This window comes from Shinella agrisoli (assembly GCF_046557955.1).
GTDB lineage: Bacteria > Pseudomonadota > Alphaproteobacteria > Rhizobiales > Rhizobiaceae > Shinella.
Genome location: NZ_JBJIEP010000016.1, coordinates 1 through 56929, shown reverse-complemented (window position 1 = coordinate 56929; position 56929 = coordinate 1). Strand labels below are relative to the sequence as shown.

At 66.0% G+C, this 56929-nt stretch carries 48 protein-coding genes (1 of these 48 cut by a window edge); 23 read left to right on the top strand and 25 right to left on the bottom strand.

The window, feature by feature from the left end:
• Positions 1–2223, bottom strand: partial view of a GcvT family protein gene (locus tag ACIIOY_RS17285; protein ID WP_411035925.1) — the 5' portion only. It extends 219 nt beyond the left edge of the window; only the first 2223 of its 2442 coding nucleotides appear in the window; it begins with the start codon at positions 2221–2223; its stop codon lies off the left edge, out of view.
• Positions 2220–3131, bottom strand: coding sequence for a phosphotransferase (locus ACIIOY_RS17280; RefSeq protein WP_411035924.1), 912 nt, complete (start codon positions 3129–3131; stop codon positions 2220–2222). The genes ACIIOY_RS17285 and ACIIOY_RS17280 overlap by 4 nt, the downstream gene beginning before the upstream one ends.
• 241 nt (positions 3132–3372) lie before the next feature.
• Between ACIIOY_RS17280 and ACIIOY_RS17275 the strand changes: the two genes are divergently transcribed.
• Positions 3373–4134 carry a DeoR/GlpR family DNA-binding transcription regulator gene (locus ACIIOY_RS17275; protein ID WP_411035923.1) on the top strand — a complete coding sequence of 254 codons (762 nt, stop codon included), beginning with the start codon at positions 3373–3375 and terminating at the stop codon, positions 4132–4134.
• Positions 4135–4189: 55 nt separating this feature from the next.
• Here ACIIOY_RS17275 and ACIIOY_RS17270 read toward each other — a convergent pair whose 3' ends face one another.
• The 8 genes from ACIIOY_RS17270 to ACIIOY_RS17235 form a co-directional block, all read right to left on the bottom strand.
• Positions 4190–6382: a TonB-dependent siderophore receptor gene (locus tag ACIIOY_RS17270; protein ID WP_411035922.1), complete on the bottom strand. Its 2193-nt coding sequence runs from the start codon at positions 6380–6382 to the stop codon at positions 4190–4192.
• Between the two features lie 152 nt (positions 6383–6534).
• Positions 6535–7419: a helix-turn-helix domain-containing protein gene (locus ACIIOY_RS17265; RefSeq protein WP_411035921.1), complete on the bottom strand. Its 885-nt coding sequence runs from the start codon at positions 7417–7419 to the stop codon at positions 6535–6537.
• 131 nt (positions 7420–7550) lie between these two features.
• Positions 7551–9056 carry a tripartite tricarboxylate transporter permease gene (locus ACIIOY_RS17260; RefSeq protein WP_411035920.1) on the bottom strand — a complete coding sequence of 502 codons (1506 nt, stop codon included), beginning with the start codon at positions 9054–9056 and terminating at the stop codon, positions 7551–7553.
• A gap of 9 nt (positions 9057–9065) precedes the next feature.
• Positions 9066–9527 carry a tripartite tricarboxylate transporter TctB family protein gene (locus ACIIOY_RS17255; RefSeq protein ID WP_411035919.1) on the bottom strand — a complete coding sequence of 154 codons (462 nt, stop codon included), beginning with the start codon at positions 9525–9527 and terminating at the stop codon, positions 9066–9068.
• A gap of 93 nt (positions 9528–9620) precedes the next feature.
• Complete coding sequence (locus ACIIOY_RS17250; protein WP_411035918.1) at positions 9621–10604, bottom strand: tripartite tricarboxylate transporter substrate-binding protein; 984 nt, start codon at positions 10602–10604, stop codon at positions 9621–9623.
• A 194-nt stretch (positions 10605–10798) separates the two neighbouring features.
• Complete coding sequence (locus ACIIOY_RS17245) at positions 10799–12154, bottom strand: sigma-54-dependent transcriptional regulator (protein WP_411035917.1); 1356 nt, start codon at positions 12152–12154, stop codon at positions 10799–10801.
• Positions 12151–14025 carry a sensor histidine kinase gene (locus ACIIOY_RS17240; protein ID WP_411035916.1) on the bottom strand — a complete coding sequence of 625 codons (1875 nt, stop codon included), beginning with the start codon at positions 14023–14025 and terminating at the stop codon, positions 12151–12153. The genes ACIIOY_RS17245 and ACIIOY_RS17240 overlap by 4 nt, the downstream gene beginning before the upstream one ends.
• Positions 14026–14069: 44 nt before the next feature.
• Positions 14070–14570 (bottom strand): heme-degrading domain-containing protein, encoded by a 501-nt coding sequence (locus ACIIOY_RS17235; RefSeq protein ID WP_411035915.1) that lies wholly within the window; start codon positions 14568–14570, stop codon positions 14070–14072.
• A gap of 67 nt (positions 14571–14637) precedes the next feature.
• Between ACIIOY_RS17235 and ACIIOY_RS17230 the strand changes: the two genes are divergently transcribed.
• Positions 14638–15294, top strand: a complete 657-nt coding sequence (locus ACIIOY_RS17230; protein WP_411035914.1) for a LysE family translocator — start codon at positions 14638–14640, stop codon at positions 15292–15294.
• 2 nt (positions 15295–15296) lie between these two features.
• Here ACIIOY_RS17230 and ACIIOY_RS17225 read toward each other — a convergent pair whose 3' ends face one another.
• The 5 genes from ACIIOY_RS17225 to ACIIOY_RS17205 form a co-directional block, all read right to left on the bottom strand.
• The gene (locus tag ACIIOY_RS17225) at positions 15297–15587 is read right to left on the bottom strand and encodes a DUF6074 family protein (RefSeq protein WP_411035913.1); all 291 of its coding nucleotides are present in this window, start codon (positions 15585–15587) and stop codon (positions 15297–15299) included.
• A gap of 90 nt (positions 15588–15677) precedes the next feature.
• Positions 15678–17000: a plasmid replication protein RepC gene (gene repC, locus ACIIOY_RS17220; protein ID WP_411035912.1), complete on the bottom strand. Its 1323-nt coding sequence runs from the start codon at positions 16998–17000 to the stop codon at positions 15678–15680.
• Positions 17001–17156: 156 nt separating this feature from the next.
• Positions 17157–18182 (bottom strand): plasmid partitioning protein RepB, encoded by a 1026-nt coding sequence (gene repB / locus ACIIOY_RS17215; protein WP_411035911.1) that lies wholly within the window; start codon positions 18180–18182, stop codon positions 17157–17159.
• A gap of 2 nt (positions 18183–18184) precedes the next feature.
• The gene (repA, locus tag ACIIOY_RS17210; RefSeq protein WP_411035910.1) at positions 18185–19387 is read right to left on the bottom strand and encodes a plasmid partitioning protein RepA; all 1203 of its coding nucleotides are present in this window, start codon (positions 19385–19387) and stop codon (positions 18185–18187) included.
• Between the two features lie 237 nt (positions 19388–19624).
• Entirely contained in the window at positions 19625–20254 is a 630-nt protein-coding gene (locus ACIIOY_RS17205) for a hypothetical protein (RefSeq protein ID WP_411036017.1), read from the bottom strand.
• Between the two features lie 146 nt (positions 20255–20400).
• Here ACIIOY_RS17205 and ACIIOY_RS17200 point away from each other — a divergent pair, with 146 nt between their 5' ends.
• From ACIIOY_RS17200 to ACIIOY_RS17170, 7 genes are all read left to right on the top strand, one after another.
• On the top strand, positions 20401–21489 hold the full coding sequence (locus ACIIOY_RS17200; RefSeq protein WP_411035909.1) for an alanine racemase: 1089 nt from the start codon (positions 20401–20403) through the stop codon (positions 21487–21489).
• Positions 21490–21680: 191 nt separating this feature from the next.
• Entirely contained in the window at positions 21681–22223 is a 543-nt protein-coding gene (locus ACIIOY_RS17195; RefSeq protein WP_411035908.1) for a flavin reductase family protein, read from the top strand.
• Between the two features lie 112 nt (positions 22224–22335).
• Complete coding sequence (locus ACIIOY_RS17190; protein ID WP_411035907.1) at positions 22336–23688, top strand: LLM class flavin-dependent oxidoreductase; 1353 nt, start codon at positions 22336–22338, stop codon at positions 23686–23688.
• A gap of 10 nt (positions 23689–23698) precedes the next feature.
• The gene (locus tag ACIIOY_RS17185) at positions 23699–24550 is read left to right on the top strand and encodes an ABC transporter permease (protein ID WP_411035906.1); all 852 of its coding nucleotides are present in this window, start codon (positions 23699–23701) and stop codon (positions 24548–24550) included.
• A gap of 34 nt (positions 24551–24584) precedes the next feature.
• Positions 24585–25559, top strand: a complete 975-nt coding sequence (locus tag ACIIOY_RS17180; RefSeq protein ID WP_411035905.1) for an ABC transporter substrate-binding protein — start codon at positions 24585–24587, stop codon at positions 25557–25559.
• A gap of 9 nt (positions 25560–25568) precedes the next feature.
• On the top strand, positions 25569–26339 hold the full coding sequence (locus ACIIOY_RS17175; protein ID WP_411035904.1) for an ABC transporter ATP-binding protein: 771 nt from the start codon (positions 25569–25571) through the stop codon (positions 26337–26339).
• A 125-nt stretch (positions 26340–26464) separates the two neighbouring features.
• A complete protein-coding gene (locus ACIIOY_RS17170) occupies positions 26465–27781 on the top strand; it encodes a replication-associated recombination protein A (protein WP_411035903.1) in 1317 nt (438 codons plus the stop codon).
• A gap of 4 nt (positions 27782–27785) precedes the next feature.
• Here the strand turns inward: ACIIOY_RS17170 and ACIIOY_RS17165 are convergent, their stop codons facing one another.
• On the bottom strand, positions 27786–28382 hold the full coding sequence (locus ACIIOY_RS17165) for a CDP-alcohol phosphatidyltransferase family protein (RefSeq protein ID WP_411035902.1): 597 nt from the start codon (positions 28380–28382) through the stop codon (positions 27786–27788).
• A 121-nt stretch (positions 28383–28503) separates the two neighbouring features.
• Here ACIIOY_RS17165 and ACIIOY_RS17160 point away from each other — a divergent pair, with 121 nt between their 5' ends.
• From ACIIOY_RS17160 to ACIIOY_RS17135, 6 genes are all read left to right on the top strand, one after another.
• On the top strand, positions 28504–30240 hold the full coding sequence (locus ACIIOY_RS17160; protein WP_411035901.1) for a bifunctional alpha/beta hydrolase/class I SAM-dependent methyltransferase: 1737 nt from the start codon (positions 28504–28506) through the stop codon (positions 30238–30240).
• Positions 30241–30247: 7 nt separating this feature from the next.
• Positions 30248–31582 carry a phosphatase PAP2/dual specificity phosphatase family protein gene (locus ACIIOY_RS17155; protein WP_411035900.1) on the top strand — a complete coding sequence of 445 codons (1335 nt, stop codon included), beginning with the start codon at positions 30248–30250 and terminating at the stop codon, positions 31580–31582.
• Positions 31579–32019 (top strand): hypothetical protein, encoded by a 441-nt coding sequence (locus tag ACIIOY_RS17150; RefSeq protein ID WP_411035899.1) that lies wholly within the window; start codon positions 31579–31581, stop codon positions 32017–32019. Before ACIIOY_RS17155 ends, ACIIOY_RS17150 begins: the two co-directional genes overlap by 4 nt.
• Complete coding sequence (locus ACIIOY_RS17145) at positions 32013–32666, top strand: lysophospholipid acyltransferase family protein (protein ID WP_411035898.1); 654 nt, start codon at positions 32013–32015, stop codon at positions 32664–32666. The genes ACIIOY_RS17150 and ACIIOY_RS17145 overlap by 7 nt, the downstream gene beginning before the upstream one ends.
• A complete protein-coding gene (locus ACIIOY_RS17140; protein WP_411035897.1) occupies positions 32663–33595 on the top strand; it encodes a phosphatidate cytidylyltransferase in 933 nt (310 codons plus the stop codon). Before ACIIOY_RS17145 ends, ACIIOY_RS17140 begins: the two co-directional genes overlap by 4 nt.
• Before the next feature lie 91 nt (positions 33596–33686).
• Positions 33687–34025, top strand: a complete 339-nt coding sequence (locus ACIIOY_RS17135) for a RidA family protein (protein ID WP_411035896.1) — start codon at positions 33687–33689, stop codon at positions 34023–34025.
• Between the two features lie 55 nt (positions 34026–34080).
• Here ACIIOY_RS17135 and nadE read toward each other — a convergent pair whose 3' ends face one another.
• The 5 genes from nadE to ACIIOY_RS17110 are packed head-to-tail and all read right to left on the bottom strand — an operon-like array spanning position 34081 to position 39921.
• Positions 34081–35061 carry an NAD(+) synthase gene (gene nadE, locus ACIIOY_RS17130; protein WP_411035895.1) on the bottom strand — a complete coding sequence of 327 codons (981 nt, stop codon included), beginning with the start codon at positions 35059–35061 and terminating at the stop codon, positions 34081–34083.
• Entirely contained in the window at positions 35058–36578 is a 1521-nt protein-coding gene (locus tag ACIIOY_RS17125; protein ID WP_411035894.1) for a class I adenylate-forming enzyme family protein, read from the bottom strand. The genes nadE and ACIIOY_RS17125 overlap by 4 nt, the downstream gene beginning before the upstream one ends.
• A 13-nt stretch (positions 36579–36591) precedes the next feature.
• Positions 36592–36846: an acyl carrier protein gene (locus ACIIOY_RS17120; RefSeq protein ID WP_411035893.1), complete on the bottom strand. Its 255-nt coding sequence runs from the start codon at positions 36844–36846 to the stop codon at positions 36592–36594.
• Positions 36847–36850: 4 nt separating this feature from the next.
• Positions 36851–38806: an asparagine synthase (glutamine-hydrolyzing) gene (asnB, locus tag ACIIOY_RS17115; protein WP_411035892.1), complete on the bottom strand. Its 1956-nt coding sequence runs from the start codon at positions 38804–38806 to the stop codon at positions 36851–36853.
• 5 nt (positions 38807–38811) lie between these two features.
• Positions 38812–39921, bottom strand: coding sequence for a hypothetical protein (locus ACIIOY_RS17110; RefSeq protein ID WP_411035891.1), 1110 nt, complete (start codon positions 39919–39921; stop codon positions 38812–38814).
• 423 nt (positions 39922–40344) lie between these two features.
• On the opposite strand from ACIIOY_RS17110, the gene ACIIOY_RS17105 reads away from it, so the two are divergent.
• From ACIIOY_RS17105 to ACIIOY_RS17095, 3 genes are all read left to right on the top strand, one after another.
• Positions 40345–41475, top strand: coding sequence for a glycosyltransferase (locus ACIIOY_RS17105; protein ID WP_411035887.1), 1131 nt, complete (start codon positions 40345–40347; stop codon positions 41473–41475).
• A 156-nt stretch (positions 41476–41631) separates the two neighbouring features.
• On the top strand, positions 41632–43794 hold the full coding sequence (locus tag ACIIOY_RS17100) for a GNVR domain-containing protein (RefSeq protein WP_411035890.1): 2163 nt from the start codon (positions 41632–41634) through the stop codon (positions 43792–43794).
• 329 nt (positions 43795–44123) lie between these two features.
• The gene (locus ACIIOY_RS17095) at positions 44124–45392 is read left to right on the top strand and encodes a glycosyltransferase family 4 protein (protein ID WP_411035889.1); all 1269 of its coding nucleotides are present in this window, start codon (positions 44124–44126) and stop codon (positions 45390–45392) included.
• Between the two features lie 48 nt (positions 45393–45440).
• On the opposite strand, the gene ACIIOY_RS17090 is transcribed toward ACIIOY_RS17095, so the two are convergent.
• A complete protein-coding gene (locus tag ACIIOY_RS17090; RefSeq protein ID WP_411035888.1) occupies positions 45441–46253 on the bottom strand; it encodes a hypothetical protein in 813 nt (270 codons plus the stop codon).
• A 442-nt stretch (positions 46254–46695) separates the two neighbouring features.
• Here ACIIOY_RS17090 and ACIIOY_RS17085 point away from each other — a divergent pair, with 442 nt between their 5' ends.
• Positions 46696–47826: a glycosyltransferase gene (locus ACIIOY_RS17085; protein ID WP_411035887.1), complete on the top strand. Its 1131-nt coding sequence runs from the start codon at positions 46696–46698 to the stop codon at positions 47824–47826.
• A 13-nt stretch (positions 47827–47839) separates the two neighbouring features.
• Positions 47840–48988, top strand: a complete 1149-nt coding sequence (locus ACIIOY_RS17080) for a glycosyltransferase family 4 protein (protein WP_411035886.1) — start codon at positions 47840–47842, stop codon at positions 48986–48988.
• Between the two features lie 29 nt (positions 48989–49017).
• Here the strand turns inward: ACIIOY_RS17080 and ACIIOY_RS17075 are convergent, their stop codons facing one another.
• A complete protein-coding gene (locus ACIIOY_RS17075) occupies positions 49018–50751 on the bottom strand; it encodes an alpha/beta fold hydrolase (RefSeq protein WP_411035885.1) in 1734 nt (577 codons plus the stop codon).
• 316 nt (positions 50752–51067) lie between these two features.
• Here ACIIOY_RS17075 and ACIIOY_RS17070 point away from each other — a divergent pair, with 316 nt between their 5' ends.
• Both ACIIOY_RS17070 and ACIIOY_RS17065 read left to right on the top strand, forming a co-directional pair.
• Positions 51068–52039, top strand: a complete 972-nt coding sequence (locus ACIIOY_RS17070) for an NAD-dependent epimerase/dehydratase family protein (RefSeq protein ID WP_411035884.1) — start codon at positions 51068–51070, stop codon at positions 52037–52039.
• A 32-nt stretch (positions 52040–52071) separates the two neighbouring features.
• Positions 52072–52986, top strand: coding sequence for a glycosyltransferase family 2 protein (locus ACIIOY_RS17065; protein ID WP_411035883.1), 915 nt, complete (start codon positions 52072–52074; stop codon positions 52984–52986).
• A 51-nt stretch (positions 52987–53037) separates the two neighbouring features.
• Here the strand turns inward: ACIIOY_RS17065 and ACIIOY_RS17060 are convergent, their stop codons facing one another.
• Together ACIIOY_RS17060 and ACIIOY_RS17055 are read right to left on the bottom strand one after the other, a co-directional pair.
• A complete protein-coding gene (locus ACIIOY_RS17060; RefSeq protein ID WP_411035882.1) occupies positions 53038–54513 on the bottom strand; it encodes an oligosaccharide flippase family protein in 1476 nt (491 codons plus the stop codon).
• Positions 54513–55943, bottom strand: coding sequence for a hypothetical protein (locus tag ACIIOY_RS17055; RefSeq protein ID WP_411035881.1), 1431 nt, complete (start codon positions 55941–55943; stop codon positions 54513–54515). The genes ACIIOY_RS17060 and ACIIOY_RS17055 overlap by 1 nt, the downstream gene beginning before the upstream one ends.
• A 303-nt stretch (positions 55944–56246) precedes the next feature.
• On the opposite strand from ACIIOY_RS17055, the gene ACIIOY_RS17050 reads away from it, so the two are divergent.
• The gene (locus tag ACIIOY_RS17050) at positions 56247–56741 is read left to right on the top strand and encodes a cupin domain-containing protein (protein WP_411035880.1); all 495 of its coding nucleotides are present in this window, start codon (positions 56247–56249) and stop codon (positions 56739–56741) included.
• Positions 56742–56929: the final 188 nt, after the last annotated feature.

Below are 56929 nucleotides of genomic sequence, written 5' to 3'. Positions count from 1 at the left end.
GATCGTCTCGCGGCCGACGAGAACGATGTCCGGATCGTCGGCCGTAAAGCCGGCAAAAGCCTTCCTGCGGGCTTTCCCCTCCATGGCTGCCAGCGCATGGCGGCCGAGAAAATCGATGTCCTTGTGCAGCTTCACCGCCCAGCCGAGACCGGCCTCGAACGGCGTGTCGTTCGGCGTGATGTCCGAGCCCCAGGCACGATACCCCTTTTCCAGGCGCAGCGATTCCAGGGCGCGGTAGCCGACCGGGCGGATGCCGAACGGCGCCCCCGCGGCCATCAGCGCGTCGAAGATCGTTCCGATCCCGTCAATCGGCGCATGCAGCTCCCAGCCGAGTTCGCCGACATAGCTCACGCGGAGCGCATGGACGGAATGGCCGGCAATCGCGATCTCGCGCAGGTGGCCGAAAGGGAAGCCGGCATTGGAAATGTCGGCATCGGTCACGGCCGCGAGGACCTCCCGCGCCTTCGGCCCCATGAGCGAGAGCGTGCCGTACGCCTCCGTCACGTCCCGCACCGTCACATCCAGCCCGGCGGGGATATGGTCTTTAATCCAGCCGAGGTCGTGCGTGCGGAAACCCGTGCCCGTGACGATGTAGAATCTTTCTTCGGAGAGCCGCGCCACCGTCAGGTCCGCCTCGATGCCGCCGCGACTGTTGAGGAGCTGCGTATAGGTAAGCCGCCCCGCCGGCTTGCGGACATCGTTGGCGCAGATCCAGTCGAGCGCCTTCAGCGCCTGCGGCCCCGCCATCTCGTATTTGGCGAAGGAGGACTGGTCGAAGATGCCGACGGCCTCGCGCACATGGCGGTGTTCCTCGCCGACGGCGGAGAACCAGTTCGGCCGGCCCATCGAATAGACGTCCCTCGGCTCCGTGCCTTTCGGTGCGAACCAGTTCGGCCGTTCCCAGCCGAGCTTCGAGCCGAAGACCGCGCCATGCGCCTTCAGGCGCCCGTAGAGCGGCGAGACGATGTGCGGGCGCCCGCTTTCGTATTCCTCGTGCGGAAAGGCGATCGCGTAGTGCCTGCCGTAGGCTTCCAGCGTGCGGTCGAGCACCCATTGGCGGTCGCGATGCATGCCGGCAAAGCGGCGGATGTCGACCGCCCAGAGATCGAGCGGCGCCTCGCCGTCGACGACCCATTGCGCCAGCGCCCAGCCCGCCCCTCCCCCGGAGGCGATGCCGAAGGCGTTGAAGCCGGCGCCGACGAACATGTTCCTGCATTCCGGCGCGGCGCCGAGGATGAAATTGCCGTCCGGCGTGAAGCTCTCCGGCCCGTTGACCATCTGCTTCACGCCGACCGTTTCCAGCGCCGGCACGCGGGCGATCGCCTCGACCATGTGCTGCTCGAAATGGTCGAAGTCGTCGTCGAAGAGGCGGTAGGCCCAATCGTCCGGCACGTCGCCGGTCGTCCAGGGCTGCGGGTTCGGCTCATAGCCGCCCATCACCAGCCCGCCGACCTCCTCCTTGAAGTAGGTCCGGCGGTCGGGATCGCGGACGGTCGGGGCATCGGCGGCAAGGCCGGGCACCTCCTGCGTGACGATGTACTGGTGCTTGACGGGCTGGAGCGGCACGTTGACGCCCGCCATGCCCCCCACCTGCCGCGCCCATTGGCCGGCGCAGTTGACGACCTTTTCGCAGGCGATCTCGCCAAGCGTGGTGCGCACGCGCCTGATGCGGCCGTCTTCCATGTCGAAGCCGGTGACGCGCACGTTCTCGACGATCCTGACGCCATGCATGCGCGCGCCTCTGGCGAGCGACTGGGTGATGTCGGAAGGGCTCGCCTGCCCGTCCGTCGGCAGCCAGCTCGCGCCGACGAGGTCGCCGACCTCCATCAGCGGCCACATGGCCTTCATTTCCGCGGGCGCCAGCAGGTGCATCTCCATGCCGAAGCTCCTCGCGGTCGTTGCGAGGCGGCGAAATTCCGTCCAGCGGTCCGCGTTGGTGGCAAGCCGCAGGCATCCCGTCATCTTCCAGCCGGTCGCGAGCCCCGTTTCCGCTTCCAGGCCCCTGTAGAGGTCGACGGAATATTTCAGCATGCGCGTGATCGAGGCAGAGGAGCGCAGCTGACCGACAAGGCCCGCCGCGTGCCAGGTCGAGCCGGAGGTCAGCGTCCCCTGCTCCAGGAGGACGACATCCGCCTTGTGGTCGCGCGCGAGGTGATAGGCCGTCGAGCAGCCGATGATGCCGCCGCCGATGACAACGATCTCGGCATGGGATGGCAGGGTCATTTGGTATGCTTCCCGTATGTGGTTCTATAGCGGTCGAGCGCCTTTTCGAGACGGTCCAGGTTTTCGCCCGTATAGCCGGCATAGTCGGCGCCCGGGGCGGCCAGATGCAGCTCGGACACCATGCTCCACATCGCCTCGCGCAGCAGGGAGGCGCATTGCATGGCGGCATGGGAGCGGCGGATGGCGGGGTCCGGCGTGCCGCCGAAATAGGCGTGGAGGAAGTCCTCCGCCTCCTCCGGTGGAAGCCCGGCATTGGAGGTGGCGCCGGCAAGGTCGAACATGGCGGTCGAGAAGCCGGCATATTCGTAGTCGATCAGCCAGAGCCGATTGCCGTCGTCGAGGATATTGGCCGGCAGGAGGTCGTTGTGGCCGAAGACGATGGGCAGCGGCACCTGCGCCGCCTCCAGTTCCGCCGCAAGCGCCAGGTAGCCCGGCAGATGCGGCACCATGCGGCTGCCGCCGGCCTCCAGCGTGCGGGCATAGTCGCGCACCACATGAAAGGGCCAGAAGAGGAAGGCGGCGCCGCTGACTTTCGCCGGCATTTCGGCGTGGAACCGGCGCAGCAACTCCGCCACGCGGCGACGCCCGGCCGCAACGTCCTTCGCCGCAAAGGTCTTTGCCCCAAGATAGGCCGAGACCATGACGCCGGGTTCCGCATAACGGACCTCCGGCCCGAAACCCGCCGCATGCGCCGCCCGCGCCGTCATCAGTTCCCGCTCGCGGAAGACATGGTGGAAAGGATAATCCTTGCCGAAGCGCACCACATGACGTCCGGCGCCGTCGCTGACGAGATAGCTTTCGTTGCTGATGCCGCCCTTCATCGGCGCGATCTCGATGCGGCCACGCCAGCAGGGCAAGGCACGGATGCGGTCTTCGACGGCGCCGCTCGACCCGATGCGCCCCTCCATCAACTCCCTCCCGAAAGCGGCCAGCGGCCAACCCGCTCCGCACCCTGCCGGAACCGCTCCGGACGTCGTTCCCCGACTGTTTTCCGGCGATTGCTCCATCTTTCCATGTCATTCCGGATAGGTGCGGCTGTCAATCGCGGTGTGTGGCTTTTTCTGTGTTTATGACCGATTCTGCGGCTTTCTTGCCATGCGGCCCGTGACCGATTATGAAGCAGGAGAACCCTTTGCGGACCGGACGGGCATGAACCATTCCAAGCGCCACAACGACATCCTCCGCCTCCTTCAGCAGGACGGTACGGTGACGATCGCCGACCTCGCCAAGAGGCTCGACGTCTCGCTGGAGACGGTGCGGCGGGACCTGAAGCCGCTGACGACCAACGGGACCGTGATCAAGATGCACGGCGCTGTGGCGCTGCCCTCCATCGTCGGCGAAGCGCCCTTCGAAAAGCGCATGCGCGAGAACAGCGAGGCGAAGAAGGCGATCGCCGTCGCCATGGCGGCGACGATCCGTGACGGCGATTCCATCATGCTCGACACGGGCACCACGACGAGCTATCTCGCCCGCGAGCTGCTCGGCCACCGGCGGCTGACGGTCATCACCAATTCCTCGGACATCGCCCGCACGCTCTCGACGGTCAACGACAACCGCGTTTACATGGCGGGAGGCGAGTTGCGCAGCGACAACGGCGCCGCGTTCGGCGTCTCGGCCATCGAGTTCATCAGCCATTTCACCGTCGGCCACGCGGTCATCACGACGGGGGCGATCGACGCGGCAATCGGCGTGATGGACTACGACCTGGAGGAGGCGGAATTCGCCCGCGCGGTCATCTCGCGCGGCAAACGCGCCGTCGTCATCACCGACCATACGAAGTTCGGCCGGCAGGGCCTGGTGCGCGTCTGCGACTTCAGCGCGCTCACAGATCTCTTCACCGACAAGGCCCCTCCCCGCGACATCTCGGCCGCGTTGAAGACGGCGGGCGTCAACGTCACGCTCGCCCGGTAAGTTGCCGGCGGTAAACTGAATGGGCCCGGCGACGGATGCCGCCAGGCCGTTCGTCCTACCAGGACGTGCTGGCCTTGAGCATGAAGGTCCGGCCCGCGCCGTAACCGCAAGCGCTCAGTCCCTGGCAGCTCGCCACATATTCCTTGTCGAACAGGTTGGAGACGTTCAGCGCGACGGCCCAGTTGTCCTTCTTGTAGCGGATGGCCGCATCGACCAGCGTCGCCGACGGCACCTCGAGCGTATTGCTCCGGTCCGCCCACGACCTGCCGACATGGCGGATGCCGGCGGCGACGCTTACACCCTCGAGCGCCCCGTCCTGGAACGAATAGTCCGCCCAGAGCGACGCGGTGATGTCGGGAACCTGGATCGGCGTCGTGCCGACCGGCGCCGTGTCGAAAGCGCCGCCTGTTGCCTTCGTCACCTCCATGTCGAGGTAGGTGAGCGCGCCGATGATCTTCAGGTTGTCGGTGACATTCGCCAGGGCCGAAACCTCAAAGCCGCGGGCCTCCACTTCCCCGATCGCCGCCGGGCGGGCAGGCGTGAAGGAGGTGTCCAGGCCGACGACGTTCTGCCGCGTAATGTCGAAATAGGCGGCCGTGAAGAGGGCATCCATGAAGTCGGGCTGGTACTTCACCCCCGCTTCCCACTGCTTGCCGGTTTCCGACTTCAGCAAGTCGCCGTTGACGTCCGTCGATGTCGTCGGGTTGAACGAGGTCGAATAGCTGAGGTATGGCGTCAGGCCGTTGGCGAACTCGTAGGCAAGCGCGGCGCGCCACGTGAATTTCCCCTCGTCGCCCTCGGCTGAATTCGCCGGGGTCAGCCGGTCCTCGAGGTCGGTGGAAACGAAGTCGTAGCGGCCGTTCAGCGTGACGATCCAGCCGCCGCCGAACTTGATCTGGTCCTGCGCGTAGATGCCCAGCTGGTCGCGGCTGAGGTCCTGGTCGAGATAGGTGGCGACCGGCGGCGGCACGATGCCGTAGACCGGGTTGAGCGGATCGAGCGACGCCGCCGGGAAGACGGAGCCCTGGATCTGGTCGATGGTGTAGTGCCGGTAGTCGAGGCCGAGCAGCAGGTTATGCTCCGCGCCTGCCGCCTGGATGCTGCCCTCCAGCTGGTTGTCGACGGTGAAGATGCCGACATCCGTGTCGTGCGCGAAGCGGTAGCGGGCAAGCTTCGTCGGATCGCCGAAGTCGATGCCGGCGCCGTACAGCGCGTCCTCCTCCAGCGAAACGCGCGCATAGCGCAGGTTCTGGCGCACGGTCCAGTCGTTGTCGAACGTGTGCTCGAACTCGTAGCCGATCATGGCCTGCTGGCGATCGTAGGTGTCGAAGTCCGGCTCGCCGTAGAAGAGGTCACGCGGGATACGGCCGAAGCCGGGCGCATCGACGACGGTTCCCTCGTAGGGCAGGAAGCCGGTGCTGGTGTGAGTCAGGTCGATGTGCTGGTAGGAGCTGAGGAAGGTGAAGCTCGTCGCCTCGTCGGGCTTCCAGGTGAAGCTCGGCGCGATGGTGCCGCGGAAGTCATCGGCGTGGTCCGTTTCCCAGCCGCCGCCCGAAATCTTGCCCGTCAGGCGATAGCTCACCGCGTCGTCGCCGCCGAGCGGGTCTCCGATGTCGAGGCCGAGATAGCCGTTGCCAAAACTGTTGATGCCGGTCTCGGCGTAGCGCAGCCGCTCGCCCGTCGGACGCTTGCTGACATAATTGACGAAGCCGCCGGGATTGGCCCCGCCATAGAGCGCCGAACTCGGCCCCTTGATCACCTCGATGCGCTCGAGGAAGAACGGGTCCACGAGAAACGTTCCGAAACCGTGCTGGTAAAGCGAAAGGCCGTCGAGGAAGACGCCGGTCTGGTCGGCCTGGAACCCGCGGATAAAGAGCCAGTCCGTATCGGAATCCGTGCCGTAGGTGGACGCATTCACGCCGGCCACGTAGCGCAGTGCCTCGTCGACCTTCTGCGGGCTCTGGTCGTCGATCTGCTCCCGGCCCACGACGGAAACCGATTGCGGGATCTCGTTGATCGCAGTGGCCGCCTTGCTGCCGGTGCGCGTCGACTTGGCGACGATCCCCTTCACGGGCTCCACGCCCGTATCGGCCGCCGTGTCCGGATCCCCCTGCTCGATGCGAACCTCCTCGAGCCGCGTCGCCCCCTCCTGCGCGAATGCGCCGAAAGGTACCAGCAGGGCGATCGCCGCCGTGCCGCAGGCAAGAGCCAGCCTGAACTGCTTGTGATTCTTCGATATCGTCGTCATCTGCACACCCCGCGCCAGCCGCCCCCTCTCCGGGTCGGCAAGAATAAGATGAGTGATTAACTCAGTTTTAATCGGGGAGCTTGTCGCATTCCGCGATAATTGAACGTTCTTGGGCAATTTTCCGCATGGCGAATATTCGCCCAGAGGCCGTGTCAGGCGAGCTGCGCCTTCTGCCATTGGGCCGGCGTCGTTCCGAAATTCTTGCGGAAGACACGGGTGAAATGCGCCTGGTCGGCAAAGCCGGTCTCGGCGGCGATTTCCGTAAGGGAGTACTTTCCCTTTAGAATCAATAGCTTGGCGCGACGCAGGCGCGCATTCACCTGCCATTGATGCGGCGCGATGCCGGTGGATGCCTTGAAGGCGTGGCTGAAATGGGACTGCGAAAGCCCGGTGAGCGCCGCCAATTCCTCCAGCCGGATATTGCGCAAGCAATTTTCTTCAATGAAATCCGTGGCGCGGCGCAGCTGCCAGCCGGCCAGCTTGCTGCGCTTGCGGCCCTGCGCCTTGGCGAGCTTCATGACATCGATGAACAGCGCCAGCGACAGGCCGTCGCCGTAGAGATCGTGGAGCGGCTGCGGATTGGTGCACTCGGCGGCGATGAGCTGCGCGAGCGAGAGCAGCCGGCTATCGGAGAAAAAGAGCTGCGGTGTCGCAAGCCGCGCCGGATCGAGATCCTCGGCAAGGCGCCGGCTGATCGTCTCCACATCGAAATGCAGGTCGAGGTGGCGCATGAACTGATGGTCGGCAAGATCGGCCCAGAGCTCGAAACCCGCGGGAATATAGGCGATCGGATGGCGTCCCCAGTCCGCGACCGTCGTCTTGCCGCCGGGCGCCACGCGGATGCGGGACTGGCCCGGTCCCCGCTTGTCGAGCAGGACGAAAAGCCGGGGATCCTGGCCGACATAGTATCCCCCGGCATAAGGCGCGCATTCCACGTCCCATACATCGGCGACAATACCGTTCCAATGCCGACGATTGAGGTCGCCCACGACAGAAAAGCCCTCGATCCTGTTCTGCATGCGCGGCTGGAACGTCATCTCGTCGCCCGGATATTCCTTCTTATTTTTGTCAAGTTTTGTAGCGCGAAATCCGCTACGATGCAATATCGCTAAAAATGCAAAAGGGGCGGCCTGACGCCGCCCCTCCCCTTCCCCGCAGGTTCGGCCTGTCATTCTTCTTCTTGAAAGACTTCCTCGCGCTTGGCCTTGACCGAGGGCAGGAAGACGATGACCAGGACCGCCAGCGCGATGGCGAGCAGCACCGCGCTGATCGGACGCGTGACGAAGGTGGTGGGATCGCCGCGCGAAAGGATCATGGCCCGGCGTAGGTTTTCTTCCAGCAGCGGCCCCAGCACGAAGCCGAGCAGCAGCGGTGCGGGTTCGCAGCGCAGCTTCACCAGGAGGTAGCCGCCGAGGCCGAACAGCGCGACCGCATAGAGGTCGTAGACATTGGAGTTCACGCTGTAGACGCCGATCGAGCAGAAGGCCATGATGATCGGGAAGAGCACGTAGTAGGGCACCGTCAGCAGCTTCACCCAGAGGCCGATCAGCGGCAGGTTCAGGACGACCAGCATCAGGTTGCCGATCCACATGGAGGCGATTATGCCCCAGAACAGCGTCGGCTGCTCGCTCGCCACGTTCGGCCCCGGCACGATGCCCTGGATGATCATCGCCCCCACCATCAGCGCCATGACCGGATTGGCCGGAATGCCGAGCGTCAACAGCGGAATGAACGAGGTCTGCGCGCCCGCATTGTTGGCCGATTCCGGGCCGGCGACGCCCGCAATGGCGCCCCGGCCGAATTCTTCCGGGTGGTCGGAAACACGCTTTTCGACCGTATAGGAGGCGAAAGCCGCGAGGATGGCGCCGCCCCCCGGCAGGATGCCGAGCGCCGAACCGATGGCCGTGCCGCGCAGGACCGGGGCGATCATGCGCCTGAAATCGTCCTTCGTCGGCCAGAGGCCCGAGACTTTCGCCATCAGGACGCTGCGCGTCTTCTCGCCTTCAAGGTTGCGCAGGATTTCGGCGACACCGAAGACACCGACCGCGACGGCCACGAAGTTGAGCCCGTCCGCATATTCCCGGATACCCAGCGTGAAGCGTGGGGTACCGGTGTAGATGTCCGTGCCGACGAGGCCGAGCAGCAGGCCCAGCGCGACCATGGCGAGCGCCTTGACGATGGAGCCGTGCGCCAGGGCAATCGACGAGACGAGGCCGACGACCATCAGCGAGAAGTACTCCGCCGCGCCGAATTCTAGGGCGACGGCCGTCAGCGGGATGGCGAAGATGGCGACGAGAAAGGTGGAAACCGTGCCGGCAAAGAAGGAACCGAGCGCGGCGATGGAGAGCGCCGCCCCTGCCCTGCCCTTGCGGGCCATCTGGTAACCGTCGATCGCCGTAACGGCCGAGGAGGATTCCCCCGGCATGTTGATGAGGATCGCCGTGGTCGAGCCGCCATACTGCGCACCGTAATAGATGCCGGCGAGCATGATCAGCGACGAGACCGGCTCGAGCTGGAACGTGATCGGCAGGAGCATGGCGATGGTGGCCGTCGCGCCGATGCCGGGCAGCACGCCGATCAGCGTGCCGAGCAGAACGCCGATGAGGCAGAAGGCGAGGTTGGCGGGCGAGGCGGCCGTGGCAAAGCCGAGCGCAAGATTGCTGACAAGATCCATGGTCGCCTCCTAGAGCCGTGTCCAGGGGCCGAACCGCTCGAACGGCAGGCCGAGGGCGTAGCTGAACACCACGACCGAGAAAAGGGTGATGGCCGCCGCCAGAAGGAACGCCATCGGCGCCTTCATGCGCGTCGAGGCAAAGGCGGCGATGAGCGCGGTGAAGAACAGCGACGGCACGAAGCCGAGGCCGCGCACCGTCAGGCCGAAGAAGACCGGGGCGGGGAGGATGAAGAGCATGCCGCGCAACGCCAGCGGTCCCATGGGCTCTCCCTTGACCCGCGTCGCCTGCACGAGCACCACGACGCCGAGCAAGGTGAGGATCGCGGCGAGGATCAGCGGAAAATAGCCCGGCCCCATGCGCAGCGCCGTGCCCAGATCCAGGTTGAGGCTTTGGTAGATAAAGAAGCCGCCAAGCGCGATGAAGGTCAGGCCGCATATCGCATTGGTGCTGTCGAATTGCACTTGTTTCATGGAATCCCCTCTTCCAGCGGCCGGGACGGACCGCGTCGGCGATGCGGAGCCGTGGCGGCGGCCAACGCCGCCACGGCCCGATCGGTACGAGCCTTAGTCGGCGTACTGGCCGGCCGCCTCGATGACGGGCTTCCAGCGGGCGATCTCGCTCTCGAGCTTCGCCTTGAGGGCAGCCGGCGTCGCGTCGGCTTCGGAGGAGGGCGCCGTGCCGAGTTCGGCAAAGCGGGCGACGACGTTCTCGTCCTTCAACGCGAGCTGAAGCGACTTGGAAAGGCGTTCGGTCACCTCCGCCGGCGTGCCTTTCGGCGCGTAGATGCCGTGCCAGATGCCGACCTGGAAGCCCGACAGGCCGGCTTCCTCCGCGGTCGGGATGTCCGGCAGGTTTTCGAGGCGGGCAGGGGATGTCACGGCATAGGCCTTGATCGTGCCGCCCTGGATCTGCTTCGTCGTGTTGGTGGTCTGGTCGCACATGACGTCGACCTGGCCGCCGAGCAGGTCGGTCATGGCCGGGCCGGTCCCCTTGTAGGGCACGGTCGTGAACTGCGTCTGCAACGCGCTCATCAGCAACATGCCGCACAGATGGGATGCGGCGCCGATGCCGGCATTGGCCACCGTCACCGTATCCTTGTTCGCCTTCATGTAGTCGATCAGGCCCTTGAGGTCGGTAGGCTCGAGGTCCTTGCGGGCGACGATCGTCATCGGCACGTCGGTGACGAGACCGACATATTCAAAGGCATCCAGCGTGTCGTAGGCGAGCTTGCGGTAGAGCGTGGCGCTCGTCGCCATGCCGATATGGTGGAGAAGCAGCGTGTAGCCGTCCGGATCGGCACTCGCCACGCGGCCCGCACCGAGCGTGCCGCCGGCGCCGCCGACATTCTCGACGACGATCTGCTGGCCGAGATCCTTCGACATGGCTTCAGCCACCAGTCGCGTCACCGTGTCCGTCGGCCCGCCCGCGGAGAAGGGCACGACCATGGTGATGGTGCGCTCCGGATAGGTCTGGCCGAGAGCGGACGTGGCGAGCAGCGAGACGGCGAATGCAGCCGAGACGCCGAAAAGGGTTTTCAAGGTTTTCATCAAATCCTCCCGATGAAATGCCAGCCGGCACGGCTCCTCCCGTGCGGTACTGGATGCCCCTAAAGTGGCGCGCGAAGACGCAAGGGCAAGCAGACGCGTGGATTTACGGTGCAGTTTACCGCGGTAAACCGTGCCGGATGGGTGGCATCGGGAACAAAGCGGGGCGAAGATGGGTGGAAATCCACCCATCGCCTTCAAACCTCGTCCTGCAACGCCCCGGCGCCGATGTTCTTGTCGAGGCCATATTTCTGCATTTTCTCGTATAGCGTCTTCCGCGACACGCCGAGCTGCTCGTAGACCGGCTTGAGGCTGCCGCCATGCGCGGCCAGCGCGCTGGCAATCAGGCCTCTTTCATAGGCGGCGACCTTGTCGGCGAGCCGCTGCGGGCCGGCTTCCGCCGCCGCATCATCCCGCCCGGTGTCCAGCCCAAGCACGAAGCGGTCGGCTGCGTTGCGCAACTCCCGAACGTTGCCGGGCCAGCTCCGGCCGGCAATCTCGGTCATCAGCTTCGGCGGGACATCGACGTCGTTGCGCATGTAGCGCGCGGCCGCCTCGCGCACGAGCTGGAGGAAGAGAAGAGGAATGTCGGCCCTCCGCTGCGCCAGCGACGGCACGTGCAGGGTCGCCACGTTCAGCCGATAGAGGAGGTCCGCCCGGAAACGCCCCGCCGCCACCTCCTCCTCCAGGTTCACCTTGCTCGTCGCGATGAAGCGTACGTCGAGCGGCACGGGCTCGTTCGATCCGAGCCGCGTGATGACCCGCTCCTGGAGGACGCGAAGGAACTTCGCCTGCAGGTCAAACGGCATGGAGCCGATCTCGTCCAGCAGGATCGTGCCGCCGCGTCCATGCTCGAACTTGCCGTAGCGCGAGCGCAGTGCGCCCAGAAAGGCGCCGGCCTCGTGGCCGAAGAGTTCGCTTTCGATAAGATTTTCCGGAAGCGCGGCACAATTGATCGCAATGAACGGCTTGTTCGCGCGGGCACTGATGTCGTGCAGCGCCCGCGCGACAACCTCCTTGCCCGCTCCCGTCTCGCCGATGATCAGCGTATCGGCATCCGTCGCGCCGATCGCCCGCAGCCTGTAGCGCAGATCCACCATGACCTGCGTGCGCCCGGGAAGGCGGGCCTCTATGTCGTCCCGCTTGCCGGCGACCGCGCGCAGGCGGCGGTTCTCAAGCACCAGGCTTCGCCGGTCCATCGCCCGGCGGATGATTCCGGCAAGGTGCTGCGCGGTGAACGGCTTCTCGAGGAAGTCATAGACTCCCGCCCGCATGGCGCTGACCGCAAGCTGCACGTCGGCATGGCCCGTGACCAGGATCACCGGCACTTCCGGATCGACCTCCCGGATACGCTGCAGCAGCGTCATGCCATCCATGCCGGGCATGCGGATGTCGCTGACCACGACGCCGTCGAAGGCATAGCCGATGAGCTCCAGTACCGGCTCGGCGCTCGAGAACGTATCGACGTCGAGGCCGAACAGTTCCAGTGCCTGGGCCGACGACCGCCGCATTTCCTCCTCGTCGTCGATCAGGAGGATGCGCGAACCCGTCATTCCGCAGCCTCCCGCACCGCGCCCGCGCTTTCCAGCACCACACGGAAGACGGCGCCGCCTTCGGGATGATTCTCGGCCGAGAGGTTTCCGCCGAAATCCTTGACGATGTTATAGGAGATCGACAGGCCCAGCCCGAGCCCCTTGCCGACGCCCTTGGTGGTGAAGAAGGGGTCGAAGATGCGCTCGGCGATGGCGGCCGGCACGCCCGGCCCCCGGTCGCGCACGTCGATGACGACCCGGCCGTCCACGCGCCGTGCCGAAAGGGCGATCGTTCTCTCCTCCAGCCCCTCCACGGCGTCCGCCGCATTGCTGATGATATTGACCAGCACCTGCTGCAAGCGGATCGGGCCGGCCCGCACCGCAATGCCCTCATCTTCGAGATCAACCGTCAGCGTCGCGTCCGCCGCCTTGAGGCGCGGGGCGACGATTTCCAGCGTATCGGCGATGACATCGGGCAGGGGGACCGGCCCGAGCTTCTCGTTCGGCTTGCGCGCGAAGTTGCGTAAGTGCCGGCTTATCGAAGCCATGCGATCGACGAGGCTGGAAATGCGGCGCACATTGTCCTGCGCCTCCGACACGCGGCCGCGGTCGATCAACAGCGCGGCACTGTCCGCGTAGGTCTTCGCCGCGGCGAGCGGCTGGTTGAACTCATGCGACAGGGCCGCGGACATCTGGCCGAGGCCCGCGAGCTTCCCGGCCTGGATGAGATCGGCCTGCGTCTTGCGCAATTCCTGCTCGGTCAGCCGGCGCTCGGCGATTTCAAGCTCGATCTGCTCGTTGACCCGCGCCAGGGCGGCCGTGCGTTCCTCCACCCGGCGCTCCAATTCGTTGCGCGCCTCCTCCTGGAGGCGCAGGCGCTCCACGACACGGGCGCGACGCTGCCAGAGCACCGCGGCGCCGAGGGCGGCCAAGCATATGAACAGAAGGACGGCGATCAGCGTGGTCCGCGCCTGCGTGCGTACCGACGCCGTGTCGAGAAGCACGTTCACCGTCCAGTCCGCTTCCGGCATGTAATGCGAGAGGCGCAGATACTCCCGGGTGGTGCCTTCGCCGGCGATCCGCATCAGGTGTTGACCGTGGTAAACTGTTTCGTTGACGGGCAGGGGCTTCAGTTCGGCTTCCGCGTAGCGCCGCGACGCCTGGGTGCGGGCGAGGCGCGCGGCGTCGAGCGGCAGAATGCCGGTATAGAGCCATTCCGGGCTGCCTGTCATGAAGATGATGCCCTCAGGATCCGCGACGAAGATCTTGTATTCACCGCCGCGCCAGGAGGATTCGATGGATTCGATGTCGACCTTGAAGACGATCACGCCGAGGATCTTCCCGCCGACCTCCACCGGCGAGGAGAAATAGTAGCCGCGCTTCAGCGACGTCGTGCCGAGTGCGTAGAACCGCGCCGGCTGGCCGGCGATCGCGTCCTGGAAATAGGGGCGGTAGCTGAAATTCTCGCCGACGAAAGTGCCTGGCATGTCATAGTTGCTGGCCGCGATCGTATTGCCGTCCGGCGTCATGACGTAAATATCCGAGGACTCCAGCAGATCATTGATTTCCTTGAGATATTCGTTTGCAACCTTGCGCAGCGACGGATCGTCCGGCGATTGCAGCAGCGCCTCGACGTCATCGTGGTCGGCAATCAGCGCGGGGAGGGGTTCATAGCGGCGCAGATGGCCGGCGAGCGCGGCGACCGCCAGGCGGAGGGCGGAACCTGCCTGCGAAGATGCTTCGTCCATATAGCTGCGGGTCAGCAGCGCGCCGCCCTGGAGAATGGCAAGCACGACGACGATCGGCAGGATCGCGAAGGCGAGGGCATGACGCAGCTTCACGGAATGACGGCTCCTCTCCGTTTCCAATCCGGCCGGGGCCGGCCCTCCCATCCTACCGGGAGGGTTTCCTCTTTCCTAGAGGGCAGGGGAGGGCGCTAGTCCGGCAAACGGCTGTCGCCGAGATCGACATTCAGGAAAGACGCGATCGCGTCCGCGACGATGGCATGGTCGATCCGCTCCGGCACGCCCGAAACGGTGACGGCGCCGACGCAGCCGAGGTCTGCGACCAGAAGCGGGAAGCTGCCTCCGTGCACGGAAAAATCGGTATAGGAAAGATTGCGCGCCTCCACCTGATCGCGCCCCGCAAGCACCAGCCGCCGGCCGACGAGGTAGGATGCACTCCAGAGCCGCAGCACGGTGTTGCGCTTGCGGCGGATCCATTCGGCATTGTCCGTCGTGGTGCCGGGCAGGGCGCAATGAAAGAGCGTTCGGTCACGCAGAGAAATGTCGATCGCCACACCGGCGCCGCGTGCAAGCGCCGTTTCGCGCACCCGGTTGCCGAGCGCCCAGGCGTCCTCCGGACCGAACCGGCTGAAACGCAACAGCCGCTCCTGTTCCTCCAGCCGCCTTATATCGTCCGCTATCCTCTCCGTCATCCTCGCCTCCCTGCCGGACTGCCGAAACCGTTCCTACCGGGACTCGCCCTCGAGGAAAAGAGGCGGCTTGACGGAGATCAAGGTTGCGGTGCACGAAAACCCTAGGGTAGGGGGAACCTACGCCATCGACCTTGGAACTTCCATGCCGGACAGCTTTTTCGTCTTTGCCATTCTCGCGTTGCTGCTGACGCCCGGTCCGACCAATACGCTCTTGACCGTCGGCGCGGCATCGCGCGGCCTGCGCGCAAGCCTTCCCCTGCTTGCCGGGGAGCTCTCCGGCTACCTGGCGGTGGTGGTCCCGCTTGCAACCGTGGCAGCGCCTCTTCTGGATGGACGGCCGGCACTGGCCATCGCCCTTCGTTTCGCGGCCGCCTGCTGGGTGCTGTTCCTGGCGGTCCGGCTCTGGCGCGTGTCCTCGGTGGAGAAAACCGAGGATCCGTCCCCGCCGGTAACGGTCGGCCAGGTGTTCGTGACCACCGTTCTCAACCCGAAAGCGCCGATCATCGGGCTTGTGATCATGCCGCACGGTGCGCTCACGCAAATCGCGCCGTCTGTCGGGCTCTTCAGCTTGCTCGTTCTTGGAGCGGGGGCGAGTTTTCTCGTTCTGGGCAGCCTCGTCGGCCGGGCGCCGGTTCTTTCGCCACGCCTGGTCTATAGGGTCGCCGCCTTCTTCCTGGTGGTCTTTTCGATCGGCCTTGCCGGCAGCGTGTCCGCGCTGATCTGAATTCAGCCGTTTTCCGTGTGGTGCATGCGGAAAAGTTCCTGCTGCACCTCGTCCTGAAAGGCAAAGACGGCCGCGCGCGCCTGGTGCTCGTTCGAACCGAGCTTGCGCAGTTCATCCGCCAGTTCGCGGCATACCTTCATCCAGTAGAGGCGGGCATCCTCGCCCTGCAGGCCGTCGAGTTCCCCCGCGCAGTGGCGGACATGCGCGATGCGGCGCTCGGCGGGAAACGGAACGACGGGACCGGTCTCGTCGGCAATGGAACGGCGCGGCTGGGCCGAGGCAAATGGCGGCATTGATTCGGGCTTCCTTGTCTTCCGCCCATGATTAGGAACCGCATGGTTAACACGCGGTTTCCAAAGCAGATTCACACGCCGCCTTTGCCATCATCCGGTACGCTTCGAAGGTGCGCCGTTCGCCCGCGCCAGCGCCATCAGCATCGGGCCGAGCGAAAACTCCCCGCGTTCCGCCTTGCGGGTGAGCTCGCGCAGATAGCCGCCGGCCGAATTGATATGGCCGGAGCGCTCGAGAATGCAGGCTATCACCGTCGCGGCATTTTCCGGGCCGAGCACCGTGCATGCGTCCTCATAGGCCGAAGGACTGACCGCAAGCATCGAGCGCACCACCACCGCGGCCGTCATCAGGTCGCGCCAGCTCGAAACAGTACCGCCCGGACCGAAGGGGATGATTTCCGGGCAGGCTTGCAGCACAAGCCCGAGCGGATAGGGCTTCTGCGGCCCGGCGCCCTCAGTGGCTGCCGGATGACGCCGGCGCGACCCGGCAGCGGGCGGCTCGCTTTTCACCTCGTCGCTGTCCGTCATCGTCATGCCGGTAATCCGATCCTGCACCGTCGATGCTTCCGGCTGGATTTCGGCCTCGCCACCCTGCTTTGTTTCAAAGCGAGGTTCAAAGTCAGAGGGTGAGTCGGGTTCTGAATTCTGTTTGTGCCGCTCAGTATGGCCGGCATTGCCAGCCGGATTCTGTAAAATAATCTTTTGCTCCAGGCACTTGAGGATTTCCACGCGCAGGGCTTCGAGCGCGGCGAGGATCGGAGCCAGGGTTTCCGGCGTCGCAACGCGCGGCAATGCGGCGACCTGCTGGCGATATTCCGCTTCGTAGCGCATCCAATCGCCGGCCAGCCCGTCTTCCAACGCCGCCTCGATCAGTTTGGCGATGTCACGCCGGACGAGCGTCACGCGTTCACGCAGCCGCTGAAGCAGCAGACGTTCGGCCGTGACTTCCGCGGCCAGGCTTTCGATCTCTCCTGCCCGGGCGAGCAGGGGCGCAAGCGAGAAACCGAAGGCCTCGCCGATCGTCCCCTGCTGGTCCCGGCGAACGTAGCGCTTGCCGTTCGGGCTATCGCGCCGCGTCAGGAGGCCGGTCTCGACAAGCGCGGCGAGATGGCGGCGCAAAGTCGTTTCCGCCATGCCGTGCGTACGCAGCGAAAGCTGGGCGTTGGAGGGAAACACCACCAGACCCTCGTTGCCCGCAAGCTCCGTCTTCGGATAGAAACTCAACAATGCGTTCAGCACGGAAAGAGCCCGGTCGCTGATGCCGAGCTTCGGCCGGGCCTCGCAGAGCCAGCGATAGAGCTTCCACTTGTCGACGCTCGCTTCCGGCGAGACCGTTTTCGCCATCGCCTGGCTTGCCAACATGCCAAGCGTCATTGCTCGCCGCCCGAAGGGCGTCGTTATGCCGTCCGTCTCCATGTCTCTTCACCTTTCAACAGGCAAAAGAGACCCCTTCACCGAAACCGGTGCCAAAAAGGCTTGACTGTGATTCGGGGAAGTGCGATTCTCAGGCTGCTAAACGATGAGAAGGGCTTCCGCGACGGTAACGTTGAGGGGGCCTTTTTCTTTCGCGGATCAATCTCCTGATTTCTGTTTATTTTCAGCACGGTACGCCTCGTAGAGGCGATCCAGGTTACGGGTGATGTAGGCACCGAAGGCAGCAGCTTCCGCGGCTTTCAGCGCAATCGTGTACTGGCGGCCGTTGGTCTTGATGCTGGCCTGGACGGAACCGTCCCTGCGCTGCCACGTGGCCGGTGCGGGTTTTCCCGTCGCCGGCGCATCGATCCGCGCCAAGTGGCTGCTGACGAGGTTGAAGCGCTCTTCCGGCGAACGGACCTTGACACGCTCGCGCGCGAGGAACTCCACCGCCCTGTCCTCGTTGGACGGCTCGTCGAAACGCGTTGCCAGCTCATGCCAGCGGTCGCGGCCGATCGCCAGCGCCGGGCCGATGCCGGCCCGGACCGCCTTCGGGATGCGGTTCACGACGGAAAGCATCTTGGAAACGGTCGTCTTGTCGGCGCTGAGCGCCGCCATGATCGTCTCGCGGTCGAAGCCGCGTGCTTCCAGTTCGCCGGCAAAGGTCGCGCGTTCGAGGAACGAGAGGTCCGCGCGCGCGCTGTTTTCCTGGCCCTGCGCGATAACGTGGTCGCGGTCGGAAAGCGCCTTGACGACGGCGCGAACCGGCCGGCCGAGCAGACGGGCGGCCTTCGCTCGACGATGGCCGAAGGCGATCTGGTACATGCCGTCCTTGGTCGGGTGCGGACGCACGAGGATCGGCGAATCCTGGCCGCGCACGCGCATCGCCTCGACGAGCTCCTGGAATTGCTGGTCGGAATGGGCCAGGCGATCCGAAATGAAGGAGTCCTCGATCTGGTCGGGCTCCAGCTCGATGACGACCTCGCCGGCGGTCAGCTTGGCTTCGATCTCCTTGGCGGCATCCGCCTTTGCAGCGAGTGCATCGATGCTGCGCGTCACTGCGCCGAGCGCACCGATGCCCTTGTAGGTGACGTGCTGGCGCGGCTCGTCCTGGCCGGTGTTTACCGGCGTCAACTTTTCGGAAGCCGGCGCGATCAGGTTGGAAAGAACGTTCTTGCGCGCCATGATCAACGCCCCCATGCCTTGTGAATGAGATCGACGATTTCCGCGTTGACCGCTTCCATCGATTCAAGGGCGCGGTCGTAGGTGGCGCGCGTGAACTGGCTGCGGTCAACCTCATAAAGTGTCTGGTTGGTCAGCGCCGCATCCGCGATGGCGACGCTGCGGACCATCGCATTGGTCAGCACATGCTGCTTGAACAGCGAGCGCATGAAGGCGACCATCTGGGTCTGGGGCCCGTCCGCGGGGTCGTAGCGGGTGACGAGATAGCGCAGCCAGTCGAGATTCATGTTGCCGCCGGCGCTCTTCAGCGTGTTCAGCACTTCGCCCAGCATCTGCAGAAACTGGCACATCGACATGACGTCGAGCATCTGCGGATGCACGGTGATCAGCACCGCCGTCGCGCCGCAGATGGCGCTCATGGTGAGGAAGCCGAGTTGCGGCGGGCAGTCGATCACGATCACGTCGTAATCGTCGGCGACCGACGAAAGCGCCTCGTCGAGCCGCGCGAAGAAGATCCGGCCGTAGTCGCCGCTGTTGCCCTGCGCCAGGATGCGCGGCGTGTCGTGCTCGAATTCCATGAGTTCGAGATTGCCGGGCACGATGTCGAGGCCCGGGAAATTCGTCTTGCGGATGATCTCCTTCAGCGGCCGCCGCTGCTCGTCGTAACGGATGGCGCCGTAAAGGGTCTCGTTCTCGTTGACGTCGAACTCCGGCTGGAAGCCGTGGATCGCCGAAAGGCTTGCCTGCGGGTCCAGGTCGACGGCGAGCACACGGTGGCCGGTGAGGGCGAGATGCTGCGCCAGATGCGCCGTCGTCGTCGTCTTGCCGGAGCCGCCCTTGAAGTTCACCACCGCGATGACCTGAAGATGCTCCGCGCCGCGGCGGCGCGGCACATAGCGCTGGCCGCGGCTGTTCTGCTCCAGGTATTCGCGCATCTCCTGCAACTGCTCGGCGGTGTAGGAGCGGCGGCCCGACGGCGTGACCTGCGGCAGCGGCCCCTTGGATTCGAGCGACAGGTTGCGCAGGTAGCCGCTGGTGACCCCGAGGAAATGGGCCGCCTCGCTCAGCTGGAACTGGCGCAGGTTCTTTTGCGCGACAGGCGGAAACATTTCCAGCCGGTGCTGCTTCAACTTGTCTGACAGCTCGTGCGCCTGACCGATGATCAGCTGATCGACTTCGGAAATTGCCTGCCCGAACGTTGCGGCCATATTCATATCGAGAATCTCAAAATGCGATTTCAAGCCCATATGAGGGATTAAATCGCATTTAGAACCGATTCTGATATTTGAGCAAGGCAATAATGGTTAACGAAAAATAGCGGCAAGGCCGCCTATGGTGGCCTTCGCCCGGCCGCTTCGTCACCGTCCGCCGCAGGGCTGCGATGGTCCTGTCCGTTCCTCCCATCTTACTGCCGGACAAAGGGAAGGGGTAGACCGTGCACGACCTTACCCACTGTTTGTCGCGCCGACCGAAGGATGAAGGACGGGGCGGTATCCCGCGCTCAGCGCCAGCACCGTCGAGGGCGGCGTGAGAAGCCAGTCGGCGCGACCGAGTTCTCGCGGCGGGGCATAGCCCTCGCTGGTCCAGCGACAGGCGAGGCCGGCGCGAAGCGTGAACGCGTCCTTCCCGGCTGCGACCACAGCCCCATCGGGGAGGGCGGCCAATGAGCCGGCGACCGGATGGAGGCGCTTCTTCCGGTCCTCCAGGCGCTCCCGATGGAGCACGTCATCCATCACCCGCGCGGAGGAAGGCCCGCCATGTCTCGCCGATGCCCAGCACGCCCGGAAGCGTTCCGCAGCGTCCCGCCGGCAGGAGAAGCAGGGGCGATGACCGGCGGCAAGCGCGACGGCCTCGTCGAGGAAGAACAATTCGGTCCAGCTGCGGCTGCCCATCACCGTGCGGCGGCGGCCCTTGTATTCGCAGACGCAGATCAGCCAGGCCTTGCTTGCCCAGCGTCTGGAAAGAAGCGTCTTGCTTGCCGGATCATGGATGATGCCGCGATTGCCGGTGAAGAGACCGCGCTGCGCTATCGCGACGATGTCCCCGAAAGGTGTGACGCGGTTTTGAAGCGGCATGGGCTCATCCGGTTTTCGCGCCTGCCGGTCGCTGGCAGCGCTTGGCCGAAACGGATTTTCTCGTCCGGCCTTTCGTACCATAATGGCCGGCATCATCAACGGGCGCCACCCGAATCGGCCGGCGCCGGACATCCGAAGGTTTTCCCATGAGCTCTCCCTGGCCGGACGCCGGCACGCCGCTCGATCAGGTCGCAACCCCCATGCCCGTCATCGACGAGGACCGGCTGGCCGCCAACATCCGCCGCGCGCAGGCCTATCTCGAAAAACACGGCAAGGCCTTCCGCCCGCATATCAAGACGCACAAGATCGTGGCGGTCGCCAGGGCGCAGCAGGCGGCCGGCGCAACGGGCATCAACTGCCAGAAGGTGAGCGAGGCGGAAGTCTTCGCGGATGCCGGCTTCGAGGACATCCTCATCACCTACAACATCCTCGGGGCGGCAAAGCTCCACCGCCTGCGCACCCTGCACGAGCGGGTGCCGCGCCTCAGCGTCGTCGCCGACAGCGATGTGACGGTCGACGGGCTTGCCGGCGCCTTCGACGCGGCGCGTCCGCTGACGGTGCTCGTCGAGTGCGATACCGGCGGCAGGCGCTGCGGCGTCCAGGCGCCGGCGGCAGCCGCACGGCTGGCGGAGCGCATCGCCGCCTCGCCCGCGCTGCGCTTCGGCGGCATCCTCACCTATCCGGCGCCGGGCGGCGCCGAGGCGGTCGAGGCCTTCCTGGCGGAAACCATGGCGCTTCTTGCCGCCAAAGGCATCGACTGCCCGGTGCGATCGAGCGGCGGTTCGCCGGACCTGTTCAAGGCCCATCTCGTGCCGTCCGCCACCGAACACCGCGCCGGCACCTATGTCTATAACGACCGCAGCATGGTGCGCGCCGGGGAATGCACGCGAGCGGACCTCGCCATGCACATCCTTTCCACCGTCGTCTCGCGCCCGGCCGAGGATCGCGCCGTTCTCGACGCCGGCTCGAAGGCGCTGACCTCGGACCTGCTCGGCTTCAGCGACTACGGGGAGATCGAGGGTTTCGAGGGCGCGCGCATCGTCTCCCTGTCGGAAGAGCATGCCGTGGTCGACATCCGGGAATGCCGGGACGGCTTTCCACCCATCGGCGGCGTGGTGCGGATCGTGCCGAACCATACCTGCGTCGTCAGCAATCTCTTCGACCGCATGGTCTTCCACCGCGACGGCATCGTCACACGCGTGGAGGACATCGCGGCGCGCGGCACAGTCTGGTAAGGCCGCCCGGTTGACGGCGAACGCACCTCTGCCGGCGCACAAGAGCGCCTGGCAGAGAAAGCCGCAAGGATGCCGCGCCGATATGCATATTTTCTATAAAAATAGTCAATTTAGGAAAGTCGTGCCTGCTGCCGTTCGTTTTCGTTTGTTATCCCTATCGACATCCGGGGCCTCGAGCGGAGCGGGAAACGATGAACGCGCATGTCGAAAACACACTCTTCAACGTCGGCAACGCCGCCATTCCTGATTATCCGGCCGATGCGGACCACCTGAAGGCCGCCCTGCGCACGCTGGGCGGCGGGGTCAGCATCATCACGGCGGGCGAGGGCGAGTCCCGCACGGGAGCCACCGTCACCTCTGCGACGGCACTGTCCATCGAGCCGGCGCGCATGCTCGTCTCTCTCAACCGCTCGTCCTCGACCTGGCCTGTCGTCGAACGCTACGGCCATCTCGGCATCAACATCGTGGGCGCCGGCCATGAGGCGCTTGCCAACCAGTTCGCCGGCCGTGGCGGCCTGCGCGGGGCCGAGCGCTACCGCGGCGCGGAATGGACCACGGCCGTCAGCGGCGCGCCGCTGCTCGTCGATGCGGTCGCGGCGATCGATTGTACCGTCGAGGAAGCCATCGAGCGGCACAGCCATGTGATCGTCATCGGCAAGGTGCTGGCGATCCGCATCGGCTCCGGCCATTCGCTGCTCTATCAGGACGGCCGCTACCATGCCGTGCCCCGGTAACGGCTGAACCGCAGCATAACCCGAACGCTCTGCATGCCCGGCCCGCCGACGGCGGGATCGAGAACCTGCGGCCGCAGGACCGGCCTCCAGGGAAGACGCGAAAGGAAACGCGATGACACGCAAGATCAGGCTCGGTGCATTCCTTCCCGGCGGCGGGCAGCATATCGCCTCTTGGCGGCACCCGGACCAGCCGGCCGATGGCGCGACCAGCTTCGAGTTTCACCGGCAGCTCGCCCAGACGGCGGAGCGCGGCCTCTTCGACGCCTACTTCCTGGCCGACAATCTCGCCATCGGCTTCGGCGGGGCGAGGGAAGGCGGCAATGCGCGCGTGGCCGGCTTCGAGCCAGTGACGCTGTTTTCCGCGCTCGCGCCCTTCACAAAGAACCTCGGCTTCATCGCCACGGCCTCGACCACCTACGAGGAGCCCTACAACACCGCCCGCAAGTTCGCTTCGCTGGATCTCATCTCCGGCGGCCGGGCCGGCTGGAACGTCGTCACCACGACCGGCGATCCGACCGCCCAGAATTTCAACCGGGAGACGCAGCTTCCCCACGCCGCCCGCTATCGCCGCGCCGCCGAGCATGTCGAGGTGGTCAAGAAGCTCTGGGACAGTTTCGAGGACGACGCCTTCATTCGCGACAAGGAAAGCGGCGTCTTCTACGATCCGGCAAAACTGCATGAGAGCGATCATCGCGGCGAGCATTTCCAGGTGCGCGGGCCGCTGAACGTGCCCCGTTCGCCGCAGGGCCATCCGGTGATCGTGCAGGCCGGCCAGTCGGACGACGGGCGCGGGCTCGCCGCCGCCACGGCCGAGGTGATCTTCACCGCCCACCAGCACATCGAAACCGCGCAGGAATTCTACCGCGACATCAAGGCGCGCGCCCGCGGCCTCGGCCGCAACCCGGATCACATCCTCGTCATGCCCGGCGTCGCCCCCTTCGTCGGCCGCACCGAGGCCGAGGCGCGGGAGAAATACGACCGGCTGACCGACCTGATCCTCGAGGAAGACGGTGTGGGCCTGCTCAATGGCCTGACCGGCGGCACGCTCGACCTGCGCGGCTATGATGTCGACGGTCCGTTGCCGCCCGCTCCGCCGACGGAGGGCATGAAGAGCCGGCAGGCGCTCATCCGCCGGATCGCCGACGAGAACGGCTTTTCCATCCGCCAGCTCTATGAGTGGGTCGCCACCGCCCGCGGCCATTTCACCATCGTCGGGACGGCCGAGACGATTGCCGATACCCTGCAGGAATGGTTCGAGAATGAAGCTGCCGACGGCTTCAACATCCTGCCGCCATGGCTGCCGACCGCGCTCGACGATTTCGTCGACCTGGTGATCCCGGAGCTTCAGCGCCGCGGCCTGTTCCGCACGCGATACGAGGGCAGCACCTTGCGCGAGAACCTCGGCCTGCCGTTCCCCATCAACCGCTGGGCCGGCGCACGCGCCGCCGTCCAGGCCGCCGAGTAAGGAGAGGGCCATGTCCTACGAAAACGTCAATTCCACCCTCGGCGCGGATTTCCGCCTGGCGGACCGGCCGCGCTCCGCACCCGCGCTGGCGGCAAGGCTGAACGCGTTCCTGTCGCCGTTCATCGCCCGTTACGGCCTGGTGATCGGCTTCCTCGCGCTCTGGCAGCTTTCGAGCACGCAAGGCTGGGTCAACCCCGCCGTCTTCCCTCCGCTCGATGTGATCCTTGTGGCGCTGTGGAACAGCCTTGCGAGCGGCGCGCTCATCGATGACATCGGCATCAGCCTCCAGCGCTCCGGCATCGCCTTTGCCGCCGCCGTCCTGATCGGCATTCCGCTCGGCCTCGTCATGGGGCAGGCGCGGATCGTCGAACAGGCGCTCGATCCATTGCTCCAGTTCTTCCGCCAGACCTCGGCGCTCGCGCTCTACCCGGTCTTCATCCTGCTGCTCGGCCTCGGCGAAACCTCGAAGGTCTTCGTCATCTTCTGGGCGACGCTCTTTCCGATCCTGCTGGCGACGATCGGCGGCGTGAAGGAAGTCGACACGAAGCTCATCGAGATGGCGCGGACTTACGGGGCAAGCCGCCTCACCATCTTCCGCCGCGTCGTCCTGCCGGCCTCGGTGCCGGCGATCTTCGTAGGCCTGCGCCTTTCGGCAACCACGGCGCTGCTGCTGCTCATCGCCGCCGAGATGATCGGCGCCAACAAGGGCATCGGCTTCCAGGTGATGAACGCCCAGTACAATTTCCAGATCCCCCTGATGTTCGCGGCGATCCTGCTTCTGGCGCTCCTCGGCCTCGTTGCCAATGCGGTGCTCGTCCTTCTCCAGCGCAAGCTCTGCCGCTGGTCTCAACCCAACGCCTGACCCCCCCGCTTCTCCTTTCCGAAAGGATACGCCCATGACCTTCCATTCCCGCAAGCTCCTTCTCTCCGCCGCCCTCCTCCTCGGCCTTGCCGGCGCCGCCTCGGCGGAAGAGGTCAAGCTTCGCTACCTTGCCAGCCAGGGCGGCCTTTCCGCCCACGAGCTTGCCGAGGAACTCGGCTACTTCGAGGGGACCGGCATCACACTCGAGAATGTCGGCTATGCCGGCGGCGGCCCGGCCTCGCTGATCGCGCTCGCCTCCGGCGACGTCGAGATCGGCAGCGCGGCGACCTCGGCCGTGCTGAACTCCATCATCGGCGGCAACGACTTCGTCGCGACCTATCCCTCGAACGGCATCAACAAGGAGGTGGAATCGATCTTCTACGTGCTGGAGGACAGCCCGATCAGGGAGATCAAGGACATCGCCGGCAAGAGCATTGCCGTCAACACGCTCGGCGCGCATCTCGATTATACGATCCGCGAGGCGCTGCATTCGGTCGGGCTGCCGGCGGATTCGGCCAACCAGGTCGTCGTGCCGGGCCCGCAGCTCGAGCAGGTCCTGCGTTCGGGCCAGGTCGACATCTCGGCTTTCGGCTACTGGCAGACGACCTTCGAAGGGGCGGCGAAGAAGAACGGGGGCCTTCGCGCCGTCTTCGGCGACACCGACGTTCTCGGCGAGATCGCCGGCGGCTTCGTGGTGCTGCGCCGCGACTTCGTGAAGGCGCATCCGGAAGCGGCGAAGACCTTCGTCGAACAGTCGGCCCGTGCGCTCGACTATGCCCGCGAACATCCGGAGGAAACCCGGAAAGTCCTCGCCAAGGCCCTGGAGGAGCGGGGTGAAAACCCGGATATCGCCCAGTATTTCCGCGGCTACGGCGTGCGCGCAGGCGGTCTTCCGGTGGAGCGCGATGTGCAGTTCTGGATCGACGTGCTGGTGCGCGAGGGCAAGCTGAAGGAAGGTCAGCTCGCGGCCAAGGATGTGCTGTATTCGCCCGGCACGGCGACGAACTGAGGCACGGCCATGAGCCTCGCCCAGGAAACCGTCCGCGGAGAGGTGACGATCCGTCACCTCTCCAAGTCCTTCACGCTGGACGGCAAGCCGCTGCCCGTCCTCAGCGACGTCAACCTGCATATCCGCTCCGGCGAAAGCCTCGCCATCGTCGGTGCCAGCGGCTCCGGGAAGACCACGCTGCTGCGCATCCTCGCCGGGCTCGACAATGCCGACGGCGGCGAGGTGCTGATCGACGGCAAGGCCGTCGAGGGCGTCGGTGCCGAGCGCGCCGTCATCTTCCAGGAGCCGCGGCTCCTGCCCTGGCTGACCGTGCTCGAAAACGTCGCCTTCGGCCTCGATACGCGCGGCGTCGGCCGCGAGGAGGCAAGAAGCCGGGCGCGCCGCTACGTGCAGCTCGTCGGCCTCCAGTCCTTCGAGAACGCCTATCCGCGGCAACTCTCCGGCGGCATGGCGCAGCGCGTCGGCATCGCCCGGGCACTCGCCGTCCAGCCGGAAATCCTGCTGCTCGACGAGCCGCTCGGCGCGCTCGACGCCATGACGAAGATCGGCATGCAGCAGGAACTGACGCGCATCTGGCGCGACGAGGACGTGACGACCATCCTCGTCACCCACGATCTGGAAGAGGCGGTCTACCTCGCCGACCGCATCCTCATCCTGCCGCGTGAGAAGAACGCCGCGCCGCGGCTGATCGAGATCGACCTGCCGCGCCCGCGCGACCGCAGCTCGCCCGAATTCGTGCGCCACCGGGAGGAATTGCTGAACCTCTTCGGCCTGCATTGACCGCAATCGCATGCGATTGCCTTTGACCCCGCGAGGACGGGCCGGTAGACGAACGTCATCCGGCCCGTCCTCGCGGGTTTTCGCGTCGGCCGGCCGGAATGGACAGACCTTCGACGGGGGATCCCATGACCGATCTTTTCGACGCCGCACCGCGCACCGGTTCGATGCCGCTTGCCGCCGAACTGCGACCGGCGACGCTGGACGACGTGATCGGCCAGGAGAAGGTCATCGGTCCCGGCACGATGCTGCGCCGGCGCATCGCGGCCGGGCGGCTCGGCAGCATCATCCTCTACGGCCCGCCGGGCCTCGGCAAGACGTCGATCGCCCGCGCCATCGGCAACATGCTGGGCAAGGATTTCCGCCCGCTGCACGCCGCGCACAACAACGTCGCCGACATCCGCAAGATCGCCGACGAGGCGCGCATGCGCCCGACGCTGCTCTTCGCGGACGAGGTGCACCGCTTCAGCGCGACGCAGCAGGACCATCTGCTGGCACTGTGCGAGGAGGGCGTTGCGGACTTCATCGGCGCGACGACGGGCAACCCGTACCACACGCTGACGCCGGCCCTCATCTCGCGCTCGACCATCCTGAAGCTGGAGCCGCTGACCATCGAGGAGATGGAGGAGGTGGTGCGGCGCGGCCTTCGCCATCTTGCCGCGCAAGGCATCGAGGTGCGGCTGGAGGCCGCCCTGCTGCGCCGGATCGCCGGCCGCTCCGGCGGCGACGCGCGCCGCGCGCTGACCGTCCTGGAAAGCCTTGCCGTCGGCCACGCGCCCGGCGAACCGGTCGTCATCACCGAGGCGATGGTCGATGAGGCCTATGCGGCCGCGCCCGTCAACCACGACCGCTCGGGCGACGCGCATTACGACGTGGTTTCCGCCTTCGTGAAATCCATGCGCGGCTCCGATCCCGATGCGACGCTCTATTGGCTCGCCCGGCTGGTCCACGGCGGCGAGGATCCGCGCTACATCGCCCGCCGCATCATGATCCATGCCTCCGAGGACGTGGGGCTTGCGGACAATACCGCGCTGCAGACCGCCGTCGCGGCACTGCACGCCGTGGAGAAGATCGGCTATCCCGAAGCGCAGATCGTGCTGGCCCATGCCGCCCTGCATGTCGCGCGTGCGCCGAAGTCGAACTCCGCCTGCCGCGGCATTGCGCTGGCGCTCGCCCATGTGGCGAACGAACCGCCTTCCGCGGTGCCGATGCACCTGCGCGACGCGCATTACAAGGGCGCGGCGGCGCTCGGCCATGTCGGCTACGCCTTCCCGCACGACGACGGACGCGGCTGGAGCGATCAGGTCTATGCGCCCGATGTCGCCCGCGGCAGCTTCTACCAGAGCGATGCCCGCGACGCGGCGACCTTCGAGCGGCGCGCCGACGAGCACTGGGAGCAGGTGACCGGCAAGGCGGCGCCGCGCCGCTTCGGCGGAAAGCGCTGACGGATCAGGTCCCGGCGAGGCCCGCACGCACGCGGTTGGCGACCGTCCAGACGAGCAGCACGCAGGCCATCGGCTGGATGTGCCACGTCCATTCCGGCAGCGTGCCGAAGGCGGCGACAAGCGCGCCCAGCGCGCCGAAGAGGAGCGCGCGGTCGCTCTTGCCCATCGGCCCTTCGTAGTTCCGCCCGCTGCCGTGCGCCACGCCGAGCACGCCGGCGAATTCCGTCAGCGCCGCGAGGAAGACGATGGCCGCAAGCCACGGCAGCGAGAAGGGCGCCACCAGCGCGAAGGGCACATAAAGCGCGGCGTCGGACACCACGTCGGCGATCTCGTTGAGATAGCCGCCGAGCGCGCTCTCCTGGCCGTGCTCGCGGGCCAGCATGCCGTCGACGGCGTTGAAGGCCATGCGCAGGAACATCCATACCGGAACGAGCGCGAAGAGCGCCGGCTCGGGACGGATGAGGAGAAGCGCGCCGATCCCCACCGAGACGATCGCCGCGACGAGGGTCACCTGGTTGGCCGTAAGCCCCATGCCCGCCAGCCGCCCCACGAGCGGGCGCAGCAGATTCTGGAAGGACGATTTCAGTTTATAGATCGACATGAAGGCTCGAATCCGCTCGATTGTCTTCAACAAATGAAGACGCAACGCCATGAAATCAACTGCAAACATGCGGCCTCATCCGTATAGGGAAAAGTGAGGTTTACGCAGGAGTGAAGACGGCATGATCGAATCGGCGTTCGCGAGCCACGACGGCGTGGAGCTTTTCTATCGCGCCTGGCCCGCCCGTTCCGGCATCGCGAAGGGGGCGATCGTGCTCCTGCACCGCGGCCACGAGCACGGCGGCCGGGTGGCGCATCTGGTGGACGAGCTCGGGCTCGACGACTTCGCCTTCTACGCCTGGGATGCGCGCGGCCACGGCCGGTCGCCCGGCGAGCGCGGCCACTCGCCGTCCTTCGCCCACTCCGTGCGCGACCTCGACTGCTTCGTCCGCCACATAAGCGAGACCGGCGGCTTCGAAATGGACCAGGTCGCCGTCGTCGCCCAGAGCGTCGGCGCGGTGCTGGCCGCCACCTGGGTGCACGACTACGCCCCTGACATTCGCGCGCTGGTGCTCGCCTCGCCGGCCTTCGACGTGAAGCTCTACGTGCCCTTCGCCAAGGAGGGCATCGCGCTCTGGCAGAAGCTGAAAGGGCCGTTCTTCGTCAATTCCTACGTCAAGGCACGCTTCCTGACGCACGATCCCGAACGCATCGCCTCCTTCGAGGCCGACCCGCTCATCACCCGCCCGATCGCCTCCAACATCCTGCTCGAGCTCTACGAGGCGGCCGGCCGCGTGGTGGCCGATGCGCGCGCCATCACCGTGCCGACGCAGCTTCTCATCTCCGGCAGCGACTTCGTCGTGCGCCACGGGCCGCAGCACCGCTTCTTCGAGAACCTCGGCAGCACGATCAAGGAGCGCCACGTGCTGCCCGGCTTCTACCACGATACGCTCGGCGAGCGGGACCGCGCCAAGGCGCTGGAGAAGGTGCGGGCCTTCATATCGGCGCGGTTTGACGAACCGCCGGTGGTGGCGGACGTCCGGCAGGCGCATCTTGCGGGCTATACCCGCGACGAGGCCGACCGGCTGGCGACGCCGCTTTCCCCGCTTTCCGCGCGCGGGCTCTACTGGGCGATGACGCGGGCCTCGATCCGCCTCGGCGCACTGTTCTCCAAGGGCCTCGAAACGGGTGTCCGCACCGGCTTCGATTCCGGCTCCACGCTGGATTACGTCTACGAGAACGAGGCGCGCGGCCTTGGCCCGGGCGGACGGCTGATCGACCGGCAGTTCCTCGACGCGATCGGCTGGCGCGGCATCCGCCAGCGCAAGGCCCATCTGGAGGACCTGATCGGCAAGGCGCTCCACCGTCTCGAGGCGGAAGGCAAGCCGCTGCGCGTGCTCGACATCGCCGCCGGCCACGGCCGCTATGTGCTCGATGCGGTGGCGGCGTCGCAAGCGAAGCCGGACAGCATCCGCCTGCAGGACTATTCGCCCGTCAATGTGGAGAAGGGCACGGCGCTGATCGCCGAACGCGGCCTCCAGGACATCGCCGCCTTCCATCGGGCCGATGCCTTCGATACGCAGGGGCTGGCGGCCATCGATCCCCGGCCGACGCTCGCCATCGTCTCCGGCCTCTACGAGCTCTTTCCCGACAACGCCCTGATCGAGGCTTCGCTTTCCGGCCTGTCGCGAGCGCTGGAGCCGGGATCGCTGCTGATCTATACCGGTCAGCCTTGGCACCCGCAGCTCGAGATGATCGCGCGGGCGCTGACCTCGCACCGCGGCGGCGAGGCCTGGATCATGCGCCGGCGCACCCAGCAGGAAATGGACCAGCTCGCGGCGGCCGCCGGCTTCCGCAAGATCGAGCAGCGCATCGACAAATGGGGCATTTTCACCGTGTCGCTGGCGGAGCGCGTCTGAGGCCGGCATGGGGGAAGGCGTTGCACCGGTGCTCATCGTCGACCGCCGCGCCGTGTTCCGCGCGGCGGCGCTCTGGCTCGCGTTTCTCGCGCCGTTCTTCTACCTGACCTACGGCACCGCGAACTGGCTGGCCTCGCTCAGGACGGGCGTGCCGAACCTTGCCTTCGGCTGGGAACGGCATATCCCCTTCATCGCCTGGACGATCGTACCCTACTGGTCGATCAACGCGTTCTACGCGCTCTCGCTCTTCGTCAGCGACACGCCAGAAGCGGTCGGCCGGCTGGCGCGGCGCTACCTGACGGCGCAAGTCATCGCGGTCGCATGCTTCATCGCCTTCCCCTTGCAGGCGATCTTCGTGCGGCCGGAAACGGACGGACTGCCGGGCTTCATGTTCGCGGTCCTCGGCGGTTTCGACAAGCCGTTCAACCAGGCGCCGTCGCTGCATATCGCGCTGCTCGTCATCATCTGGGACCATTGGCGCGGCCGGCTCGGCGGGGCATGGCTTGCCGCCTGGCACGTCTGGAGCCTGCTGATCGGCCTTTCCGTGCTCACGACCTGGCAGCATCACATCATCGACATCCCGACCGGCGCGCTGCTCGGCCTCTTCGCCCTGTGGCTGTTTCCGGCACGAGGGTCTTCGCCGCTCGCCGGCTTCCGGGCGACGGACGAGCCGGGGGCCTGGCGGCTCGCGACCTGCTATGCCGCCGGCGCCGGCGCCCTGCTCTTCCTCGCCGTACCGGCGACGCGGGATTCCGGTGCCGGGCTCCTGCTCGCCTGGCCGGCCCTCGCGCTCGCCATCGTCGCGCTCGGCTATGCAGGTGCCGGCCCGCGCGTCTTCCAGAAACAGGCCGATGGCCGCATCAGCCTTGCCGGCCGCTGGCTGCTGCTGCCCTATCGGCTTGGCGCACGGCTGAATCTCCGCTGGTGGACAAGGCGGTTTCCGGCGGCGACGGAGATTGCCGACGGCGTCTTCCTCGGCCGCATTCCGGCACGCGGAGAGCTTTCGACCTATGTCGCGGTGATCGACATGGCGGCGGAGCTGCCCGGCATCGTAATGCCCGGCCTCGCCTGGCACGCCTTCCCTTCGCTCGACCTGCTGCCGGTCCCGGCCGCACGCATCCGTGAAGCCGCCCTGGCGGTCGAGGAGGCACGGCGGCACGGTCCCGTCCTCGTCTGCTGCGCGCTCGGCTTCCAGCGCAGCGCCGTCGTCGCGGCATGCTGGCTGGTGCGCGCGGGCCTTGCCGCGAACGCCGCCACGGCCGTCGCGCAGATCAAGGCGGCCGGGCGCCCTGTGCATCTCGCATTCGAAGCCTATGCCCTCATCGAGGAGGGGGCGCGATGACCGAATGGAAAACGATCGCGGCCGATACCGCCGGCCGCCTGCGACGCGACGGCCTGATCGGCGGAGCTCTCGCGCTGCTGATTCTCGCCGCCGCGCCGCCCACCGCGAGCGCCCACGGTTTCGCGGGACCGCTCGCGTGGTGGCTGCTGCTCGCCTCCTGCCTGCTGGCGCTCGCCCTGTCGGTCCACCTCCTGTTCGATGCCGCGCTCTTCTGCCTCGCCGGGTCGCACGACGAGGAGCCGGCCGGGCTTGCCGCCATCGACGACGTGCTCGCCCGCATGGGGCTCCGCCGGCGCGACGGCATGCCGCGCCCGTTGAGGGAGCGGATTGCGGGGTGCCGCAGGCTCGTCTGGCGGCAGCGGATTGCGCTTACGGCGGCTGCGCTGCTCTACGCCGTGCTGCTGCTCGACGCAACGGACGGGGCAGGCCTATGCTGAGCGGCGGCTCCCTCCTCCAGGCCGTGTCCGGTGCGCTGCTCGCCGGCTTTTCCCGCGCCATAACGGGCGTGCGGCCCATCTGGGCCGGCTCGGCACCGAACGGGCGCCAGCGGATCTACTTCGCCAATCATGCCAGCCACGGCGACTTCATCCTGATCTCGACCTGCCTGCGGCCCGCCGAGCGCCGCCGCACCGCCGCCGTCGCGGGCGCCGACTACTGGAACGCCGACCCGGTTCGCCGCTTCATTGCCGGCAGGATGCTGAGGACGGTGCTTGTCGAGCGCAACTGGGTCGAGCGCACGGCCGATCCGATGCAGGTCATGCTCGCAGCGCTCGGGGCCGGGCAATCCCTGATCTTCTTTCCGGAAGGCACGCGCAACATGACGGAGGAACCGCTCCTGCGCTTCCGCTCCGGCCTCTACAACCTCGCCGCCGCCCGGCCGGATGTCGAGCTCGTGCCCTGCTGGATCGAGAACATGTCGCGCGTGCTGCCGAAGGGCGCGCTGCTGCCGGTCCCGCTGCTGTGCCGCGTCGTCTTCGGCGGGCCGATCGCGCTTGAGGAGGGAGAGGACCGCAAAGCCTTTCTCGACCGCGCCCGCCAGGCGCTGCTGGCGCTTGCTCCCCGAAAGGATGGAAACCGCCGATGAGCGACGACACCACACGTCTCTTCCTGGGCCTCGTGGCCGTGCTCGTCACGGCGAGCGTCGTTGCCGGCATCCTCTCCTGGCGCAGCGCAAAACCGCTGCCGGCGACGCTCGACAATCTCAATGCACGCATCAAGGCCTGGTGGATCATGGTGGCGGGCATCAGCATCGCCTTCCTGTTCGGCAAGGGCGGCGTGATCCTGCTCTTCGCCTTCGTCTCCTTCGCGGCATTGCGGGAATACGTGACGCTCACCAACACGCGCCATGCCGACCGCTGGACCCTGCTCGGCATGTTCCTCGTCGTCATACCGGCGCAATACTACCTGATCTGGATCGACTGGTACGGGCTCTACTCCATCTTCGTCCCGGTCTACTGCTTCCTCGCCATGCCGGCGCTGACGGCGCTCCGCGGCGACACGTCCCGCTTCCTCGAGCGGGTCAGCGAGCAGCAATGGGGCATCATGCTCTCCGTCTACTGCATCAGCCACGTGCCGGCGCTGGTGACCCTGCCCATTCTCGGCAACGAGGGCCGCGGCCTTCTGCTGATCGCCTTCCTGATCGCCACCGTGCAGGGCAGCGACGTGCTGCAATACATCTTCGGAAAGCTCTTCGGCCGGCACAAGGTCGCGCCTAACATCTCGCCCTCGAAAACCTGGGAAGGCCTGATCGGCGGCATCGCCAGCGCCTCGCTGCTCGGCGCCGGCCTCTACTGGCTGACGCCCTTCTCGCCGCTCGAAGCGGGTGCGCTCGCGGCCCTTGCCTGCATCATGGGCTTCTTCGGCGGCCTCGTCGCCTCGGCGATCAAGCGCGACCGGGGCGTGAAGGACTGGGGCCACATGATCGAGGGCCATGGCGGCATGCTCGACCGGGCCGACAGCCTGGTCTTTGCAGCTCCCGTCTTCTTCCACATCGTGCGCTACGCGTGGACGTGAGGCGCGCATTGCACTCCGGCTTCCTTTCGGGCATTGGTGCCTCGCTGCCGATTTCCGGCAAAGACAATCCTATCCGAGAGAGGAGAACCCGATGATCAAGCGTATCAAGCCCGGCCAGCGCTTCTGCCAGGCCGTCGTCGTCAATGGCGTGGTGACCACGGCCGGCGTCACGGGCGCAGGTGCCGACACGGCCGCCCAGACCCGCGACATCCTCGCGCAGATCGACGCCCTGCTGGCCGAGGCCGGCACGTCCAAGGCCAAGCTCATCAGCGCCAACATCTGGCTGCGCGACATCGCCCATTTCAGCCAGATGAACGAGGTCTGGGACCAGTGGGTCGACAAGGACAACCTTCCGGTCCGCGCGACGGTCGAGGCTCGTCTGGCAGCGCCCGAACTGCTCGTCGAGATCCAGGTCACGGCGCTCGCCTGAGCTACCGGCGGTCAAGGAGGACCGCGGCTGCGATGGCGGCCTCGGCCCGCTCCTTTCAGCCCATGACGAGCGGCGGGCAATGCAGGTAGCGCGCGACCTTGCGCTTTGCCGCTATATCCGCCCAGACCAATTCGACGTCCTTTGCGGCAAGGCCCGCCGCCTCCGCGACGGCTTGCGCCGAAAGGGCGTTTTCCAGGCCGTAGAGACATATGTCCATCTTGTCGTAGGGCAGGGCGAAGTAGAATTCCTCCTGCGTCTGGGGCAGCGAATAGGTATCGGTGGTCGGGGGACGGGACAGAATCTCCGCGGGCACGCCAAGATGGGCGGCAAGCTGGTAGACCTGCGACTTGTAGAGATGGGCGATCGGCTTGATGTCGGCCGCGCCGTCGCCGTTCTTGACGAAGAAGCCCTGGTCGTATTCCAGCCGGTTCGGCGTGCCGAGCACGGCGAAGTTCAGCCGGTCGGCATGGTAATATTCAAGCTGCTTGCGGGTGCGCTGCTTCATGTTCGTCGCCGCGACGATGCCGAGATAGGCGCTCGCCGACAGGCGCACCTTGCGCATCCCGCCCTCCGGCGAGCGCACGACGAGCGAGGAGATATTATAGCCGCCCGACGTCATCGGATTGTCGAAGACGATCTTCGAACCCCAGCCGGCCTTGTATTCCGGCACGGCCTCGCGGATGAAGGCGTCGCGGCGCTCGTAGCATCCCATAGCCGCCAGCGTTGGCCCGATGTCCTCGACGACGCTGTCGATGCCGAAGGTCTCCGCCACGCTTCGCCCGAGCCGCAGGCTTTCCGGATCCGAATCGTTTTCCGGCATGAAGAGGGCAAACACGTTCTTCGGGCCGACGGCCTGCACGGCAAGCGCCGCCGACAGGCTCGAATCGATGCCCCCGGAAAGGCCGAGCACGAGCCCGCGCTTGCGCAGGTCGACGCGCAGCCGCTCCCGCATCCAGGCGGCGATGCGCTCCACCTCGGCAGCGGGATCGAGCACGAGCGGCGTGAAGGAGGGCGTGTGGGACATGGGTGCGGTCATGCATTCGATCCTGTCATGATGGCGGGTTCGGCGGCGAGCCGGCGGCTTGCCTTGCCGGATTCGGTCTTGGGCAGAAAATCCCGGAATTCGACGATCTTCGGGACCATGTGATCCTCGAGGTTCTGCGCGCAGAAGCGCATGACGTCCCGCTCGGTCAGCGCCGTGTCGGACGCGACGACGATCGCCTTGACGGCCTGGCCGAGGACATCGTGGGGAACGCCGACGACGAGCGCCTCGGCAACGCCCGGCATACGATGCAGCACGTCTTCCACCGCCTTCGGCGCGACCTTTTCGCCGCGCGGCTTGATGATGTCGTCGGTGCGGGCGACGAAGGTGAGGTAGCCGTCCGCATCCGCGGTGAAGAGGTCGCCGGTATGGAGGCGGAGCGCGCCGGTCTGCGGGTCGGGCCTCAGCGCCTTGGCTGTCGCTGCCTCGTTCCGCCAATAGCCCCGCATGACGTTGGGTCCGCTGATCACCAGTTCGCCGACCGTACCGGGCGGCACGGCCCGCCCATTCTCGTCCACCACCTCGGCGCGGGCGCCCGGTATGGCGATGCCGACCGAGCCGCGCCTGGCGTCGATCTCTTCCGGCGGCAGGAAGGTGGCGCGCGTGCACTCGGTCTGGCCGTACATCGAATAGATGCGGACATGCGGGAGGAAGGCGCGCAGCCAGTCGAGATGGGCGAGCGGCAACGGCGCGGCTGCGCTCGTCACGTAGCGAAGGCTCGAAAAAAGGGCCGGGTCGAGGTCGCGGGCCTGCATCATCATGGCGGCCATCGCCGGAACGAGCGGAAAACCGGTGACGCGCTCGTCCCGGATCCGCTCGAAGACCGCCTGCGGAAAGGCAAAGGATTTTTCGACGACCAGGGTCGCGCCGGCAAGCGTGGCGGTCACGAGCTGGTTGAGCCCGTAGCCGAAGGACATGGGCAGCACGACGAGGATCGTGTCGGCAGCGGTGTTTTCGAGATAGGAGGCGATCGACCGGGCGGCGGCGTCCATGTTCTCGTGAGCGAGCATCACGCCCTTCGGTTCGCCCGTCGATCCGGAGGTGTAGATCAGCGCGGCAAGGTCGGTATCCGGCAGGGGCCCGCCCGCGAACGGCTCGGCGTCCAGCCCCGCCTCGAAGCTCCCGCCGTCGCCCGTCGCGAGGCGCGGCACGGACTCCAGCTCGCCCGCCGCCGCGACGAGCCTTTCGAGCCGGCCCTCCGCGACCACCATGGCGGGGCTGCAATCCCGTGCGATCTGCGAGAGGCGAGGGGCCTTGGTCGACGGGTTGACCGGGCAGATGACCGCGCCGGCGATCCAGGTCGCGAAAACCGTGACGGCGGCCTGCCAGCCGTTGTCGAGCAGGAGAAGGACGCGGTCGCCACGCTTGACGCCATTGGCACGGAGCGTCGTCGCCATGCGGGCGGAGAGGTCGAGGAAACGCGCGTAGCTCAGCCGCATCTCGCCCGCGACGATGGCCGTATGATCGCCGTCGCGCGCGGTGCTGTCGCGAAGATACTGCTCGATCCGCATGGTTCTTCCGCCGTCAGGCCGCCTGCTTGCGCGCGATGAAGCCGGCGATGCGCTCGATCGTATCGAGATTGGCCGGCACGATGTCGGCGTCCGCCACGGCTATGGCGAAGCGCTCTTCGAGAAAGCCGACCAGCTCCAGGATGCCGGTGGAATCGATGAGGTCGTTGTCGATCAGCGACAGGTCCGCCGGCAGCGGTTGGCTATCGTCGCCGAACAGGAAGTTCTCCACGATGAAGGAGCGGATGGCGGCTTTGGTTTCGTCGGTCATTTTCTCAGCTTATCCCGATGCTCGATGCGGTTGCGATGGATCGTGCGGTCCCGGCGCCGCCCAGCAGCTCCGTCGACAGGATCCCGATGAAGGCCGCGTTGTCGCGGAAACCGGTCGCCTGTCCCTTCAGGACCTTCTCTTTCAGCTTGCCGACCGCCTGGACGTTGAACAGCCCGCTTGCCGCCAGCCGTTCCGGCGAGAGCACGGTGTCGAGGTAGCCGGCTCCCGCCGCCCCGGCGAAAGCCTCGGCGTCCGGCGCGCGATAGGGCTGCTTGGGGCGGTCGATGATCGCGGCCGGCACTATCCCGCGCGCGGCCTCCTTGAGGAGATGCTTTTCCCTGAGCCCGAGCAGCTTGGCGTCGGGCGAAAGGCGCGCGGCAAAGGCGACGACCCGGTGGTCGAGGAAGGGGAAGCGGCCCTCCACCGCATTCGCCATCATTACCCGGTCGCCCTGGCTGGACAGGATGTAGCCGGGCAGCAGGAAGGCCGTTTCGAGATATTGCGCCTGATGCAGCGGATGCCAGCGGCCGAAATCGGCCGGCAGCCGCTCGGCAAGCTCGGCGGCGGCGTCATAGCCGCCGATCGCGTCCCTGAGGCCGGCGGAGAAGAAGAGCTTCGCCGCGGCCGTGGAGCGAAAACGCGGACGATGGGAGTAGAGCGGGTCGTCAAGCGTCTCCGAGCCGAAGGAAAAGAAGCGCGCGAGATATTCGGGCGACTGCTGCTGGAGGCCCGGCAGGTAGGGATAGAGCCGTTGGAAGAGGCGGGGGCGCCGGGCCGAGTCCGGCTGGCGGCCGCAGAAGCGCCTCACCCGCGCCTCTCGGAAGAGGTCGTACCCGGCGAAGATCTCGTCCGCGCCTTCGCCCGTGAGCACGACCTTCATGCCCTGGTCGCGCACCCGTGCCGAAAGCATGTGGAGCGGGACCGGCGCGGTACGCAGGATCGGGCATGCGACATGGCGCATGACGTCGGGCATGCGCTCCACGATCGCTTCGGTCGGGCATGCGACGCCGTCCGCCTCGGCGTCGAGCGTCGCGGCCATCTGCCGCTGCCAGCGGCTTTCGTCGTGCTCCCGGCTGCTGAACGTCAGCGAGAAGGTCCTGAGGCCCCGTGTCACGGTTCGGGCCGCAAGCGCCGCCACGAGGGAGGAATCGAGGCCGCCGGAGAGATAGGAGCCGACGGGCACGTCGGCACGCAGGCGGATGCGGGTCGCATCGTCAAGCAGCGCGCGCAGTTCCTCCGCCTGCTCCCCCATCCGTCCGGCCGGCAAGGCGTCGTTCCGGTCGGGATAGGAAAGCTGCCACCAGGACCGGATCGCGCGGTGGCCGTCCCGCACGATCATCACATGTCCGGGCGGAAGTTCGTCGATGCCGCGGAAGGCCGTGCGCGGCGGGATCGGGCACCAGAGGGTGAAGATCTGGTCGAGCGCCACCGGATCGATCTCCGCCGCCATGCCGGGCAGGGCGAGCAGCGCCCCGATCTCCGAGGCGAAGAAGAGCGCGCCGTCATGCTCGGCATAGAAGAGCGGGCGCACGCCCATGCGGTCGCGGGCGAGCACGAGCGTGCCCGTCCGGGCGTCGTGCAGGGCGAAGGCGAAATCGCCGTTGAAATCCGCCAGGCAATCGAGCCCCTTCTCCTCGTAGGCGGCGAGCAGCACTTCCGTATCGCAGGTCGTGCGGAAGCGATGGCCGCGCGCCTTGAGGTCGTCGCGCATCTCGACATAGTTGAAGATCTCGCCGTTGAAGGAGACGGCGAACCGGTCGCCTTCGCTCGTCATCGGCTGGGCGCCGTCGGCAAGGCCGACGATGGAAAGACGGGTATGGGCAAGCCCGGTATCGCCGCGCACCAGCGTGCCCTCGGCGTCCGGCCCGCGGTGCCGCAGCGCCGCGACCATGCGGCCAAGGTGGCCTGCGGCCTGTTCGGGCCCGATGTCCTTTCCGTGATATCCCGCTATCCCGCACATGCCGCCTACCCGAAACGATCGCCGATGAGGCGGGTCCAGCCCTCGCCGGCAAGGCCGTTGAGAAAGGCCCGGCCGCTGGTCATCGCCTCCAGAAGCGCCGGATCGCGCGAATGCACGACGGTGGAGGATGCATGCAGGAACGCGCATTTCTTGCCGATCATCGCCTGCAGGAGAGCGGGTTGCGTGCGGCCGCGGATCGCCACGAGACCGCGCTCGTAGGCATTGCGGATGAGGCAGTCGATGACGATCGATTCCTGCCCCGGCTCGGCCATGATCTGCACCGCGCGGCCGATGCCGCAGGCATCGCCATAATAGAGATAGAGGCCGATCGCCTTGCCGGAACGGGTCTTGACGACCTGCTGCACCCGTTCACCGTAAAGGGCCTTGCGCTGTGCGTGCCGGAGCATGGTCTCCAGCACCGGCGGTTCCCAGCGAGGACGGAGCGCGAACTTTTCCACGAACTGCCGGCAGGCATCGATGAATTCGCCATCCGCGGCCGGGGCATCGATGAAGGCGTCGGCCTTGCCGGCAAGCGGCGTATAGTGGGACCATGCCTGCTTCCCGCCGCTCCGGCGGACGAGCGCATCGACGGCCCGGGCGAGGGGGCTCGCCAGCCTCGCGGCCGGAACGCGCCCTGCAACGGCCTCCAGCGCGAAGGCGGCCGGCTTCAGGATGCGCAGCCATTCCAGGCTGTAAGGGGCAAGAACGGTCGCGCGCGCGGTCCGCCACATCTCGGTGGAAACATCGTTGGACGTTTCGCTGAAGGAAAGGTCCTGGGGACCGGAAAGCACGTCACGCAGCAGGCGCGCGCCCGCGAACGGGTCGCTGTCGCGGTCGTCGCAGGCGAACGTGCCGCAATTGGCCGCGCGCAGGCGCCGCCCCTCGAATTCCATCTCCACGGGCAGGACGCCGAGAAAGCCGGATACGGTGCCGTCGGCGCGGACGTGGACGCGGGAATAAAGCTCCGCATCGCGCGCCACGCCGTCGAGAAAAAGCGCACGGAGATAGGCCTTCAGGTCGCCGCTCGCCGGCTTGCCGTCCTTGCGCAGCAACCGCTGAAAGAGGCCCGCGACGGCCTCAATGTCCCCCGCTTCAAATGAACGTACGCTCGACATCGCAACCCACTCAGAACCTGTTCCGTTCCGGTTCCCCGGCGCACAACCGCCGTGGTGCCTGCTTACGTGACGACCGTGAAGAAAAGGTCAAAGGACGGCATCCCCCACGTTCGGGGGCGTTCTGCAGCGACGATGTGCGAGGGCAAAGAGATTTTCTCCTGCGCCCTCCACCCGCCGGCATGCTCTTTATCTTGGAGAGGATTACCGCAAATATACTAAGAAAAGCGTCGGAAGCGCCGCAATACTTCTCTGTTTTATCACCTTATTAATCGTGTTCGATTGTTTTGGGATTTTCTTTCCCGAAACTGGTCATGAAGGACGAGATGGGAAGGATTTGAATCAGAAGCGAGCGATCGGCTTCACGCTTTCTCGACACTGTTGCGCTATCCCGGCGGTACCTGCCCTGTCTTCCGGGAGTTCGCGTTGAAGGTTGCCCTGGTTCATTACTGGCTCGTGGGAATGCGCGGTGGCGAGAAGGTCCTGGAGACCTTCTGCGACATCTTCCCCGATGCCGACATCTTCACCCTCGTCGCAGAGCCCCACAAGCTCTCCGCCAAGCTGCGCCGCCACAGGCTGACGACCTCCTTCCTCCAGAAGATCGGCGGGCGGCGGCACTACCAGAAGATGCTGCCCCTCATGCCCTATGCGCTCGAGGCCCTCGACCTGACCGCCTACGACCTCGTCATCTCCAGCGAGGCGGGCCCCGCAAAGGGCGTCATCACCCGCCCCGACGCCCTGCATGTGTGCTACTGCCATTCCCCCATGCGCTACATCTGGGACCTCTATCCCCAGTACAGGGCAGAGGCCGGCCTGTTCACGCGCATCGTCCTTTCCCTCTTCGCCCCGCGGCTGCGCCAGTGGGACGTCACCACCTCGCACCGCGTCGACCGCTTCATCGCCAACTCGGCCTATGTGGCAAAGCGCATCGAGAAGTTCTACCGGCGCGAGGCCACCGTCATCCACCCGCCCGTCGAGGTCGGCCGCTTCAAGATCACCAAAGGGCCGAAGGACTACTACCTGTGCGCCGGCCAGATCACCCCCTACAAGAAGATCGAGCTGGCCGTTGCCGCCTGCACGCGCATGAACCTGCCGCTCGTCGTCATCGGCGAGGGCGCCTCGGCCAGGCTGAAGCAGTCCGCCGGCCCGACGGTGCGCTTCCTCGGCGCGGTCTCGGACGCGCAGATGGAGGCCTATTTCTCCGGCTGCCGGGCGCTGCTCTATCCGGGCGTCGAGGACTTCGGCATCGTGCCGCTGGAGGTGATGGCGAGCGGCCGGCCGGTGATCGCCTTCGGGCGGGGCGGGGCGCTGGAGACGGTGGTGGAGGGCCGCACGGGCCTGTTCTTCCACGAGCAGAGCGTCGAGGCGCTGATGGCCGCGCTCGCCCGGTTCGAAAAGGAGGCCCACCTGTTCTTTCCCGCCGAGATCCGAGCCCATGCCCTGCGCTTCGAGCCGCACCGCTTCGAGCGCGAACTGCGCAGGTTCCTCGCCGGCCTTCCCGGGATCGCCATGACGGCCGAACCCGCCACCGCGCAGACCATCAAGCTAACCGCATGAAGGAGTATTCGGCATGAGGCCGACCGTCCGCCCTTCCGCGAACGGAGGGAGGAATTACGGTAAATGATATCTTAATACATCGAAAATACGATTCGCCCGAGCAGTCGTGATTCCCGCCATCACAACACAGAGAGACCGCCTGAACGGTGCCGAAGCATGGTTGACGCCACCAACCCCTATGTCGAACGCGCGGACGTGCAAAGCACGGGCACCATTCCGCAGATCGATTTCGCGCACCTCTTCTCGGTACTACGCAACCGTTTCCTGATGATCGTAGCCGTTACGGCCCTTTTCTGCGGCGCGTCCGTCTTTCTTTCCCAGCTCCTCAGGAACTACTACATTTCCACCGTGAGCATTCTGGTCGATCCGGAAGGCTCGCGCATCGTGGAAGGCGAGATATACGGCGAGAGCCGGGCGACGGAAGCCCGCACGCTCAACCAGCAATATATTCTGACATCGGTGAAGGTCCTTTCCGCGGTGGTGGAATCACAGGGCCTGGCGGACGACCCGGATTTCGGAGCGGCCCAGCCCTATGAGCCCGACCGGCAGAAACGCGCCCAGAGGGCGCTCGCAACCCTTCAGAACGCGATTGCGGCCGAGCTCAACAAGGCCAGCTTCGTCATCGACCTGTCCGTGACGTCCTACGATCCGGTCAAGTCCGCGAAAATCGCGAACGCCATCGCCAACACCTATATCGAAACCCGCATCGAGATGAACAACGGCGTCGTGCGGCAGGCGACGACGGATCTTTCGGCGCAGCTGGCGAGCCTCGAAAAGGCGGTGGAGGACGGCGACCGCGCGATCCAGGCGTACAAGGCGGAGCACAACCTGGTCGATGTCGCGGGCCGGCCCACCGTCGAACAGCAGATCACCGACACGAACACGGAAATCACGCGCATCTCCGCGAGCATCGCGGAGAACGAGGCCCTGATCTCGGAACTGGCGCTTGCGCGCTCCAACCCGGACTATCTGCGCTCGACGCCGGACTCCTCCCTGACGCCGGCGATCATCGAACTGCGCACGCGGTATCATACCGCTCAGGAGCAGGAATCCGTGCTCCGATCGCAGTTCGGGGACCGCCATCCCTCCCTCCTGAGCGCCAAGGCGAGGACACGGGCGGTTTCGTCCCTGCTCGACAAGCAGTTGAGGGATTTCACGACATCGCTTTCCCGCAACGGCGAAAAGCTGAAAGGCCAGCGGGAACTGCTCCGCAAGAACCTTTCTGCCCTGAAGGCGAGCCTGAACGAGACCGACCAGTCGATGGTCCGCCTGCGGGAACTCGAGCGCAAGCTTGCAAGCGACCGCGCGGTCTACGAATCCTTCCTGTTGCGCACCCGCCAGCTTTCCGGCCAGGAGCGCACCGTCAGCGAGAATCCGCAGATCATCTCGGCCGCGCAGGTACCGCTGACCAAGGCAGGCCCCAAGCGTTCGCTCATCGTAGCCGGCGCGACAGTGCTCGGCGTGCTGTTCGGTTGCGGCATCGCGCTCGCGAGGGATCGCCAGCCGCCGGAACATGAGCCGGCGGAGGAGCATGCAGCCGCCGGCAGGGCGCGTCCGGCGGGCGACCGTCCGCAGAAGCGGCTTTTCGCCTGGTTGCGCCGCGGCAGGAAGGCGAAGGAAGCGCATGCGCGGAAGGAGGACGCGGCCGGGCAGCCGCACGCCACGGCCTTCACCGCATCGCACACCTCGCGGACGATGCCTTTGATGGAGAACCTCCAGGGCAGCTACGCCGAGATCGCGCAGCAACTCGCGCTGGAGGCCGAGGGCCGGGGGAACTATTCGCTCGTGCTTTATTCCACGCAGGCGCACGGCAACGCCTCCCGGACCGTGCTCCACCTGGCGCGAACGATCGCCCGCGGCGGCAAGACGGTCCTTCTGGTCGACGCCGAGGCCGAAGCCAGCCTGACGCGGCAGGCGTCTGCCGTCGGCCTTCCCGGTCTGCTCGACTCCGTTTCGCTGCAGAGAATAGAAGGGGATTTCATCAACCTCGCCAATACGCGGGGCCTCTGGCTGATGCCCGCCGGGCGCAGGTCGCCGCGTGTCTCCACGAGACGGAGCTTTGAGACGGGGACGCTGCCGGACTGGCTGAATGAAAGCGGCAGCATGTTCGACCTCGTCATCGCCTATGCCGGGCGTTTCGACCAGCCGAAACCCATTCCCGCGGTGGAGATGGCCGCGGACCGTTTCGCCGTCCTCGGAAGCCGGTTCAACCGGAAAGGCGCCGAGAACGCGGTGGCATACCTGAAGCAACGGGGCCTCTCGCCGGTCGCGGCGCTCTTCGTCAACGACGAACAAAGCAGCCTGCCGCGCGCCAGCTGAGGGCTGTGCTCCCCGCCGCATGCCCGCGGGATCCGCAGGCGATTTTTACAATGTCATTAAGCATACCCTCATAATGCGTTCCTCTTCAGGCGCCGGGCGTTACTTTTTGCATCGAATTATCAATATCGAGACGAAGTGGCGCTAACGTTCCGGGAGGGCGCCGCGATGAGCCGCGGCCGCCCGCCAACGCATCGTGCCCGGGAGCCGGTCTTGTCTGTCGTCGAAGGAAGAATGGAGATCGTGATCGCCACCATCGTGCGGCGGCGCATTCGTTCTGAAGTCCTTCCTTCGGCTAGGTGCCCCGGCTTTCCCAAGTCGCGGGAGCATCGATGAGCGCGGCGCCGCCTATATCCCGCGTCGTGCTGCTCAACGACTTCTCCATCGCACGGGGCGGCGCAACGACGCTCGTGCTGTTGCTGCTGCGGCTTTTGAGGTCCCGGAACGTTCCCGTCACGATGATCGTCGGCGACGATGGCAACAATCCCTCCTTCGCCGAGCTTGGCGTCGACGTCGTGAAGCTCGGCCAGGCCGCGCTCCTGGGCGGCAATCCCCTCCGGACGGCGGTCAGCGGCATCGACAATCGATCCGCAAGCGCCGTCGTCTCCGACTGGATCGACCGGAACGACACGCCGGGTACGGTGTATCACGTGCATGTCTGGTCCCAGATATTGTCGCCGGCGATCTTCGTGCCGCTGCGCAAGGTTGCCGAGCGCACCGCCATCCACGCCCACGACTTCTTCCATGCCTGCCCCAACGGTGCCTTCATGGATTACCGCAAGGAGGAGAGGTGTCTGCGCGTCCCGCTCGGCCGGGACTGCATCGGCACCAATTGCGACCGCCGCTCCTATGCGCACAAGCTCTGGCGCGTGGCGCGGCAGGCAAGGCTCTTTTCCGCCATGGGACGGGACGTGCCATGGGGAAAGATCGTCCTCATCCATGAGAAGATGATCGAGGGCTTCATCCGGGCGGGCTATCGGGCCGGCGATCTCAAGGCGGTGCGAAACCCGGCCCTGCCATTCGTCCCGGAGCGCATCGCCGCCGAACGCAACGAGAGCTTCTTCTTCATCGGCCGCCTGGAACAGGAAAAGGGGCCGCAGGATGCCCTGGCCGCCGCCCGGCTGGCGGACGTGCCGCTCGAGATCGTCGGGGACGGCCCCATGCGCGCCGAACTGGAAGCGCAATATCCGGAAATGACGTTCCACGGCTGGCGCGAGCAGAAGGAGATCGGCGCGCTGATCGGCAATGCGAGAGCCCTCGTCATTCCCTCGCGCCTTCCCGAGCCCTTCGGGCTTGTGGCGGCAGAGGCCGCGGCGAGCGGCATACCGCTTATCCTGACCGACATGGCCTTCCTGGCGGACGACGTGGTCAAGCGGGGCATGGGCATCGCCTGCAACACGCAGGACAACGCCGCCTTCGCCGCGGCCCTTCGTGAATTGGCCGCGATGCCGCCAGAAACCATGCGGCGCATGAGCGAGCGTGCCTTTGCAAGCGGCATGAAGCTTGCCAACACCCAGGCGGACTGGGTCGATGCGCTGCTTGAGATCTACGGGGAACTGGCCGGCAGACCGCCCGCCGCCGATCGGTCATACGGGACATAGCCGGCAAGCCGCTCCGGTCGGCGGATCGCCCATCCCCCCGGAATGCGCCTAGCCGCCTGGCCGTGTCCGGCGGGAAACGTTGTAGGCGATCGTACGCAGCCTCCGTTTCACGCCGCGCAGAGCGCGGCGCCAGAGCGGCAACGGCCCATCGAGCCAGAGGACGTTGACAGGCAGCGAGCACATCGCCTTCCCGCTGGTGCGCAACGGCGCATGCGGGTTCGTCACCTCATAGAAGCATTCATGGTCGGGCCACTCGTAGGTGTCTTCCCAGGTCCAGCTGTCGTGGGCCTGATAGTGCTCCTTCAGCCTGCGGGACAGGTCCCTGTCCGTGGGCAGCATGGCGGACGAGGGGCCGAGGCGGGGGATGTTCCTCTCCATGAAAGGCAGCACCCTGTCGCTGGCGTAACCCGTCACGAAGAGCCGGAAACCGCGCTGCTGCTTCAAGTGCGATACCGCGCGGAACACCTGAACATGCTCCTCGTGCCCGTACTCTCCCCATGGATTGTGGGTGACAACCAAGTCGCCTTCCTCGACATGTCCCTGCAGGGCTTCCGTCAGCAGGTGGAAGTTCCGTGCGTATTCGTCCGTGTTCCGGCCGCACGCGATGCCGTATGCCGTCTCCACGGGCCTGCGCCAATCCGCCATCTGATAGACGTTGGACTCGGTTATGTTCAGGCTGACGGCCGATTTCAGGGGGAAGTCCTGGAGAAGGGCGCGCCGGCCCTGGCTGACTTTCGCGCTCGACGGACTATCGCCGTAGCACAGGACGATCTTCTTCGCGCCGCTAAGCAGCGAGCTTGCCCACAGGATCTCGTCGTCGGGATGCGCCACGACGACAATACACCCTTTGAAATCATCCAAGCCCAGCATCAAACGTGTTCCGGGCGGCAGGAATAACGTCGGTTCATACTCTTTTGCATCCCGTCAAAGAGTTTTTCCATTCCCATGAGACAAGCGCACAATACAATCCGCTTGAACGCAAGAGGAGTTGCCGCTTCGTCGAACTTCCTTCGAAGGAAGCCATGAAAATATTAAGAAAGTTGGCGCGTTCCGGCGTTGAAATTTCCAGTCGGGTATACCCGCACAAAGCCGTGCGCCAAATCAAAGCTGCCGCCGGGCAAACCTCAAGAATTCTTATCACCTTATTAATCGTGTTCGATTGTTTTGGGATTTTCTTTCCCGAAACTGGTCATGAAGGACGAGATGGGAAGGATTTGAATCAGAAGCGAGCGATCGGCTTCACGCTTTCTCGACACTGTTGCGCTATCCCGGCGGTACCTGCCCTGTCTTCCGGGAGTTCGCGTTGAAGGTTGCCCTGGTTCATTACTGGCTCGTGGGAATGCGCGGTGGCGAGAAGGTCCTGGAGACCTTCTGCGACATCTTCCCCGATGCCGACATCTTCACCCTCGTCGCAGAGCCCCACAAGCTCTCCGCCAAGCTGCGCCGCCACAGGCTGACGACCTCCTTCCTCCAGAAGATCGGCGGGCGGCGGCACTACCAGAAGATGCTGCCCCTCATGCCCTATGCGCTCGAGGCCCTCGACCTGACCGCCTACGACCTCGTCATCTCCAGCGAGGCGGGCCCCGCAAAGGGCGTCATCACCCGCCCCGACGCCCTGCATGTGTGCTACTGCCATTCCCCCATGCGCTACATCTGGGACCTCTATCCCCAGTACAGGGCAGAGGCCGGCCTGTTCACGCGCATCGTCCTTTCCCTCTTCGCCCCGCGGCTGCGCCAGTGGGACGTCACCACCTCGCACCGCGTCGACCGCTTCATCGCCAACTCGGCCTATGTGGCAAAGCGCATCGAGAAGTTCTACCGGCGCGAGGCCACCGTCATCCACCCGCCCGTCGAGGTCGGCCGCTTCAAGATCACCAAAGGGCCGAAGGACTACTACCTGTGCGCCGGCCAGATCACCCCCTACAAGAAGATCGAGCTGGCCGTTGCCGCCTGCACGCGCATGAACCTGCCGCTCGTCGTCATCGGCGAGGGCGCCTCGGCCAGGCTGAAGCAGTCCGCCGGCCCGACGGTGCGCTTCCTCGGCGCGGTCTCGGACGCGCAGATGGAGGCCTATTTCTCCGGCTGCCGGGCGCTGCTCTATCCGGGCGTCGAGGACTTCGGCATCGTGCCGCTGGAGGTGATGGCGAGCGGCCGGCCGGTGATCGCCTTCGGGCGGGGCGGGGCGCTGGAGACGGTGGTGGAGGGCCGCACGGGCCTGTTCTTCCACGAGCAGAGCGTCGAGGCGCTGATGGCCGCGCTCGCCCGGTTCGAAAAGGAGGCCCACCTGTTCTTTCCCGCCGAGATCCGAGCCCATGCCCTGCGCTTCGAGCCGCACCGCTTCGAGCGCGAACTGCGCAGGTTCCTCGCCGGCCTTCCCGGGATCGCCATGACGGCCGAACCCGCCACCGCGCAGACCATCAAGCTAACCGCATGAAGGAGTACTCGGCATGAGGCCGATCCTGTTCAACGGCAAGTTCCTGACGGCGGACCCGACGGGCGTCCACCGCGTCGCCGAGGAGCTCATCCAGGCCCTCGACCGCCTCCTGGCGCCGCTGGATGGAGGCGAGGGCATTCCCCCGACGGCCGTGCTCGCCCCGACGACCGCCAGAAGGCATCCCGTCCTGTCGCGGACGCCCGTCATTGCCAAAGGCCTCCTCAGCACCCTCGCCAAGGGCATCGCCTGGGAACAGTTCACCCTGCCCTGGCTTGCCCGCAAGGGCGTGCTCGTCAGCCTGTGCAACCTCGGCCCGGTCCTCCATCCCCACGCCGTGACGATGATCCACGACGCCCAGGTGTACCTGACGCCCCGATCCTACTCGAAGGGCTTCCGCCTCTGGTACAGGTTCCTCCAGCCACTCATCGGGCGCACGAGCCGCAGGATCCTGGCGGTGTCGCATTATTCCAAGGAGCAGCTCGTCCTGCACGGCGTCGCGCCGGCAGACAAGATCACGGTCATCCACAACGGCTGCGACCATATCCTGGCCTGCCGGCCCGATCACGGCTTCGTGGCCGCAAGCGGCCTGCAATCGGGGCGCTACGTCCTTTCCCTCGCCAATACCCAGGCGCACAAGAACATCCCCATCCTGTTCGAAGCCTTCAGGGACGGACGGCTGGGCGACCTAACGCTGGTGCTGTTCGGCGGCGCCTCGCGGGACGACTTCGAGCGGCTGGGGGCGCGCGTCCCGCCGAACGTGCGTTTCGTCGGCCGGATCGACGACGAGAAGGTCGCCGCGCTGATGATCCATGCCCGCGCCTTCGCCTGCCCGTCGACGACGGAGGGCTTCGGCCTGCCGCCGCTCGAAGCGATGATCCTCGGCTGCCCGGCCATCGTCGCGCCCTGCGGCGCGCTGCCGGAGGTCTGCGCGAACGCCGCCCTGACCGCAGACCCCCACGACGCCGGCCGCTGGGTCGAGCAGATCCGGGCCCTCACCGACGACGCCGCCCTCGCCGAGCGCATGCGCGCCGAGGGGCGGAAGCACGCCGCCGCGTTCACATGGGAAAACGCCGCCCGAAAACTCGCCCAGGTCCTCGACATCCCCATCCCGGAAAAGCGATACAGCCAGCCGGTGCAAGAAAAACGGCGGGCAGCCGGATAGCGACGGCCGACGGCGCGGCCCGGCTTTCGCTAGGGCGCAAGCCGCAGCGCCGTTTCTTGCAGTTCCGCCTGCCAATATTCCCTGGCCGGCGCGGTCGTCAGGTTGTGGTCGGCCTCGGCGATGAAGACGAGGTTCGTATTGTCGTAGCGCCGCATGAGATAACCGCGCTTGCCGAAATGGGCCTCGAGGTTGGGCACGCCGATGTCGCCTTCGCTATAGATAAGCGACACCCGCGTGCCGTTCGCGGCCATCGCCTCGAAATCGCGCGTTACCGCGCGCAGGCTGCGCGACAGGAACGGGAAACGCACCAGCACCGGCAGCGCCGTCGCGACACCTTTGGAAACGAGCATCCGCGACAGGTTGCGCACGCCGCGCCCCACATTGACCTCTCCCCGCAGGACCCGCTTCCAGAACCCGCCGCTGCGCATCTTTTCTCCGTAGCTTGCGAGCGGTTGCAACGAGGCGCCGATGAGCGCATCCACATCCGTGTCCGGCGGCAGCGAGAAATCGAACGGATTGACGGGAACGACCGCCTTGACCGCTTCATAGCGGACACCGCTTCTGAAGGCCGTATAGGCGCCGCTGCACCGGCCGCTCAAGACAACGGCGGAAAGCCGGCGCTCTTCCAGGAAAGCCATGGCCTCCCCGACATCGCGCACGAGGCTCTCGTCGTACATGACCTGATCGGGCGCCTCCGGATGGGGCGGGCTGTCGGCGACGTTGGCAAAGTCGAACCGGAAGGCCGGTATTCCCGCGCGCGCCAGATCCCGGCAGATCCGCGTGGTAATCCGTCCCCAGCCCGACATGCGATCGTAGCCCGTGGACAACATGATCACTGTAGCGCCGCGACGGGGACCTTGCGGCTCGCACAATATCCCGTAGAGGCGGTTCCCCACCCCGAAGCGGACGGGCATCTCGTTGAATCCGTCGCCGGCAAGCGGTCGGTTTTCCGGGAAGGCGGTCCGGGGGGCGGCCGTGTCCTCTCCCTTCAGCCCGCAGGCCCACGCCACCAGTTCGCCGATCGCGGCCCGCGGCGGAACCGACAGCAACACGTCGCGGATGAACCGGTCGTAGCCCTCGAACGGCATGGTGCGCGTTCGCACGCCGAGCGAGGAGAGGTGCTCCAGGAAGGCCGCATCGCCCGCCCGCCCCTCCTGCGACAGGACGAGGACATCCGGGGCCGGGGCCTTCACCGGCCTGGAGATGTCCAAGGCCCGGATGCCGGCGAGAATGGCGTCGGGTATCCTCTGCTCGCCCATCGCCGGACCGCTGGGCGGTGTGGCGTGCTTGATCGCGCCGTGGTCGGCCATGCGGCTCAACGCCATGAATTCGCGTACCCAGCGCCGGCCGGACGTCGCCGGCGCCGCCATGGCGATGCCCGCGACATCCCCAAGGGCTTCGGCCGCACGCCAGGCCAATGCCGCCCCTATGCTGTGCCCGACCAGCAGCAGGCGCTTGGCCCCGGACAGATCGCGCAGGACGGACGCTGCGGAAACGATGCTGCGGTGCCAGATGTCGAGGCCGGCGGAATAATCCTCAAGGTCGAGCGCATCGCCGGTTCCGGGATAGTCGAAACGCAGGCTGGCGATGCCCTGCCGGCCGAGATCCCCGGCCAGCATCCGCCAGAACTTGCGGGCGCACAGCTCCTCGAATCCCCAGGAACTGACGAACAAGACGGCTGTATCGGCCGGCCGGGCGGCCTCATCCGCCGGTCTGTAGAGACCGACGGTCCCGGCAAATGTTACGGGGAAATCCGCGGCCATGTATTTTCCTCCAGCCTGCGCCGCGATAGTCGCCGCGGAGAGGCGGGCGTTGTTCCGGGCGGACATGCCGTGCATCAGCAAACCTTTCCAAGCGCCAATACATCGATCGGCGCGACTTCGATCAGGCCATAGCAAAGCGGAATTTCATTAAGAAACTCGAATTGCTTGCCGCTCATCGGCGCAAGCGGGAGGCGTTCTTGCGGGCGAGGTTCGAATTCGACGTTACAGCTTAAGCAATTGTGCAGAAGTTGTGCTTATTAGAATTATCTCGCGCGCCTTGATTTTGCGCCCTATTCGTCTCAGGAGGCATATCTCGATGGCAGGTGAAACTCCCAGGCACGCCCTCGTCTTCGGCGGCTCTGGCTTCATCGGAACGCATCTTGTGCGCAGGCTTGCGGGAGAAGGAAACCGCGTGGTCTCGGTCGACATACGCCCCCCGCGCGAAAGGCTGGACGGTGTCGCCTATCTGCACGGGGATGTTCGCGACCTTTCGCGCTTCGATCCCGGCATGAGGATCGACCGCATCTACAATCTCGCCGCCGTCCATACGACGCCGGGCCCTCCGGCCCACGAATACTATGAAACGAACATCCTCGGCGCGACCTCGGTGACGGCGCTGGCGCGCCGGCTCGATATTCGCGAGATCACGTTCACCAGCTCCATCTCCGTCTACGGGCCGGGCGAGGAGACCAAGCGCGAGGACACGCCTCCGGCGCCCGAGACGCCCTATGGCTGGTCGAAATACATGGCCGAGCGCATCCAGCAGGCCTGGATGGAGGAGGACGAGCGCCGCCGCCTCGTCATATGCCGCCCTGCCGTCATCTTCGGTCCGGGCGAGGGCGGCAATTTCACGCGCATGGCGAAACTGCTGAAGAAGGGGTTCTTCGTCTATCCGGGCCGCAAGGACACGATCAAGGCGTGCTTCTACGTGGAGGACCTGCTGGACGCACTGGACTTCGCCGCGCGGCGGGAAGAGCGCTTCGTTCTCTTCAACGGCTGCTATCCCGATCGCTATACGCTCGAGCAGATCGTCGAGACATTCCGCACGCAGCACATGCGCGGCGCCAGGACCTTCCTCGTGCCGCGCGGCGTGGTGACGCTCGCGGCGACGATCCTGCGCCCCTTCTCGGTGATGGGGCTGGGTATCCACCCCGACCGCGTCATGAAGCTCGTGCGCTCGACCGACGTCGTGCCCGGCTGGCTGGAGGCGGCAGGCAGGGCGAGCGAGGGCAGGCTTCCTTCCGCGATCGACCGGTGGAACGCCGAAAGCGGCGGCCGCTTCGTTTAATCCGGCAAGCGGGAAAGCGTGAAGCGCCTCGAATGAGCAAGGACCAGGACATGAACATGCGCAAGGATGGCCTGACCATAGCCGTCGCCATCGCCACCGCGGGACGGCGGGATATCCTGACGCAGACGATCGTCTTCCTCAACGATCAGGAGCGCAAGCCGGACGAGTTCTTCATCTGCCCTTCACGCCCGGAGGACGTGGATGCCGAAGGGCTCTCGGCATATCGCGGCGCCATCGAGATCCTGCCGGGTCCGGTCGGCCTGCCGCACCAGCGCAACGTGATGGTTGCGGCCTCCAGGGCCGATATCATCGTCTTCTTCGACGACGACTTTCTCCCGGCCGCCAACTACCTTGCGGAAGTCGAGAAGCTGTTCATGGACAATCCCGACATCATGGTGGCCACCGGCCACGTGATCGCGGACGGCGCGCGCGGCCCGGGGCTGGAGTTTGAAGAGGGACGGAAGCTGCTGGAGGCGGACGTGCTTCGCCAGCCCCCCTCCATCTCCCCCACATTCAACGGCTACGGCTGCAACATGGCCATCCGCCTGGCGCCGGTGCGCGCCCATGGCCTTCGTTTCGACGAGAACCTGCCGTTCTACGCCTGGCTGGAGGACGTGGATTTTTCACGGCAGCTGGTGGCCTATGGCAGGATCGTGCGAGCCGACCAGCTGCGCGGCGTGCATCTCGGAACCAAGAAGGCGGGACGCAGCCCCGGAAAGCGGCTCGGCTATTCGCAGATCGCCAACCGGATATACATCCACCGCAAGGGCAACATGCCTCTGTACCAGGTCTGGGAAGGCACGGTCAGCAACCTTCTTTCCAATCTCGTCAGAAGCATCACTCCCGAGCCCTGGGTCGACCGGCGGGGCAGGCTGCAGGGAAACCTCCTCGCGATCAGGGACCTCCTGACGGGCCGGATCGATCCCAGGAACATACTCGACATGTAGGATGAGGAGAGGGCGGCTCCTTGACGGGTCAATTCGGCCTAAGATGCTCCGTCATCGCCTGAAGTAGGCCGCCGCCCTTTCCGCGACATAGGCTTCGAGGCCGGCGGGCCGTCCGCTCACCCACCACAATCCATACAGGCTGGCGACATAGATCGCACCGTAGACGAGCCCCACCACGGCGATGGCCGGGTAGAGATAGGGGCCGTACTGCGTCAGATCCGGCACCCCGTAAAGGAACACCACGGCCGGGACGAGCGCGACCATGGGATGGAGGCTGCTGCGCAACTGGTCGCGGAACGGGATACCGGCGATGGCCTTGACGGACAGGAGGGTCACGAGAAGGAGCGCGACGCCCGCGCCGGCCTTGGCCGCGATGGCGCCGGGGATGCCGGCCAAGATGATGCCGGCGACCGTCAGGGGAACGCGCACCGCAAGCTCGACGAAGGAACGCAGCGCGACGAGGCGGGGACGGTCCAGCACCAGCATCAAGGCCGCCATCGGAACCGTCGGCAGAACGAACAGGCTCGTCAGCGCGACGCCTGCGAGGATGGGCGCGCCGCCGCTCCAGGCAGGTCCGAGCAGGATATGGACCACCGGGCCGGCCATCAGCGCCATGAAGCACATCACCGGCGCCATCAGCATGACGATGCCGGAGCAGGCCTTGAGGTATGCGCCCACCAAGTTGCCCTTCTCCCGGGCGTTGACCAGCGCGGAAAACAGCGGAACCGCCGTCGGCTGCACGATCGCCTGGAACGGCAGCGCGGCGATGTCGTTCGCCGTCGTGAAGCGCCCGAAGGAGGTGACGTCGATGTAGAGCGGCAGGATGAGGCGGTCGACCTGCCAGTTAAGGGCCGAAACGACCTGCGACACGAAGTTCCAGCCCGTCATCCTGGAGAACAGCGACCACTCGGCGAGCGACAGGCGCGGGCGCATCGGCGCCATGACGTAGGACACGCCCATCATCACGACGGGAGTCGAGACCGTTCCGGCCGCCACGGCCCAATAGTTGCCCGTGCTCACGGCGATCGAGATGGCGACCGCCCCGGCCACGCCCTTGCCGAGCAGTTCGAGAATTCCCTTGCGGCGGAAGTCCATCGCTTTTTCGAAGATCACCATGCGGGGGCTGATCATGCCGCGGGCGGCGGGGGCCAGCGCCAGCGTGCAAATGAGCGGCATCAGCCGCGGGTCGCCGTAAAGGGACGCAAGCGGCCAGGACAGGCCCGCCATCAGGCCGGCGACCAGCAGGCCGCGGATCAGTCCCAGCGTGAAGGCCGTGCTGTACATGCGGTCCGTCACTTCCGGCTGGCGGACGAGGACGAAGGTCAGCGGCAGTTCCAGCACGGCTTCGACGATATAGATGACCGTCATCGCGGTCGCCACGAGGCCGAAATCGGCCGGCCCGAGCAGGCGCGCCAGCACGAGGAGCACAGCGAAATCGATCAGGCGCGACGACAGCCGCGCCCCCACGGTCCATATGCCGGCCTGGATCGTTCGGGTGGACAGGGAGGCGCCTTCTGCGGCAGACATCAGCGGGACCCTTCCGGATAGACGGCGAACGAAGGGCGCGGCGTGGCGGAGGAGGAGCGCACCGGCGCCGGCCACGCGGCCGCGGCCGCCAGCGCGTAGATGCAGGCGTTCATGATGCCGAAGTCGGCGGAGGTGCCCACGAGCGTCGCCATGATGAGCACGGGCGGCATGTAGAAGCGGACCGCGTTGAGGATGGCCGCCGCGGTCGCATCGCCCGGCTGCGCCCTGCGCAGGAAGGTCTGGAGCATGAAGCCGTAGTAAAGGAGCCCGCCGACGATGCCGGTGTTGCTGAATACCGCCACGATGCCGTTCGATGCCCGCGTCGCCCCCATCCCGACGCCCAGCCCCCAGGTGTCGAGGAGCGCCTGCAGGGAAACCGCCGTCCACATGCTGCGCTCCTCGAAGGAGTCCGAGGACGTCTTCTGGAAGATGATCGTGTCGACAAGCTTGATGAACGGATCGAAGAGCGCGGGATATGTGAGCGCCAGCACGTAGATGGCGCCAAAACCGAGGACGATCGCCCAGAACTCCGCCACGAGCCCCTCCCGCGCCACGCTTCCCTTCCGGGCCGCCAGCAGCCGCCAGAACCATTCGAGCGCCGCAACGCAACCGAAGACGCCCATGCCGGCATAGGCGGCGGACGAGGTGGAGAGCAGTGCGAAAAGCGTCAGCAGGACGATGAGGCACGGCGCCGCGTAAAGCCGCAGCCAGGGCTTAACGATCGCACGGCGGAAGAAGTAGATCGCCGAAAGGAACGATACGGCGAGGGACCCGTAGGTCGATGCCTCCGGCATCAACCCGACGATGCGTTTGACGTCCGCGATATCGACATCCGTCAGATAGGCATATTTTGCGGTGCGGAACATGTCGAGGTAGGGGCCGAGGCCGGCGAGATCGATCATGCCTGTCAGCACGACCATGACGCCGCCGACGCAAAGGGCCGACAGCACATGCTGCCGCGTCGAGGCGGACCGGAAAGCCAGCGCGCAGGCGAACACCGTGACGATCGAGATCGTCAGGTACATGAGCTGCGAAATGTTCTGCTGCGTGGGATAGAGCGGAATCCCGCTGGTCGTCTCCTCCAGGCGCATGGGGATGATCGTCACGAGCCCTGCGAAAATCCGCGGCATGAACAGGGTGACCCATACGGCGACGATCCAGAACAGGAACAGCAGCAGGCATTGCGAGGGCCGCAGGGCGATGTCCAAAATGCGCGACAGGCCGCTGGCGCCGCCCGCATAGATGAAGATGATGGCGAGAGCCACGATCGGGGGCGGGGTGAAGCTCAGGCCCTGCGTCAGCTCGGGCGGGATGACCGCGAGCGAGCCGAAGGACATGGAGGCGAACAGCAGATAGAAGATGAACGGGCCCCGGCTTGCCATTCCGATGAGCAGGAGTACCCAGAACAGAATGACAGGTATCAAGTCCATTTCGCTCTCTTCGCAGACAGGACGCGGTTGGCCGCGCCGCAGCAGGGGGCATCAGAGAACGACCAAACCACAGTGCCGTGAATCTTTGCTTAAGTCCGGCGCGTGTTGGCGTATCCCCGTGTCCCTCGCGCTTTTCTGCAGGCGCCGGCGGCAGATGTGTCCCGAAATGGGTCAGGCGCCGCCCGGACGCCGCCGGCAATCGCGAATATCGCCGGATCGATAAGGTTTTAACGGCTTTTTCAACCGGGCGCTCATCCTTGTTTCCTATGGTGCCGCCGAAGTTGGGTTAGAGGGAGCAACATCTTGGTTCTGAAACTACTGGTAGCAGGTGCCGTCGCCGTTGCCGCGCGCCGCACGTCCGACAGCCCGTTCGCGCGCGAGCGCGTCACGACGGTGTTCAAGCGCGCGCGCGAACTCAAGATGCGGGACGCGCCGATCGAGCCGAGCTGGATCATCAGCGGCTCGCCCGTGGCGCGTGCGGCCGACCATGTCAGGAGCGCGGACGATTCCTCCTTCTCGGCCCTGTGGGATTGCACGGCCGGCACTTTCCGCTGGTATTTCCATTGGGACGAGACGGTGGTCATCCTGGAAGGCGAAGTCCACATCACCGCAGAGGACGGGTCGTCCTACACGCTGCAAGCCGGCGACATGGGATATTTCGCAGCGCGCACCTGGGCGACCTGGCACGTCGACAACTACGTGAAGAAAGCCGCCTTCATACGCAGGCCCTTCCCGTCACCCGTCGCGGCCCTCTATCGTCTGCGAAACGCCTTGCGCCCGCAACGGAAGGGCTTCTGACGCGCACGAGCCGGCAAAGGCCTGCTCTTCCACCGTAAGAGACGGAAAGCCTCGATGGCATCTGGCAATCGAGACGGATTTTCTGTTTGTTCATGCCTGGTGTGTTTGAGATTTTTTGATTTGAGCGGGCCTTTTGGTCCTTGAGCGGGATGGAATGGATGAGCAGCAAGATCGTACCCGTCATCATG

Bases quoted from the DNA above. Each gene is read 5' to 3' on its own strand.
- ACIIOY_RS17280 (WP_411035924.1), bottom strand. From the start codon at position 3,131: ATGGAGGGGCGCATCGGGTCGAGCGGCGCCGTCGAAGACCGCATCCGT.
- ACIIOY_RS17275 (WP_411035923.1), top strand. From the start codon at position 3,373: ATGAACCATTCCAAGCGCCACAACGACATCCTCCGCCTCCTTCAGCAG.
- ACIIOY_RS17270 (WP_411035922.1), bottom strand. From the start codon at position 6,382: ATGACGACGATATCGAAGAATCACAAGCAGTTCAGGCTGGCTCTTGCC.
- ACIIOY_RS17265 (WP_411035921.1), bottom strand. From the start codon at position 7,419: ATGACGTTCCAGCCGCGCATGCAGAACAGGATCGAGGGCTTTTCTGTC.
- ACIIOY_RS17260 (WP_411035920.1), bottom strand. From the start codon at position 9,056: ATGGATCTTGTCAGCAATCTTGCGCTCGGCTTTGCCACGGCCGCCTCG.
- ACIIOY_RS17255 (WP_411035919.1), bottom strand. From the start codon at position 9,527: ATGAAACAAGTGCAATTCGACAGCACCAATGCGATATGCGGCCTGACC.
- ACIIOY_RS17250 (WP_411035918.1), bottom strand. From the start codon at position 10,604: ATGAAAACCTTGAAAACCCTTTTCGGCGTCTCGGCTGCATTCGCCGTC.
- ACIIOY_RS17245 (WP_411035917.1), bottom strand. From the start codon at position 12,154: ATGACGGGTTCGCGCATCCTCCTGATCGACGACGAGGAGGAAATGCGG.
- ACIIOY_RS17240 (WP_411035916.1), bottom strand. From the start codon at position 14,025: ATGGGAGGGCCGGCCCCGGCCGGATTGGAAACGGAGAGGAGCCGTCAT.
- ACIIOY_RS17235 (WP_411035915.1), bottom strand. From the start codon at position 14,570: ATGACGGAGAGGATAGCGGACGATATAAGGCGGCTGGAGGAACAGGAG.
- ACIIOY_RS17225 (WP_411035913.1), bottom strand. From the start codon at position 15,587: ATGCCGCCATTTGCCTCGGCCCAGCCGCGCCGTTCCATTGCCGACGAG.
- repC (WP_411035912.1), bottom strand. From the start codon at position 17,000: ATGGAGACGGACGGCATAACGACGCCCTTCGGGCGGCGAGCAATGACG.
- repB (WP_411035911.1), bottom strand. From the start codon at position 18,182: ATGGCGCGCAAGAACGTTCTTTCCAACCTGATCGCGCCGGCTTCCGAA.
- repA (WP_411035910.1), bottom strand. From the start codon at position 19,387: ATGGCCGCAACGTTCGGGCAGGCAATTTCCGAAGTCGATCAGCTGATC.
- ACIIOY_RS17205 (WP_411036017.1), bottom strand. From the start codon at position 20,254: ATGCCGCTTCAAAACCGCGTCACACCTTTCGGGGACATCGTCGCGATA.
- ACIIOY_RS17200 (WP_411035909.1), top strand. From the start codon at position 20,401: ATGAGCTCTCCCTGGCCGGACGCCGGCACGCCGCTCGATCAGGTCGCA.
- ACIIOY_RS17195 (WP_411035908.1), top strand. From the start codon at position 21,681: ATGAACGCGCATGTCGAAAACACACTCTTCAACGTCGGCAACGCCGCC.
- ACIIOY_RS17190 (WP_411035907.1), top strand. From the start codon at position 22,336: ATGACACGCAAGATCAGGCTCGGTGCATTCCTTCCCGGCGGCGGGCAG.
- ACIIOY_RS17185 (WP_411035906.1), top strand. From the start codon at position 23,699: ATGTCCTACGAAAACGTCAATTCCACCCTCGGCGCGGATTTCCGCCTG.
- ACIIOY_RS17180 (WP_411035905.1), top strand. From the start codon at position 24,585: ATGACCTTCCATTCCCGCAAGCTCCTTCTCTCCGCCGCCCTCCTCCTC.
- ACIIOY_RS17175 (WP_411035904.1), top strand. From the start codon at position 25,569: ATGAGCCTCGCCCAGGAAACCGTCCGCGGAGAGGTGACGATCCGTCAC.
- ACIIOY_RS17170 (WP_411035903.1), top strand. From the start codon at position 26,465: ATGACCGATCTTTTCGACGCCGCACCGCGCACCGGTTCGATGCCGCTT.
- ACIIOY_RS17165 (WP_411035902.1), bottom strand. From the start codon at position 28,382: ATGTCGATCTATAAACTGAAATCGTCCTTCCAGAATCTGCTGCGCCCG.
- ACIIOY_RS17160 (WP_411035901.1), top strand. From the start codon at position 28,504: ATGATCGAATCGGCGTTCGCGAGCCACGACGGCGTGGAGCTTTTCTAT.
- ACIIOY_RS17155 (WP_411035900.1), top strand. From the start codon at position 30,248: ATGGGGGAAGGCGTTGCACCGGTGCTCATCGTCGACCGCCGCGCCGTG.
- ACIIOY_RS17150 (WP_411035899.1), top strand. From the start codon at position 31,579: ATGACCGAATGGAAAACGATCGCGGCCGATACCGCCGGCCGCCTGCGA.
- ACIIOY_RS17145 (WP_411035898.1), top strand. From the start codon at position 32,013: ATGCTGAGCGGCGGCTCCCTCCTCCAGGCCGTGTCCGGTGCGCTGCTC.
- ACIIOY_RS17140 (WP_411035897.1), top strand. From the start codon at position 32,663: ATGAGCGACGACACCACACGTCTCTTCCTGGGCCTCGTGGCCGTGCTC.
- ACIIOY_RS17135 (WP_411035896.1), top strand. From the start codon at position 33,687: ATGATCAAGCGTATCAAGCCCGGCCAGCGCTTCTGCCAGGCCGTCGTC.
- nadE (WP_411035895.1), bottom strand. From the start codon at position 35,061: ATGACCGCACCCATGTCCCACACGCCCTCCTTCACGCCGCTCGTGCTC.
- ACIIOY_RS17125 (WP_411035894.1), bottom strand. From the start codon at position 36,578: ATGCGGATCGAGCAGTATCTTCGCGACAGCACCGCGCGCGACGGCGAT.
- ACIIOY_RS17120 (WP_411035893.1), bottom strand. From the start codon at position 36,846: ATGACCGACGAAACCAAAGCCGCCATCCGCTCCTTCATCGTGGAGAAC.
- asnB (WP_411035892.1), bottom strand. From the start codon at position 38,806: ATGTGCGGGATAGCGGGATATCACGGAAAGGACATCGGGCCCGAACAG.
- ACIIOY_RS17110 (WP_411035891.1), bottom strand. From the start codon at position 39,921: ATGTCGAGCGTACGTTCATTTGAAGCGGGGGACATTGAGGCCGTCGCG.
- ACIIOY_RS17100 (WP_411035890.1), top strand. From the start codon at position 41,632: ATGGTTGACGCCACCAACCCCTATGTCGAACGCGCGGACGTGCAAAGC.
- ACIIOY_RS17095 (WP_411035889.1), top strand. From the start codon at position 44,124: ATGAGCGCGGCGCCGCCTATATCCCGCGTCGTGCTGCTCAACGACTTC.
- ACIIOY_RS17080 (WP_411035886.1), top strand. From the start codon at position 47,840: ATGAGGCCGATCCTGTTCAACGGCAAGTTCCTGACGGCGGACCCGACG.
- ACIIOY_RS17075 (WP_411035885.1), bottom strand. From the start codon at position 50,751: ATGGCCGCGGATTTCCCCGTAACATTTGCCGGGACCGTCGGTCTCTAC.
- ACIIOY_RS17070 (WP_411035884.1), top strand. From the start codon at position 51,068: ATGGCAGGTGAAACTCCCAGGCACGCCCTCGTCTTCGGCGGCTCTGGC.
- ACIIOY_RS17065 (WP_411035883.1), top strand. From the start codon at position 52,072: ATGAGCAAGGACCAGGACATGAACATGCGCAAGGATGGCCTGACCATA.
- ACIIOY_RS17060 (WP_411035882.1), bottom strand. From the start codon at position 54,513: ATGTCTGCCGCAGAAGGCGCCTCCCTGTCCACCCGAACGATCCAGGCC.
- ACIIOY_RS17055 (WP_411035881.1), bottom strand. From the start codon at position 55,943: ATGGACTTGATACCTGTCATTCTGTTCTGGGTACTCCTGCTCATCGGA.